We start from the raw sequence: 42,729 nt of genomic DNA on the forward strand, positions 1-42,729 counted from the left end.
CGGCTGTGGCTGTGCGGCGGTGGTGGTGCGGCTGTGGCTGCGCGGCTGTGGTCGTGCGGCCCGGTCGGGCGGCCCGGTCGGGCGGCCCGGTCGGGCGGCCCGGTGGGGCGGTCGGGCGGTCGTGCGGCAGCGCGGGTGAGTGCTGTGCGGGGCCGTTAGTTCGGCAGGTCGTGGCTAGTCGGGGCGCGCCCAGGAGACGAAACGTTCGTAAAGGTCTGGCGGTGCTGGCTCGCCGCGGGCCTGTATGTCGCCGAGCGCGTCGTACATCTGCGCGGACAAGTAGATGGCCAGCACGGTAGGAAAGGTCCGGAACTCCGCCAGCATGTTGGCCCGTGCGTTGGCGCAGGGCCACGGTCGACCGCAGACGCGGCAGTTCCAGGAGGGTCGATTGCAGAGGTGCTCGGCGCTCTTGACCATGGTTGTCATCGGTTCCCCATTCGCCCGCCGCCTCGGCTGCGCAAAACCTGGCCGCGGTAAGTCGTCAGTTGCAGTTAGCTCACGGCCCGAGTAGTTCAGCCGCATGAACCGCGGCGATCGACGGCCCCGCCAACCTTGCCGTCCGCTCGTGGACGCGGCAGGGCCGCCAGAGTCCAGCCGTCGTTCGGCCCCCCAGCCGTATGCGTTGCCCCGCCACGTGCTTGGCCGTCCTCGCCCCGTCGCATACTCCGCTGCGGTGTGGACCGGGCCCCGATCGAAGGCGGCTATCGCCCTCCGGCCCGAGGAGGATCTCTGCCATCGGCCCGAGCTCTACCCCTCCTCCGGCCAGAGGTGGAGCGTCGCCTCGGTCGGCTTCACCGACGTAGGCAGTTCACCGCGCCGAGGCAGTGGACGGCTGGTCTCACCTCGCCTGAGATCGCCTCCAGTCCCCTGCGAGTTGAGTGGTTCGTCCATGGCTCGGCGTATCGAGAAGCGGTTGGCCGCAGTGAGCCTCGTCAAAGCGGGCTGTGCTTGCCGAGGCAGGTGGTTCGTCTCAGTTCGTCGTGCCGGGGAGTGGCTGGCCTCGAAAAGCCGATTTGCCGGCACGGCGCTCGCGAGCCGGGTGCTCGCCCAGGGTGGCCTTCGTTTGTGGTGATCCTGCTCGCCTCGGGTGGCCTTCGCTCGAAGTCAGTCCGCTGCTCCGGCTCGCTTCCGAGCTCGAAGTGGCGCCTCTTCCCGGTTCGCCGTGCCGAGGTGAGCGGCCTGCTCGAGCTTTGTGCGCGGGACGGTTGGCCTCGCCGAGGTGAGTTGGCTTGCGGGGCATGGTGATCGCCTCGGTTCGTCCTCGCTCGGGCGCCTGTGGAGCTGAGCGGTTCGTCATGCGCCGGGGCGACTGCGCTCAGTCTGCCTCGTCGGAATGGGCCTGGGAGTCGTACTGAGGTGAGCTGTGCGCCGTGTCGGCGTGGGCTTGCCCGGGCTAGGGCGACCGGTGGACTGCCTCGGCTCGCTGAGTTGCCACGGGCTTGCGATGCCTTTTGTGGGTCAGCGGTGTGGCTGTGGGTGGCGCGCTTCGAGAGTAGGCAGCGGCTCCTTTCAGTGAACTCACTTGCTCGGCCGAGCGGTCGAGTCCGGCCGGCTCCTGAGCAATATGCGAGGGGGTCGGCGGGCCGGGGCTGCGTCCTGGCCCGGCTAGGGGCCAGGACGCAGTTGTACCCCCCAGTGCCGGGCCGTGGCGGCTGACCCGGTGGCTGTGTCCGCGAGGGGTGGTCGGTGGGGGCGCGATGCATGGGCTTATCGGCGGGTCAGATTTATGTGGTGGTAGGCGATCGGTGGACGTGCGGGACGATCGCGCCGGGCCCCGTCCGCGTCGGCTCGCGAGCTTTGCGGGCCGAGTTGGCCGACGCGTTCGCCTGCCTCTTTGGAACTGGGGGTGGTCGGGCCTGTGTGGTCGGGGGCGGCCCCGAGCCCTGTGCCGGGGCAGGGAATGGGGCCGGGGCCGCCCTTCGCGCCATGCCGGCCGGCAGGGACGGCGTTGGCGCTGGGAATTGGTGACCGGGGGAGGGGTGACGGGGGAACTGGTGACGGGGGGAGGGGCGGGAGGGGGAAGGCTCGGAAGACGGCGAAGCCGCAATAGGTGGGGAACGGGACCGTCGCCAGATATTGGGCGTATGTCGGGAGGGCGCGCCGCACGCTTGTCGGCTGCGGGGGTGGCGGCGGGAACGGGCGGGGCTTCGTGGGCAGGGCCCGATCAACGCAAGGCGAGGTCAGGCCGCAACTGCATCGGCGCCACAGGGTGCGCCAGTCGCGTCTGTGCGCTGGTGTCTGGGGGACCGGACGAGCGGTCTGACGACGCCTAGTCATGGGACCAGTATAGGTGACATGCGACTAGCTGTCTCCTATCAACTTGATGATTGACTAATAGTCTCACGCCTACGGTCGATCATGTGGCAGTGAAACCGATCCGGCTCATGGGCGCGCACGAGATCCGCATCCGCTTGGGTGGGGTCAGCCGGCAGCGTGCGTACCAGATCACCAGCCGAGCCGACTTCCCCAAACCGCTTGCCGATTTGGCGCAGGGCAAGGTGTGGTTGACCGACGACGTCGAGGCGTGGATGAAGGTCCACCGCCGCGACCTGGACGATTCCGAGGACTGATCCGCCGAGCGCCGGCGGGTGGCGCCCGGGAGTCCCGGAGGCTCACGGTGCTGTCTCCCGGCCCACCGAGCCCACGGGCGAAGCAGCGGCTGTCGAGTCGGGCCCGGGCGAGTCGGGCCCGGGCGAGTCGGGTCGGGGCGAGACGGGTTCGGGAGCGTCAGGGGTGGGCGGGTCAGGGGCGGGCCTCGGGTCAGCGGGCGGCCGGGGCAGGGCGAAACCGTCCTCGCGGCGTTCCACCAGGCCGGACAGCTCCAGCAACGACAGGCGGCGTAACACCGTGCGCAGGGCCAGGCCGGCGCGGGCCGACAGCTCCTCGGGTGTGGCCGTTCGCCGGGACGGCACGGCCTCGAGCACGAGAGCCGATTCCTCGTCGAGGCTGTCGCGGCGGCGTTCGGGGCCGCGGGGCGTCTCGGCGTAGTACTCGCCGATCGGGCCGACCGTCTCCAGCACGTGGGACAGGCCGGTCACCAAGGTCGCTTCGGGGTGGGCGCGCGCCAACTCGTGGCAGCCGACCGACATGGCCGACGTCACCGGACCCGGCACGATCATCGCGGGCCGCTGGAGTGCGAACACCCGGTTCATCGTCTGAATGGCGCCGCTGCGGGCGGCCGCCTCGACCAGGACCGTTCCGGCGGTGGCGGCCGCGATCACCCGGTTGCGGATGAGGAATCGGTGTTTGAGTGGCTCGGCCGACGGCGGCCACTCGCTGATGAGCAGCCCGGTCTCGGCGATCTGCTCGAACATCGCGGCGTTGCCGGCCGGATAGGGCCGGTCGACCCCGCACGCGAGCACCGCCACGGTGGGCCCACCGGCGGCGAGGGCGCCTCGGTGGGCGGCGGCGTCGATACCGAACGCGCCGCCGGACACCACCGTCCAGTTGTGCTCGGCCAGGCCGTACGCGATATCGCCGGTCACCTGTTTGCCGTAGCCGGTGGCCGCTCGTGCGCCGACGATCGAGACCGAGCGGTCGAGTGTCGGGCCCAGCGGCAGTGCCCCGCGGATCCAGATGCAGAGCGGCGGCCGGACGTCCTGGTTCACCTTCCCGGGTGTATCGAGCTCGAGGATCGACAGCGAATCGACCCGGCTCGGCCATTCGTCGTCGGCGGGCACCACGATGCGAGCGCCGAGTCGCGCGGCCCGTTCCAGGGTCGCCTCGGCCATCCGGTGCGGGTCGAAGTCCCCCATGCGGGACAACACCGACGCCTGCACGGCTCCGTCCGGGAAGTAGCCCTTCATCAACCGGTCGACGGTTTCCGGCGCCCCGTAGGACTGCACCATCGACCAGACCATCCGGTTGCCGGGCTCGGCGAGCCAGGTGAGCGCCACCCGAGCGGCCCGGTCGGCTTCACTGCCCGGTGCGCTATTCGGCGTACTCATGGGACTCTCCCATCCGTAGTTGGATCGCCTCGGTGACCTCGGCCCGGCCCGGCCGGTCGAGGCCGTCGAGGTCGGCGATGGTCCACGCCAGGCGCATGACGCGGTCGAAGCCGCGGGCTGACAGCAGGCCGCGGTCGAGCGCCGCGCGCAGGTCGGCGGTGTCGGCCGGGGGCAGGCTCCAGGGCGGGCGGCGCAGCACCGAGCCGGGCACCTCGGCGTTTACCAGCCAGCCGCTGCTCCGCCAGCGGGCGGCGGCGGCGGCCCGGGCTCGAGCGACACGCGAGGCCACCTCGGCCGACGGGGTGACCGGTGTGCCGGTGGCCACCAGTTGTGCGGCTCGTACGGGATGCAGCGAGATGCGGATGTCGATCCGGTCGAGCAGCGGGCCGGACAGCTTGGCCCGGTAGCGACGCCGAACCAGGGGTGGGCAGGTGCACGCGTGGTCCCCGGCCGGGGAAGCGCACGGGCAGGGGTTGGCCGCGGCCACGAGTTGGACCCGAGCCGGGAACTCGGTGGTGCCGCGTACCCGGCTGAGCACGATCCGCCCGGTCTCGAGCGGCTGCCGCAGAGCCTGCAGGGTGGCCGGGGCGATCTCGGCGACCTCGTCGAGGAAGAGAACGCCGCGGTGGGCGAGCGAGAGCGCGCCGGGCCGGGCCAGCCCGCTACCACCGCCGATCAGTGCGGCCGTGGACGCGGAGTGATGCGGTGCCTGGAACGGCGGCCGGCGGATCAGCCGCCCGCTCGGGGGTAGCACGCCGGCGATCGACTGGAGGGCGGTGACCTCCAGCGAAGCGGCGTCGTCGAGCTCGGGGAGGATCGACGGCAGGCGCTCGGCGAGCATCGTCTTGCCCGCGCCCGGCGGCCCGAACAGGGCCAGGTGGTGACCACCGGCCGCAGCCACCTCGAGGCCGTATCGGCCGAGTTCCTGACCGGCCACGTCGGCGAGGTCGAGGGTGGGGGTGGGGGCGAACGGTTCCGGCGGCGGCGGATCGAGCAGTACGGCGTCGCCGCGGGCGAAACGGGCGAGGCGGCGCAGTGAGTCGACCGCGAGCACGGACACCCCGGGCACCACACCGGCCTCGCACGCGTTGGCCAGCGGGACGATGACCTCGGTGATCCCGGCCCGGACCGCGGCCGCGACCATCGGCAGGACGCCCCGGACGGGCCGGACCGCGCCGTCCAGGCCCAACTCGCCGAGCACGACCACGCCCTCCAGCTGCTTGGCCGGCAGTGAACCCGCACTCGCGAGCAATGCCGCGGCCATCGCCAGGTCGAAGCCGCTGCCCTGTTTGGGCAGCGCGGCGGGAAGCAGGTTGATCGTCATCCGGCGGTTGGGCCACGTCTCGCCGGAGTTGACCACGGCGGCTCGCACCCGGTCGCGGGCCTCGTTGAGCGCGGCGTCGGGCAGGCCGGTGAGTGTGACGGCGGGCAGGCCCTGCGCGAGGTCGGCCTCCACCTCCACGAGATGGCCGGTCACCCCGACCAGGCCGACGCAGAGGACTCGTGCGTAGCTCATCAGAACGCCGCGCGGATGTGCGCGACCCGGGTGGCGCCGCGCGGCTGGGGGAACACCTCGACGACGTCGAAGCGGATGTCTCGGGGGTGCAGGCCGGTCTCGAGGAGCCAGTGCCCGGCCAGCTCGCGCAGTTTGCGCACCTTGCGATGGCCGACCGCCTCGGCGGGAGTGCCGAACGCGGTGCCGCGCCTCGTCTTCACCTCGCAGAAGACGATGTCGTCGCCGTCGCGCAGGACGAGGTCGACCTCGCCCGCGGAGCACCGCCAGTTGCGGTGGAGGATCACTAGTCCCTGCTCTTGCAGGTGTTGCGCGGCGACCCGTTCGCCGTACGCACCGACCGCCTGTCGTTCCGTCGTCATGGCAGTGAACCGTGGCCCGTTCGGGGCGGCCGCGCTACGGCGATTGTGGACAGTGCGTAACTGTGGAAAACCTCTGCGTAGCTGCGCTGATCTGTTATGTCTTCCCGGTGGCGTACGTGACGGCGGTCACCTAGCGTTCGAGATCGTGGAGGGACACCGCTACGCCGACGACGAGCCCAGCTGGTATCCGGGCCAAGGCCAGTACGCCCGATCGACCGACCCGGGGACGACGGGCTCGCATGCCCGGCCGTCCGGCGCGTTCCGGCTGCCCGAGCAGCGCCCGGCCGTGGCCCCGCCGGCCAATCCGTACGCCTTGGCCGACCCGCTCACGACCACGGGAAGTCATGCGAGGTCGCCACGCGGACCGGAATATCCGACGATCCGCCCCGTCGACGAGCCGGTGCAGCCGGAGCCGAGGGCCAAGGAGGTGGTCTACCGATCCCGCCGCCCGATATCGGTATTCGTGCTGGGTTTCGTCACGATAGTCCTTGCCGTCCCGGTAATCCGCCTGCTGATCGACGAAGGCTTCCGAGGCAACCCCGCTCCCGCCGGCATCGTCCCGGCGGTCCTGCTGACGCTCGGCTTCACGCTCACCGCCGTCGGCCTGTTCGGCCTTGCGAAGGGCGGCACGATCGAACGCGAGGCCTGGTGGCGCCCGCCGACGGCGTACCTGCCAATGGGTTTGATCTTGCTGGTGGCCGCCGGCCTGGCGGTTGCCTGAGGCACTCGGAGTAACAAAACGGCTTGGCGTATGCTTGTCCCCGGCGACCGCCCTGCGCGGTCGACCTCGCGTGCCCTCTGTCAGGTCTCTTAACGGACCGACAGCGACGGCCCTCCCTGGTCCCGATCTTCTCGGGTCCGACTGTGGCCGGCGACCGGGCGCCAGGACGCCCACCGCCGGTGGGCGTGCCAACCAGGGAAAACAAGGAGCAATCAACCATGGCCGTCGTGACCATGCGTCAGCTGCTGGAAAGCGGTGTCCACTTCGGGCACCAGACCCGGCGCTGGAACCCGAAGATGAAGCGCTTCATCTTCACTGAGCGTAACGGCATCTACATCATCGACCTGCGCCAGACGCTCGACTACATCGAGAAGGCCTACGCCTACGTCCGGGACACCGTCGCCGAGGGTGGTCACATCCTCTTCGTCGGCACCAAGAAGCAGGCGCAGGAGGCCATCGCCGAGCAGGCGACCCGGGTCGGCCAGCCGTTCGTGAACCACCGTTGGCTGGGCGGCATGCTCACCAACTTCCAGACGGTTTACAAGCGTCTGCAGCGCATGAAGGAGCTCGAGGCTCTGGGTGACCTGAGCGGCACCGCCGCCGGTTACACCAAGAAGGAGACCCTCCAGCTCTTCCGCGAGAAGACCAAGCTCACCAAGACCCTCGGTGGTCTGCGGGACATGACCAAGACGCCGTCGGCGATCTGGGTCGTGGACACCAAGAAGGAGCACATCGCCGTCGACGAGGCCCGCAAGCTGGGCATCCCGGTCATCGCGGTGCTCGACACCAACTGCGACCCGGACGAGGTCGACTTCCCGATCCCGGGCAACGACGACGCGATCCGCTCGGCCGAGCTGCTGACCAGGGTCATCGCCGCCGCCGTCGCGGACGGTCTGATCAAGCGCTCCGGCCGTAACCGCAACGACGCCGACGCCAAGCCCGAGGCGGGCACCGTCGCCGCCGGCGAGCCGCTGCCCGAGTGGGAGCGCGACCTCTACGAGGGCGCCGAGAAGAAGGCCGCCGACGCCGAGCCGGTCGCCGTCGCTGCCGAGGCCGCCCCGGTCACGGTCGAGACCGCCGAGGCCACCCCGGTCGCCGACGAGGTCGTGGCGGGCGCTGCCGAGCTTCCCGCGCCGGTCGCTGCCGAGTAAGAACCTCGCCAGACACGACATCGAGAGAGAGTCATGGCTAACTACACCGCTGCGGACGTCAAGAAGCTCCGCGACCTGACCGGTGCCGGCATGATGGACTGCAAGAAGGCGCTCGAGGAGTCCGAGGGCGACTTCGACAAGGCCGTCGAGTTCCTTCGCATCAAGGGTGCGAAGGACGTCGGCAAGCGCGCCGGCCGCACCGCCGCCAACGGCATCGTGAGCCACTTCGAGAAGGCGCTGCTCGAGCTCAACTGCGAGACCGACTTCGTCGCCAAGACCCCCGACTTCGTGGCCCTCGGCCAGCAGCTGGTGGAACTCGGCGCGAAGAACAACCTCGCCGACGCCGCGGCCCTGTCGGCCGCGACGCTGGCGGACGGCAAGTCCGTCGCCGACACCATCCAGGAATACAGCGCCAAGATCGGCGAGAAGATCGTGCTGAGCCGTTTCGTCGTCCTCGACGACAGCGGCAACGTCGCGGTCTACCTGCACCGCAAGGCGCAGGACCTGCCGCCGCAGGTCGGCGTCCTGGTGCAGTACGAGGGCAAGGACGACGAGGCGGCCGACGCCGACGCCCGTGGCGTCGGGATGCAGATCGCCGCCATGCGCCCGCGCTTCCTCAAGCGTGACGAGGTGCCGGCCGAGGTCGTCGAGTCCGAGCGCCGCATCGCCGAGGAGACCGCCAAGGAGGAGGGTAAGCCGGAGAAGGCTCTGCCCAAGATCGTCGAGGGCCGGGTGAACTCCTTCTTCAAGGACTTCGTCCTGCTCGAGCAGTCCTCCGTGGTCGACAACAAGAAGACCGTGAAGCAGATCGCCGACGAGGCCGGTCTGACCATCACCCGGTTCGTCCGGTTCGAGGTCGGCCAGGAGTAAGTCGGAACACAGATGCTGAGGGAGGTCGGGCACGCGATTCTGCGCCCGGCCTCCCCGTCACATAAGGTCTCTGCTGGGCTATGAAGGGAAGGCGGGCCGCATGACGATGGTGACCGAGCAGGCAGTTCCGGTTGACGACCCGAATCCGCCGTCGCTGCGACCCCGTCGGGTCGTGTTGAAGCTCTCCGGCGAGGTGTTCGGGGGCGGGGCGGTCGGTGTCGACCCGGACGTCGTGCAGGGCGTCGCCCGGCAGATCGCCACCGTGATCCGCCGTGGCATCCAGGTCGCCATCGTGGTGGGTGGCGGCAACTTCTTCCGCGGCGCCGAGCTGCAGAAGCGCGGCATGGACCGCAACCGTGCCGACTACATGGGCATGCTCGGCACCGTGATGAACGGCCTCGCCCTCCAGGACTTCCTGGAGAAGGAGGGCATCGAGACGCGCGTGCAGACCGCGATCACGATGGCCCAGGTCGCCGAGCCGTACATCCCGCTGCGCGCCATCCGGCACCTCGAGAAGGGCCGCGCCGTGATCTTCGGCGCCGGCGCCGGCATGCCGTACTTCTCGACCGACACCGTCACCGCGCAGCGCGCGCTGGAGATCCACGCCGACATCGTGCTGATGAGCAAGAACGGGGTCGACGGCGTCTACACCGCCGACCCGCGCATCGACCCCCAGGCGCAGAAGCTCGACACCGCCACCTACCAGGAGATTCTCCAGCGTGGGCTGCGCGTCGCCGACCAGGCCGCGTTCAGCCTCTGCGAGGAGAACAAGCTCCCGATGCTCGTTTTCGGAGCCGAGGGTGACGACACGATCGTCCGCGCCGTCAGCGGCGACAAGATCGGCACGCTGATCACCGCCTGAGCCCCTTAACCCACACCACCGAAACAGCAAGGAGGCGAGAAGAGCCGGTGATCGACGAAACCCTCTTCGAGGCCGAAGAGAAGATGGAGAGCGCGGTCGAGCACGCCAAGGAGGAGTTCGCCGCGATCCGTACGGGTCGGGCCACTCCGGCGATGTTCTCCAAGATCTTGGTGGACTACTACGGCGCGCCCACGCCGGTGACGCAGATGGCCTCGGTCGGCGTCCCCGAGCCGCGCATGGTCATCGTCAAGCCGTACGACGCGACCCAGCTCGGCCCGATCGAACGCGCGATCCGCGACTCCGACCTCGGTGTCAACCCCAACAACGAGGGCACCCAGCTGCGGATCCACCTGCCGCAGATGACCGAGGAACGGCGCCGCGACATGATCAAGGTCGCGCGCGGCAAGGCGGAGGAGGGCCGGGTGGCCATCCGTAACATCCGCCGCAAGGCCAAGGAGCAGCTGGACAAGCTGGTCAAGGACGGCGAGACCGGCGAGGACGACGGCCGTCGCGCCGAGAAGGAGCTCGACGACACGACGCACAAGTACGTGTCCGTCGTCGACGAGCTCGTCAAACACAAGGAAGCCGAGCTACTCGAGGTCTGATGTCCTACCTCGATCCGCGTGCCGGGCAGACCTCCGGCGACACGACAAGCGCGCCGGAAGCCTGGCACGCGGACGACCCGGCACGCCCGGAGCACCTGGGAGACGTGACGGAACCCGACAAGAAGAGCCGCGGCAGGCGCCGGGCCGGCAAACCGGCGAAGGGCCGGGCCGGCCGCAACCTGCCCGCGGCCATCGCGGTCGGCGTCAGCCTCATCCTGCTGGTCCTCGCCTCGCTGCTGGTGTGGTGGCCGGCGTTCATCGGTGTGATCGTGGTCGCCGCCTGCGCCGGCGCCTGGGAGATGGGCAACGCGCTGCGCAAGACCGGCGCCAAGGCCCCGCTCATCCCGCTGATGGCCGGTTCCGCGGTGATGACCGCGCTGGCCTACTACGACGGCGCCGACTCCCTGGTGATCGGCCTCGCCGTGACGATCCTCGCGGCACTGGTCTGGCGGCTCGCCGACGGCTTCGCCGCGGTCCGCCGCGACTTCACCGCGATCCTGATGGTCGCGGTCTACGTGCCGTTCCTCCTCAGCTTCGCGATCCTGCTGCAGCAGCCCGATCCGACCGAGGACGGCAAGTGGCGGGTGCTCTGCACGCTGCTCGCGGTGGTGCTCTCGGACACCGGTGGCTACGCGTCCGGTGTCTTCCTGGGCCGGCACAAGATGGCCCCGTCGATCAGCCCCGGTAAGACCTGGGAGGGTTTCGCCGGCTCGATCTGCGCGGCCGCGCTCGGCAGTGCCCTGCTGCTCTACTTCCTGCTCGACATCCCGGTCTACTGGGGTCTGCTCTTCGGCGCGGTCCTCTCGGTGGTGGCGGTGGTCGGCGACCTGGCCGAGTCGATGCTCAAGCGCGACCTCGGGGTCAAGGACATGAGTAACCTTCTGCCCGGCCACGGCGGCGTGATGGACCGGCTCGACTCGATCTTGTTCGCGGTACCGACCGCGTACCTGCTCTTCGCTCTGATCTCCGCGAACCTGTCATGACGGAGCTACTTTCGCGGCGTGGGAGACTGGACAACGCCATGACGATTCTTCCGGTCATCCCGATCAGCCCTGACCAGCCCGATGCCGTCCAGACGCGGCGGCGCCCGTCGATGCCCCCACGCCACCTGGCCGACCTCGACCTCGCCGCCCGCCGGGCCGCGGTGACCGAGCTCGGTGAGCCCGCGTTCCGCGCCAAGCAGCTCTCCACGCACTACTTCGGCCGGCTGGTGCGCGACATCGACGAGATGACCGACCTGCCCGCCGCGTCGCGGGCCCGGTTGACCGACGACCTGCTGCCCACGCTGCTCACCCCGATGCGTGAGCTGGCTTGCGACGACGGGGCCACCCGCAAGACGCTGTGGCGGCTGCACGACGGCGCGCTCGTCGAGAGCGTGCTGATGGGCTACCCGGACCGGGTCACGGCCTGCGTCTCCAGCCAGGCCGGCTGCGGCATGGCGTGTCCGTTCTGCGCCACCGGCCAGCAGGGCCTGACCCGCAACCTGTCGATCGCCGAGATCGTCGACCAGGTGGTCTACCTGGCCGGCGTCGCCGCGAGCGGGGCGGTCACCGGCTCGCCGCCGCGGTTGTCCCGCGTCGTGTTCATGGGCATGGGCGAGCCGCTGGCCAACTATCCCCGGGTGCTCGCGGCGGTCCGCCGGCTGACCGCGCCGGCTCCCGAGGGGCTGGGGCTGTCGCAACGGCACATTACCGTCTCAACCGTGGGTCTCGTCCCGGCAATGCGCCGGTTGATCGCGGAACAGCTCAACGTGACCCTTGCGCTGTCCCTGCATGCCCCCGATGATGATCTGCGCGATGAGCTAGTGCCCGTCAACCAGCGTTGGAAGGTGGCCGAGGTTCTCGACGCCGCGTTCGACTACGCGGCGCAGAGCGGCCGCCGGATCTCAATCGAATATGCCCTGATCAGGGACGTGAACGACCAGCCCTGGCGCGCTGACCTCCTGGGGAAGCTCCTGCGCGGCAAGCTGGCCCATGTGAATCTCATCCCGCTGAACCCGACTCCGGGCAGCAAGTGGGATGCGAGTCCGAAACCGGTCGAGCGCGAGTTCGTCCACCGGCTGCGTGCGGCCGGAGTGGCAACCACGGTCCGCGACACCCGGGGCCGGGAGATCGATGGCGCGTGCGGCCAGCTGGCTGCGGGTGAGCTCTCGGAGGCGAGCGCAGGGGGCGCGGCCGACGCGGAGGTGGCACAGTGACTGGGCACAGATCCCAGCGAGCGGAAGTGGAGACGTTGTGACGAGTCAGGGGCAGCGTTTCCGCCGGCGTGCGCTGCGGCGCGGCTACAAGGTCGACGAGGTCGACGGCTTCCTGGACCGCGTCGAGGCGACGCTGGCCGGGGAATCGACAGGTGCGCCGGTCGGGGCCCAGGAAGTGCACGACGTCGTTTTCCGGGTCCGTTTCGGCGGCTACGACGAGTGGCAGGTCGACCTGCACCTTGACCGGGTGGAGCGGCAGCTCGCCGAGCTCGAGGACCGGGGTGGTCGCCCCGGTGCGCCCGACCCGATGCGTGACTCGCTCCGCGGTGGTCTGACCACCGGCAGCATCAATGCGGGCGGCATGAACACCGGCGGGGGCGGCATGGCCGGCCGCGGCGCGGGTGCCATGGGTGGCGCCGGGGCGATGGGCGGAGCGGCCGCGGCCGGCATGGCGGGCCGGATGGCTCCCCCGACCGAGCGCCTGCCCGCCCCGCCGATCCGCGAGGACCGGATGCAGCCCCAGCAGATGCCGCCTCGGGCGCAGCCCCAGATGCCGACCGGTGACCCCTACGGTGGCCGCTACCAGGACGACCCGTACGGTCAGCCGCCTCAGCAGCAGCAGCAACTCCCGCAGCGTCAGGGCCCGCCGCCGGGCTACGACCCGGGCTATGACAACACCGGCGGCTTCGACGGCTTCGAGGCCGGCCGGCACGGCAAGACGGACATGACCGCGGAGATCCGCATGCCCCAGCGGGAGGACCCGCGGGGATACGGTGATCAGGGCGGTTACGGCGCCCCCCCGATGTCCGGTCCGCCGATGGGTGGCGGTTACGGCCAGCAGCCGCAGCTCCCGCCGCCGATGGGCGAGCCGGGTGGCGAGCTCTACCGGGTCGACCAGCTGCGCCGCACGTTCCAGGTGCGCCGCTTCGGCAGCGGTTACGACCCGATGCAGGTCGACCGCCTGTTCGAGGGCATCCTGCAGGCGATGACCGGCCGTGGCCCGATGCCGGTGCCGGAGAACGAGCTCGACATGCTGCAGTTCGGCCTGGTGCCGGGCGGTTACTTCGAGGCCGAGGTCGACGCCGCGCTGCGCGAGGTCAAGGACATCCTGCTGCGGCATCGCTGAGACGACGACATGGAAAAGGCCCGCGCGAGCGGGCCTTTTTCGGTGCGGTTCTTCGCGGGAAAACCTACTGGTCGTTCGGCCGGAGGCCGTTGCGCCGCAGCACGGTGTCGGCGATCAGGACGGCGACCAGGCCGACCGCGAACACGACGAGGTAGATGTTTTCCGTGTTGCCCTCGTGGTTGCCCCAGAAGAACATCAGCATCACGACGGCGGAGCCGAGGGCGCCGCGCCGGGCCCATTTCCGGTTGCCCGGCTTGAGCTGGTCGGGAGCGTAGACCGGGTCTTGTTCCGCAGACACGCCGAATGTCCCTTCCTCAAAGCGATCTCACTGGGACAAGTCTCGCACGGCGCCTCCGCACGCAACCCACCAACCCGGACCGAGTACCTTCGAGGTCGTCGTCACGGCGGAGGAGGAAGACAAAGTGCGGATTACGGGCACGGGACACGCAAGCATGCGGATCGACACGTCCGCCGGCAGCATTCTGTGCGACCCGTGGGTCAACCCCGCCTATTTCGCGTCCTGGTTCCCATTCCCCGACAACTCCCTGCTGGACTGGGAAACCCTCGGTGACTGCGACTACCTCTACGTGTCCCACCTGCACCGGGACCACTTCGACGCGGCCCACCTCAAGCGCTTCGTCAGCAAGAAGGCCACGGTCCTGCTGCCGGAATACCCGACCAGCCAGCTCGAGGACGAGCTGCGCGACCTCGGCTTCACCAAGTTCTTCAAGACCAGGTCGAACGAGGTGCACGAGCTCGACGGCGGCCTCAAGGTGATGATCCAGGCGCTGATCAGCCCCACCGACGGCCCGATCGGCGACTCCTCGCTGTGGGTCGAGCACGACGGCATCCGGGTGCTCAACCAGAACGACGCCCGGCCCACCGACCTGCAGATCTTCAACGACCTGGGTCACGTGCACGCGCACATGCTGCAGTTCTCCGGCGCGATCTGGTACCCGATGGTCTACGAGCTGCCGGAGAACGCCAAGACCGCGTTCGGTAAGCAGAAACGCGACCGCCAGTTCGACCGCACCTGGCGTTACATCGACGACCTGAAGGCTGACCACGTCTTCCCGATCGCCGGCCCGCCGTGCTTCCTCGACGACGAACTGTGGCAGTTCAACGACATCTTCGGCGACGAGGGCAACATCTTCCCCGACCAGTCGGTCTTCCTCGAGGAATACGCGAAGGTCGGCGGTGACAACGCCATCGTGCTGCTGCCGGGCTCGGTGACCGAGCTGTCCGGCGCCGAGGCGACGACGAGCCACCCCACGCCGGTCGACGAGTTCTTCAAGAACAAGAAGCAGCACCTCGAGGAGATGCGGGAGCGCAAGGCCCCGGTCATCGCCGCCGAGAAGGCTTCCTGGCGCCACCCCGAGATCGACGTCCTGGGCGAGCTGAAGAAGCGCATCGAACCGCTGCTCGAGGAAAGCATCTACATGGCGCAGGGCGTCGGCGGCCCGGTCCGCTTCGACCTGACCGACACCGACGGCCCCACCGGCAACATCATCGAGTCGATCGTCGTCGACTTCCCCGGCAAGCAGGTGCGCCCCTACGTCGACGAGAAGGTCCGCTACCGCTTCAAGACCGGTCGCGCCCTGATCGAGCACCTGATCTACATCGACGAGGGCGACTGGGTCAACTCGCTGTTCCTGAGCTGCCGCTTCTCCGCGGCCCGGATCGGCCAGTACAACGAGTTCGTCTACGCCTTCTTCAAGTGCCTCTCCGAGGAGCGCCTGCAATACGCCGAGGGCTGGTACGACGAGCACGAGAAGGCGGTCGAGGCGGAGGACACCCAGCTGGGCGATTGGACCGTCCAGCGTCGCTGCCCCCACCTCAAAGCCGACCTGAGCCGTTTCGGCATCGTCGACGGCAACACCCTCACCTGCCAACTGCACGGCTGGAAGTTCGACCTACCCAGCGGTCGCTGCCTGACGAGCGTCGGCCACAAGATCCGTGCCGAGAAGACCGAAGCCTGAGTCGAACTCGACCGCGCCCGGCAGCGCGACGACCGGACAACGGTGGCGCTGATCACGCTGCCCGGCCGGGCTGAACGGGGGCGTCAGCGGCCCAGGTCGGTCAGGATGCGGTTGGCTACGTTGTGGCCGGCGGCGCCGATCACGCTGCCGGCGGGGTGGGTGCCGGCGGAGCCTGCGTAGAGGCCGTCGACACCGGTGAAGTAGGGCATGCGCTCGTTGAAGGCGACCGTGTTGTCGACGTGGTGGATGTGGCCGCCGGTGATGCCGAAGTGCTCTTCGATGCCGGGCGGGGTGAGCGGCATCATGTCGGCGACCAGGTCGGAGGTGCCGGGTGCGTAGCGGTCGCAGATCGAGAGCAGGTGCCGCACGTAGTCGGGCAGTGCTTCGGACCACGTGGTGCCGTCGAGGGAGTAGGGCACCGACTGCACGAACAGGGCGGACGAGTGGTGTCCGGCGGGGTCCTGGAGCGACGGGTCGACCGTGGTGTGCACGTACCACTCGATGGTGGGCTCCGCAGGCAGGCGGCCGGCCTGCACGTCGGCCCACATGGCGCGCAGGGCCGCCATCGGGGATTCCCGGTCGTCGGCACCGGCCAGGCCCGCGGAACCGGGCAGCAGGTGGATCGTCGAGCCGAACGGGGACGGTGCGCCGGCCGGCAGACAGGCGAAGTCGGGCAGGTCGCGCAGGGCCAGGTTGACCTTCAGGGTGGTGCCGGGGCGGCGTACCGACTCCATGTGCGCGGTCAGGGCGGTCGGCAGGACGCCGGCCGGCACGAGGCTCATCAGCTGGTAGGGGTCGCAGGAGCCGAGCACGACCCGGGCCGAGATGGATCGGCCGTCGGCCAGGACGACTCCGCCGGCCGCGCCGCCGTCGATGGTCACGCCGGTGACCCGGGCGTCGGTGAACAGTTTGGCGCCGGCCGCGCGGGCCGCGTCGGCGAAGGTGCGGGACACCGTGCCCATGCCGCCCTGGGCGATCATCCAGGTGCCGTCGGCTCCGGGGAGGCGGCACATGTTGTGTACGAGGAAGTTGTGTCCCGTGCCCGGGTCGTCGGGGCCGGCGTTGAGTCCGGAGAGGCCGTCGGTCACCGCGTACATGCTCATCAGCAGTTCGCTCTTGAAGCCGAACCGGGCGAGGTAGTCCGCCACGGAGCCGCGCACCAGGTCGATGAAGGTGCTTTGGAGCTGGGGGCGGATGTGCCGGTCGGCGATCTCTTCGACGGTGCCGGGCTCGTCGAGCCAGGCCGGTGCCAGGTCGGCGCGCAGGGCCGCGATCTCGACCGCCATCTGCTCGTCGGCGGCGATGTCGCGGGGCGAGAAGAAGCGTTCCATCTGCGCCCGGGTGGCGTCGCGGTCGCTGCCGAACAGGAGGTACGGCGAGCCGGCCGGGCCCGGGGTCGGCAGGAAGTAGTGCGGGTCGCGGCGCAGCACCGGGATGTCGACGTCGAGCGTGCGCAGGAGCTCGGGCGGCATCAGGCCGAGGAGGTAGGACCCGGTGGACTGGCCGAGTCCGGGCACCTTGGCGAAGGGCCGTTCGGTGCGGGTGGCCCCACCCAGCACACCGGCCGACTCCAGCACGACGACATCGAGGCCGGCTCGGGCCAGCAGAATCGCGGAGACGAGGCCGTTGTGGCCGGCGCCGATGATCACGACGTCGGCGTGTGCGGGGTAGGGGGTCATGACGAGCGAGCGTAGCGCGCCGGCATGTATTGGCGCTTCAGCGTTTCGTATGCGAAAAGTAGCGCAGAGTCGCTCAAGCGTGGCGTGCGGCCGACACGGTGCGGGTGGCGACGTAACCGGTGAGCAGGATGACGTGGAAGAGGTAGAGCCAGAGCCCGATGGCGACCATGCCACCGATCTGGTCGTAACCGCCGAACGGCAGGCCCAGGTCGAGCGGCAGTGAGCAGAACAGCACGAAGCCGTGCAGGAAACCGGCCAGGTTGGCGGCCGTGAACGAGCCGATGAGCACCGTGACGAGCCAATCGGGGCGGCCCGGTGCGATGTAGCGGTAGACCCAGATCACGACCGGGGTCAGCACCAGCCACGACGCGAGGAAGGACAGGATCACGCCGAGTACGGCGTACCACCCACCCCGTACCCAGAGGGAACTGGTCGTCGGAAGCGCGAGGAAAATCGCCAGCAGCAAGGCCGGCGCTGCCGCGAGAAGCGGCAGCCAGAGCACTCGGCCCTTCCAGCCGACCGCGGTGTCCTTCTCCGGCTCGCGCAGCGAGACGAAGGCGCGTCGCAGGCCTTCGCCGTAGAGCGTGGCCGGCAGCAGCCCGGCGAGCGCCATCGACGGGCTGAGGTGAAGCCCGGCCTCGATCAGCGCGGACAGCGCCCGGGGTGCGCCGATGGCATCGGGAAGCGCCGCGATGGTCTGCCCGGTGAGCCGGCGGACCCGCTCCGCCCCGGTCACGTGGCCGGTGATCCAGATGGCCAGCAGCGAGACCGGGACCACCGCGATTCCGGCATAGAACGTCACCGCGGCCGCCCGGAGCGCGAGATCCCGCCCACGGAGCGGGCGGAACACTTTCTCCAGGGTTCGCCACACGCTTTTGCTCTTACCCCGATCCGCACCGGATCTGCACATAGCCCAGCGGTCGACCGGTGGCGGGCGTCCGGGAAGATGACGGCATGCGCGACCTCGTACTGCTCGGCTCCACCGGGTCCATCGGCACTCAGGCCATCGACATCGTGCGGCGTAACCCCGATCGGTTCCGGGTCGTCGCGCTCGGGGCCGGCGGTGGCAACGTGGAACTGCTCGCGGCGCAGGCACTCGAACTGCGGGTGGACGTGGTGGGTGTGGCACGGTCGAGTGTCGTGCAGGATCTGCAACTGGCCTTCTACGCCGAGGCGCAGAAGCGGGGCTGGGCGACCGGCGACTTCAAGATCCCGCGGATCGTGGCCGGGCCGGAGGCGATGACCCAGCTGGCGAGGGAGCCCTGCGACGTCGTGCTCAACGGCGTGGTCGGCAGCCTCGGGCTCGGGCCCACGCTGGCCGCCCTCGAGTCGGGCCGCATCCTCGCCCTGGCCAACAAGGAGTCCCTGGTCGCCGGTGGGCCGCTGGTGCGCCGCATCGCCAAGCCGGGGCAGATCGTGCCGGTCGACTCCGAGCATTCGGCGCTCGCCCAGTGCCTGCGGGGCGGGGCGGCGGCCGAGGTGGCCAAGCTCATCCTGACCGCGAGCGGCGGCGCGTTCCGCGGCCGGCGGCGGGAGGAACTGACCGACGTCACGCCCGAGGACGCGCTCAAGCACCCCACCTGGGACATGGGGCCAGTGGTCACGATCAACACGGCCACCCTGGTCAACAAGGGCCTCGAGGTGATCGAGGCGCACGAGTTGTTCGGCGTGGCCTACGACGACATCGAGGTGATGGTGCACCCGCAGTCGGTGATCCACTCGATGGTCGAGTTCACCGACGGCTCGACGCTGGCGCAGGCCAGTCCACCCGACATGCGGCTGCCGATCGCGCTGGCCCTCGCCTGGCCGGAGCGGGTGCCGATGGCGGCGAAACCGGTCGACTGGCGCGAGGCGCACAACTGGGAGCTGCGACCGCTCGACGACGAGGCGTTCCCGGCGGTGCGGCTGGCCAAGGACGCGGGCCGGGCCGGGCACTGCCGCCCGGCGATCTTCAACGCCGCCAACGAGGAGTGTGTGGCCGCCTTCGTCGCCGGTCGGCTACCTTTTCTGGGCATCGTCGACACACTGGAACGCGTCCTCGAGGCGGCCCCCGACTTTGCCGAGCCGGGTACCGTCGAGGAGGTGCTTGCCGCCGAGGCATGGGCCCGTGCCCAGGCACAGCGGATGATCTCTACTTCGGCCGAAGGAGCCTGATGCTGTACTGGCTGGGAGTGGCGGCCTTCGCCCTGACCATCCTGATCTCGGTGAGCCTGCACGAATTCGGCCACCTGCTGACCGCCAAGTATTTCGGCATGAAGGTGACGAAATACTTCGTCGGCTTCGGCCCGACCATCTTCTCGTTCCAGCGCGGCGAGACGGAGTACGGCCTCAAGGCCATCCCGCTCGGCGGCTTCTGCAAGATCGTCGGCATGACGCCGCAGGACGACGACGTCGAGCCGGCGGACCAGCCGCGCGCGATGTGGCGCTTCCCGGTCTGGAAGCGGACGATCGTGATGGCCGCCGGCTCGATCACCCACTTCATGCTGGCGGTTGCCGCGGCCTGGGTGGTCGCGTTCACCCTCGGCCTGCCCAACACGTCGTACCCGCAGACCAGCGACGCCCAGTTGCAGCAGAAGCCGTACGTCACGGTGGCCGAATGCACCTGGGCCAGCATCCCGACCGACGTCAACGCGACCTGCACCCCCGGCGCCGACACCGCGTTCGCGGGCCCGGCCTACGCCGCCGGTCTGCGTAACGGTGACCTGGTGACCAAGGTCGGCGGCGTCGCGGTCGCCAACTACGGCCAGCTGACCGACGCGATCCGCAGCCGCCAGGCCGGCCAGGTCGAGTTCGAGTACCAGCACGAGGGCGTGACCAAGACCGCCTCGGTCGACCTCCGGATGGGCAACCGCAAACCGATCACCGAGGACGACGGGGCGCTCGCCAGCGTGGCCGTCGCGGGCATCGCCTGGGACACGTCGAGCGTCCCGAGCATGATCAAATACAACGCGGCCGATGCTGTCCCGGCGACCGCCGATTACAGCTGGTTCCTCGTCGAGAACACGTTCAAGGCGCTCGGCCGCATCCCGGAGAAGGTGCCCGCCCTGTGGCACTCGCTCACCGGCAACGAGCGTGACCCGGACACCCCGATCAGCGTGGTCGGTGCCAGCCGGCTCGGCGGCGAGGCCATCGAGCACGGCGTACCGGAGCTGTTCTTCAACATCTTCATCTCGCTGAACATCTTCATCGGCATCTTCAACCTGTTGCCGCTGCTCCCGGTCGACGGCGGGCACATCGCGGTCGCCTGGTTCGAGAGAGCCCGGTCGTGGCTCTACGCCCGGCTGCGCCGGCCCGACCCGGGACGTGTCGATTACTACAAGCTGATGCCGGTCACATACGCGGTCATTCTCATCGGCGGAGCGTTTACCTTATTGACGATCACCGCCGACATCGTCAACCCGATCCAGATCTTCAATAGGTGATGCAAAAGTGACCGCAATCAGTCTCGGTATGCCCGCTGTCCCCCCGCCGCCGCTGGCACCCCGGCGCAAGAGCCGGCAGATCATGGTCGGCAATGTTCCGGTGGGCGGTGGCGCCCCGGTCAGTGTGCAGTCGATGACGACCACGCTGACCTCCGACATCAACAAGACCCTGCAACAGATCGCCGAGCTCACCGCCTCGGGCTGCCAGATCGTCCGGGTGGCCGTGCCGTCGCAGGACGACGTCGAGGCGCTGCCCGCGATCGCCCGGAAGTCGCAGATCCCGGTGATCGCCGACATCCACTTCCAGCCCAAATACGTGTTCGCCGCGATCGACGCGGGCTGCGCGGCGGTCCGGGTCAACCCGGGCAACATCCGCCAGTTCGACGACAAGGTCAAGGAGATCGCGAAGGCGGCGGGCGACGCCGGCATCCCGATCCGGATCGGCGTCAATGCCGGCAGCCTCGACAAGCGGCTGCTGGAGAAATACGGCAAGGCCACCGCCGAGGCGCTTGTCGAGTCGGCGCTGTGGGAGTGCTCGCTGTTCGAGGAGCACGGCTTCCGCGACATCAAGATCTCGGTCAAGCACAACGACCCGGTCGTGATGATCCGCGCCTACCGCCAACTGGCCGAGCAGTGCGACTACCCGCTGCACCTGGGTGTCACCGAGGCCGGCCCGACGTTCCAGGGCACGATCAAGAGTTCGGTCGCGTTCGGCGCCCTGCTCGCCGAGGGCATCGGCGACACCATCCGGGTTTCGCTGTCCGCCCCGCCGGTCGAGGAGATCAAGGTCGGCAACGCCATCCTCGAGTCGCTGGGCCTTCGCGAGCGCGGTCTTGAGATCGTCTCCTGCCCCTCCTGCGGTCGCGCCCAGGTGGACGTCTACACGCTCGCCGAGCGCGTCACCGCGGCCCTGGCGGACCTGCCGGTCCCGCTGCGGGTCGCGGTCATGGGCTGCGTCGTGAACGGTCCGGGCGAGGCGCGTGAGGCCGACCTGGGTGTCGCCTCCGGCAACGGCAAGGGTCAGATCTTCGTCAAGGGTCAGGTCATCAAGACCGTGCCCGAGTCGATCATCGTGGAGACGCTTGTCGAGGAAGCCCTGCGGCTGGCCGAGGAGATGGGTGCCGAGCTACCCGAGGAGCTGCTCTCCGGTCCTCAGGTCACGGTGCACTGAAGCACACCTAGAACAGCACGGTCGCGAACGAACCTGCCGAGACGAAGCCGCACTTCGCATAGACGTGACGTGCGGCCACGTTGTAGTCGTTGACATAGAGGCTGACCGAGGGGGACACGCGCCGGAGGGCGTCGTGCACCACGGTGGCCATCGCGGGTGCGGCCAGGCCCCGCCCGCGGAACTCCGGGTCGACCCACACACCCTGCACCTGGGTCGTGCGGTTGGTGACGATGGCGAGTTCCGCCTTGAAGATCACCCGATCGCCGACGAAGCGCGCGTATGCCCGCTTGCCCTTGACCAGCTCGGTGATGCGCCGGCGGTAGCCGCGCCCGCCGTCGTCGAGCAGCGGCGAGACCCCGACCTCCTCGGTGTACATCGCCACCGCCGCGGGGAACAGCGCGTCGACCTCGCTCGGCCGCACCAGCCGCACCTCCGGGTCGGGCGCGATGAGCGGTTCCCGGTCGGCGACCATCAGTGGCTGGTTGGGCCGCACGTCGCGAGCCCGCCCCCAGTAGCCGCCGAGGCGGTCCCAGAGATCGAGCACGGCTTCCGACCGTCCGATGATCGACGAGCAGATGCGGGCCTCGGAGCCGAGCATGTCGGCGAAGGCCGCGGTGGCCGCCGGCGTCGTGCCGACCGGCACCAGATGGGCGCCGGACCAGATGATCGACTCGACCCGCCGGCCCGGCCCGTAGCCGAAGACGCGGCCGTCGGAACGCCACCAGTTCAGGCCGTGGGCGGCGACCCGCTCGGCGATCTGCGCGCCCGCGTAGGGGTCGCGGTCGAGGATTCGATCGACCGCCGCACGCTCGGACTCCCCGAGCTGGCGAATGGGCACCGTCAGCACAGGTATCACATTGCCAGATGTGGGCCGCCTGACACGTGCCGCAACCCGCTCCGCGGAAGAATCCCTTGCAGCCGATGCGTTGCCGATATATCGTCAAGCTATCGACAACAGAACGGAGATAGTCATGAGGTTCCACGGAGAAGAGCAGCACGGTCACGGTCGTCGCATGCGCGGCGGCTTCGGTTTCCCCGGCGGTTTCCCGTTCGGCCCGGGCGGTCCGGATTTCGGTCCAGGCGGACCGTTCGGCGGCCCCGGGCAACGCGGCCCTCGACGGGGCGGGCGGGGCCGAGGCTTCAATGTCCGACCGGCAGTGCTCGCACTGTTGCTCGAGCGGCCGATGCACGGCTACGAGATGATCCAGGAGCTCGATTCACGCACCAACGGCATCTGGCGTCCCAGCCCCGGCTCGGTCTACCCGACCCTCCAGCTCCTCGAGGACGAGGGCCTGATCGAGCCCGAGGCGGCCGGCGGTCGCAAGAGCTACCACCTGACCGACGCGGGCCGTCCGGAAGCCGAGACGGCCGCGCAGAACCCGCCCTGGGCGAGCATCGGTGACGACACGATGTCGCAGGTCCAGGACTTTCGCGACGCGGCGGTGGGGATCATGAGCGCCCTGCGCCAGGTCGGTTTCAGCGGCACCCCGGAGCAGCGCCAGAAAGCGCTCGAGGTGCTCAACGAGACCAAGCGCAAGCTCTACGCGATCCTCGCCGACGCCGAGTGACGACGACACGACCCGCGAAGGCGCACTCTCCGGAGTGCGCCTTCGCTTTTTGTTGAGTACGCGGTCGCACCGCACCCGACCGCACCATGGCCGAACCGGGCCTACCGGCCGGCTTCGTGCCGCACCGGGCCGTCGCGCGCTTCCGGCCGAGGCGAACCCGAGGCGAACCCGAGGCTCAGTTCAGGGTCGGCGAGCCGAGCTCGGTCAGGGTCTTGATCAAGGTGGGGGCGCCGCCCGACTCCAGGGCCGGGGTGGGCAGCAGGGCCATCACCGGAACGGTGATCCCGGCGGCGGCGTACGACCGGACCTTGGCGCGGCACTCGGCCGGGGAGCCGTGCACGATCAAGTCGTCGACCAGGCTGTCCGGGATGGCGGCCAGGGCGCCCTTGCGATCGCCGGTGGACCAGGCCTGCCACATCGGGGTCAGCATCTCGGTGCGGCCCAGCCAGCGATGGAACGCGGCGTAGGCGGGCACAGTCAGGTAGGCGGCGATCAGCCGGCGGCCCACGTTCCGGGCGTAGCCGGCGTCCTCGGTCGGGCACACGAAGATCCGGGCGGCCACCTCGAACTCGGGACCCGCCGACTTGGTCTCGGCCAGCGCTGTCGGCACGTCACCGGCGGCGAGCCAGTTCAGGATCACCCCGTCGGCCTCGGCCGCGGCCAGGCGCAGCATCCGGGGGCGCAAGGCGGCCAGCAGAACCGGCGGCGGCGTCGCGGGCGGGCGCTCCAGCCTGAAGCGGCGCAGGGTGAACGTGTCGTATTCGTGGTCGACCACTTCGCCGGCCAGGGCCGCTTTGAGGAAGCGCAGGACGTCACGGCTGCGGGCGTACGGCTCGGTGAAGTCGACCGCGTTCCAGTCGCCCACCACCACGGGGGAGGACGCGCCGATGCCGAGCTGGAACCGGCCGGGGGCGGCGTCGGCCATCGCCGCGGCGGTCATCGCCAGCAGGCCGGGGCCTCGGGTGTAGACGGGTGCGATGGCGGTGCCCAGGCGCATCCCCGGGGTCCAGGCCGCGGCCAGGGCCAGGGGGGTGAACGCGTCCGCCCCGTTCACCTCGGACGACCACAGGTCGGTGAAGCCCGCTTCGGTGAGGGCCTGGAAGACGGCCTGGTGCTCGGCCAGCGCAACGCCGCTGAGCGGCACGGTCATGCCCCATCGCATCGACATGCGCCTGATCCTGCCTGGCGGGCCGTGAGGTCCACCACCGGAGGGTGGAATACATCTCTCCCACGAGTATGTTTTTGAACTGACTGGTCAGTCTAAAAAGGGAGACATGATGCCGGTGCTCGAAGCGAGCCGCGCTGGCGTCCGCCAACACCGCCGCTGGCTGTTTCGCGATCTCGACGTCTCGGTCGAGCCGGGGGAACTGGTCGCGGTGGTCGGCCCACCCGGCAGCGGACGGACGACGTTGCTGCTCAGCCTGGCCAAGCGCTTCCGCTTGACGTCAGGCCGAGTGACTGTGGACGGGCGCGCGGCGCTGGGCTATGTGCCGACGGTGACCGAGCCGGAAGCGGTCTTCACGGTCCTGGAACACGTCCACGAGCAGCTGGCTCTCTTCGGTCGCCGGCACCGGGAGGCGGCCGGGGTCGACCTGCGGGGGCTTGATCCGCAGGCCAAGGGCCGCGACCTGACGCCGTACGAGAAGCAGGTTCTCGGCCTTGTGCTGGCCCGGCTGGAGCAGCCGGCCGTGATCGCGCTCGACGGCCTGGACGAGAGCCTCGACGACAGCGAGCAGGCGGCGCTGCTGGCCCAGCTGACCGAGATCGCCGCCGGCGGCACGACCGTGCTGTTCACGGCCCGTCGAGCCGACCCGGCCACGGTGTCGACGGTGATCGACCTGGCGACCGGTGTGGCTCAGGAAGACCTTGTGGAAGAGGGGTTGCGGTGAAGTTCTCGACCGTGTCGCTGGCCTGGATGGAGCTGCGGCGGTTTCTCCGTGGCCGGCTCACGGCGGCGGCTCTCGCGGTGCTCGCGGTGGTTCCGTTGCTCTACGGCGCGCTCTACCTCTACGCGTTCTGGGACCCGTACGGCCGGTTGAACCACATCCCGGCTGCCCTGGTGATCGAGGATCGGCCGGCCACCGCGTCGGACGGCACGAAGGTGCACGCCGGGCAGGACCTGGCCGACGAGCTGATCGACAGGCAGATCTTCGACTGGCATGTGGTCAGCGAGGACGCCGCCGGCAGGGGTCTCGAGAGCGGCAGATATCAGATCCTGCTGCGGGTTCCCGCCGACTTCTCGGCCGACCTGGTGACCGGCCCCGACGACCGGGTGAAGGCCAGGACCGCGCAGCTCACGGCGGTCAGCGACGACTCGACGAACTATCTCTCCGGGGTATTCGCCCGGACCGCCTTCGACGAGGTCCGGGCGGCCGCGGCGACGAGCGCGTCGGCCGGCTACTACGACAGGATGCTCATCGGGTTCACCGATCTCAAGACGCAGACCCAGCAGGCCGCGGACGGTGCGGCCAAGCTGTCGGACGGCACCGACGACGCGGCCGAGGGATCGGACCAGCTCGCCGGCGGCATCGACAGCGCGCACGCCGGGGCGGGGCGGCTGGCCGGCGGGCTCGGCACGGCCGGCGCCGGCCTGGACACCCTCACGAACGGGCTCGCCCAGCTCGACACCGGGGCGAAACAGCTGGCGAACGGCACCGCCGAGGCGGCCGGCGGGGGCCGGCAGCTGGCCACGGCGGTGGACGGCGCGGCCGACCGGATCGGGCCGGTGCTGCGCGACAACGCCGGCGCGATCCAGCAGGCCGCCAACCAGGTGGCGGCGGGCGCGGACACCCTGGCCGCCAACATCGGCGCCCTCGACACCGCCGCCGACCAGGCGGTCAAGGACGCGAAGCAGCTGCGCGACTACCTGGCCGGGCTGCCGGCCGACACACCCGGGGTGGCCGCCGCGAAGACCCTCGCCGGACAGCTGGTGACCGCGGCCGAGCGGGTTCGATCGGCTGTCGACCAGGCCGACCTGGTCGCGTTGCGGGCCGATCTGCGGGAGGTGGCGGCGACCGCCCGGTCGGTCGCCGCGGCCGCCCCGCACCTGGCCGACGACGTGCGGGCGGCGCGTGGCCAGGTCGATCAGCTCGCCGCGGGGCTCGACCAACTCGCGGCCGGTGCGAAGCGGCTGCAGACCGGCACGTCGCGGCTGCAGGACGGCGCGGCCCGCGTCCGCAACGGGGTCTACCAGCTCAAGACCGGTGCCGAGCAGCTCGACGGGGGCCTCGGCGAGTTGTCCGGCGGCGGTCACCGGCTCGCCGCCGGGCTCGGGCAGTTGCAGGGCGGGGCCTCGCGGCTGGCCGGCGGCCTCGCCGACGGGGCCGGCCAGATCCCGAGCTACGGCGACGACCCGTCGGACCGGGCGAACGTTCTCGCCGACCCGGTCGGCCTGGACCGCGGCGTGCGCAACCCGGCCGGGACCTACGGCGTCGGATTCGCGCCCTACTTCCTGGCGCTGGCGCTCTGGGTCGGCGCGATGATCACGTACATGGTGATGCGTCCGCTGAACCGGCGGCATCTGATGTCCGGCGCGCCGCCGCTGCGGGTGGCCTTCGCCGGGCTGCTGCCCGCGGTCGCGGTCGGTCTCGCCCAGGCCGGTCTGCTGTTCGCGGTGGTCCGCTTCGGCCTCGGGCTCCACCCGGTGCACGGCTGGCTGACCTACGGTCTGTTGCTGCTGACCGCCGCCGTGTTCGCGACGATCATGCAGATGATCGGGGCGGCCTTCGGTGCGCCCGGCCGGATCTTGGCACTGGCCCTGCTGATGCTCCAGCTCACCTCCTCCGGCGGCACCTATCCGGTGCAGACCACGCCGGGGTTCTTCCAGGCGATCCACCCGCTGCTGCCGATGACGTACGTGGTTCAGGCCGTGCGCCACGCGATCGACGGCGGCACCGAGTGGCCCGTTCAGGCCGGCATAGTGGCGCTCCTCGCGTACGGGCTGGGATCGTTGCTGCTGACCGTGCTCACGGCGTACCGGTCGCGGCGCTTGACGCCGTCGGCCCTGCACCCGGAGCTGGTCATCTAGGCTCTCGCCAAGGACGGAGTGCGTGATGACGGTGGACGGCAGGAGCCGGCGGCGGGAGGACACCCGGCAGCGGCTGTACGAGGCCGCCGTCGAACTGATCGCCGAGCAGGGTTTCTCGGCCACCACGGTGGACGACATCGCGTTGCGGGCCAAGGTTGCCAAGGGCACCGTCTACTACAACTTCAAGTCGAAGAACGACCTGTTCGAGGAGCTTCTGCGGCACGGCATCGGCCTGCTCACCGAGGGCTTCCGGGAGGCGGTCGCGGGCCTGCCGCCGCGCGAGGCGGTGGGCGCGCTGATCCGCACCCAGCTGGAGTACATCCGCCGCTATCAGGCGTTCGCCCAGCTTCTGCTCTCGGAGATGTGGCGGACCAACCGGGAGTGGCACCAGACCCTGATCCTGCTGCGGGAGCAGGCGATCGGGGTGATCGCCGAGACGGTGCAGGCCGGTGTCGACTCCGGCGACCTGCCGGGCGACCTCGACGTGCGGGTCGCCTCGGCGGCGCTGTTCGGGGTGGGCCTGGTGGTGGCGGTGGACTGGCTGGTGTTCCAGCCGGAGCGGCCGATCGAGGACGTCGAGGAGTCGTTGCGGGCGATCGTCCGCCGGGTCGGTTAGGCGGCTGGTTGGGTCTTCGTGGGGAGGTTGGCGTCGTCGCCCTCGGTGATGGTGCCGCCGAGTTCGAGAATGTGCCGGTGGGCCGCGGCGAGCCGGTCCTCGAGCAGGACGATGCGGCAGGCGGCGGTGAGTGGAAGGCCCTCGTCAAGCATCTGCCGGACGCGGACGGCGAGTTGAAGCTGGTGGCGGGAGTAGCGGCGGTGGCCGCCGAGGGAGCGCTCGGGCTCGATCAAGCCCGCGACGCCCAGACTGCGCAGGAAGGCCGGGGTGACGCCGATCATGTCGGCAGCGCGGCCCATCGTGTACGCCGGGTAGTCGGCGTCATCGAACGACGTGCTCATTGCTCTTTCCGGGGGTGGGGGTGGCGGATTGCTCTTTCCAGGGGTGGCGGGGGCGGAGACAGTCCAGGGCCCCGGCGGGTAACCGGGGCCCTGGCTTTTCAATTCTGATGCCGACCGTCGTCGGCGCATGCGGTCGTCCGTCTGCGTGCCGCTAACGGACTTCCTGAGTGATGGGCATCGGCTGCGATCACCTCTTGTCGGGTCGGGGACGTGGCGATTACGCGTTTCTGCGGTATCTCGTCCTCCTTAGCCAACTCAGCGTCTGTGCCGGCAACTGCATCGGTTGCCAGTTGCCGGTCACTTCAGATGCATGCCGGCTGTGCGTTGCCGACTTGAGAAATGCTATGCCTGCGGCGGCTTGATTTCTAGTACCACCACTACAGATTTTTCCGACAAATCATCTGACGTTCGACTCTGACCTGCGGAGATGATCGGTGCTGGGGGCGGTGGTGCGGGGCGGGCGCCGGGCGCGGCGGAGCCGCGCTTGAGAGAGGTGACCGCGCCCCGCACCACCGCGGGGCGGGAGCGACTGGACAGCTCCCGCTCTTCGCGATGCCTGCCGAGGGCTCGCGTAGCTGTGACTCAGTGTGCGGACCGCCGACCACATGAGCAACGTAATTAACGTTGATCATTGACTCGCGTAACAACTGAGGGAGATCATCACGGAGCGGTGGCCCAGGTCACAGTTACCCCTCGGTCAAGGGAGTCGCAGATGAGCGTCAACCCCACACCCAGCACCGACGAAGAACGCCTCGCCCAACTCGGCTACGAACAGGAACTACATCGCCGACTGTCCGGCTTCTCGAACTTCGCGGTCTCCTTCTCGATCATTTCCATCCTCGCCGGCGCGATCACGTCGTACGGCATCGCCATGACCGCCGGCGGCCCCATCGCCATCACGCTGGGCTGGCTCTTCGTCGGCATCATGGTCACCTTCGTGGCCCTGGCCATGGCCGAGGTCTGCTCGGCCTACCCGACCGCCGGCGCCCTCTACTGGTGGGCGGCGGCGCTGGCCAAACGCAACAAAGCAGCGTGGGCGTGGTTCGTCGGGTGGTTCAACTTCCTCGGTGAGGTCGCGGTGACCGCGGCCATCGACTTCGGCGCGGCGATCACCACCGCGGCGTTCCTCAGCCTGACCTTCGACATGGAGGTCACCCCCGGGCGTACGTTCCTGATCTTCCTGGTGATCATCGTGGCGCACGGCCTGCTGAACACGTTCGGCGTCAGCCTCGTCCGGTTGCTCTCCGACGTCAGCGCGTGGTGGCACCTGGTCGGCGTGGCGGTCATCGTGGTGCTGCTCACGGTCATCCCCGACCAGCACAAACCGATCTCCGAGGTGTTCACCGAAGTGCACAACGCCACCGGCTTCACATTCGCCGGGGCGGGTGTCTACGCGGTGCTGATCGGCCTGCTGATGGCGCAGTACACGTACACCGGTTATGACGCCTCGGCGCACGTGGCCGAGGAGACTCACGACGCGTCCCGGGCCGCCCCGCGCGGCATCGTGATGTCGGTGGTGGTGTCGGTGATCGCCGGCTTCGTGCTGCTGTTCGCGATCACCTGGTCCATCCAGGACTACGAGGCCGAGCGGACCACCTCCCTCGGCCTGCCCCCGGCGCAGATCTTCATCGACGCCGTCGGCCACAACACCGGCACGTTCCTGCTGTTCATCTGCATGGTGGCGCAGTGGTTCTGCGGCATGGCGTCGGTGACCGCGAACTCGCGGATGTCGTACGCCTTCGCCCGGGACGGGGCGCTGCCCGGCTCGCGGATCTGGAAGCAGGTCAACCCGCGCACCGGCACGCCGACCAACTCGATCTGGCTGTGCGTCACGCTGTCCACGATCCTGGTGCTGCCCTCGCTGTGGAACACCACGGCCTATCTGGCGGCCACCTCCGTCGCGGTGATCGGTCTCTACATCGCGTACGTCGGTCCGGTCTTCCTCCGCCGGATGAACAAGGACTTCGAGCCCGGTCCGTGGAACCTCGGTAAGTGGAGCGCCCCGATCGGCTGGATCGCGATCGTCTGGGTACTGATCATCTGCGTGCTGTTCGTCCTGCCGACGGCCAGCCCGATCACCGCGACCACGTTCAACTACACGATCGTGGCCGTCGTGGTGGTGGTCGGGGCCGCGTCGATCTGGTGGTTCGTCAGCGCCCGCAAGTGGTTCACCGGCCCCCGGCAGAACCTTCTCGACAAAGCGGCGCACGGGGAACAGACGATGCCGAGCGAGTGATCCGCTCGTGGAGTAGAACCGGGGGACGGGCGGCCGCTCGTCCCCCGCACCTCAGATCGGACGGATGCCATGAACCTCGAGGACCTCGACGTCGCTGTCGACAACGGCAGCATCGACACCGTTCTGCTCGCGCTGACCGACATGCAGGGCCGGCTGCAGGGCAAACGCCTGCACGGGCGGTACTTCCTCGACGAGGTGGTCGGCGGCGGCAGTGAGGGATGCAACTACCTCCTCGCCGTCGACGTCGACATGAACACCGTCGACGGCTACGCGATGTCCTCGTGGAACAGCGGCTACGGCGACTTCGTGATGCGGCCCGACTTCGGCACCCTGCGCCGGGTGCCGTGGCAGCCGGGCACCGCGATGGTGCTGGCCGACCTGTTCACCACCGAGGGCGACCCGGTCTACGCCTCGCCGCGGCAGATCCTGGCCCGGCAGCTGGAGCGGCTCGCCGAGCACGGCCTCACCGCGTTCGCCGGTACCGAGCTGGAGTTCGTGCTCTACAAGGACAGCTACGAGCAGGCCTTCGACAAGAACTATCGCGACCTGGTCCCGGCCAACCAGTACAACGTCGACTACTCGATGCTCGGCACCGCCCGGGTGGAGCCGCTGCTGCGCCGCATCCGCAACGAGATGTACGGTGCCGGGCTCCAGCCGGAGAGCGCCAAGGGCGAGTGCAACCTCGGCCAGCACGAGATCGCGTTCCGCTATGCCGACGCCTTGACCGCCGCCGACAACCACGTGATCTACAAGAACGGGGCCAAGGAGATCGCCGCCCAGGAGGGCATGGCGCTCACCTTCATGGCCAAGCCGAACGCGCGCGAGGGCAATTCGTGTCACATCCACTTCTCGCTGCGCGGGCGGGACGGCAAGTCGGCCCTGCTCGGTGACGGGCCGGCCCAGCTGAGCGCCATCGGTCAGCAGGTGACCGCCGGGCTGCTCGCCACCCTGCGCGAGTTCAGCCTGCTGTTCGCTCCCAACATCAACTCGTACAAGCGCTACCAGCCGGGCTCGTTCGCGCCGACCGCGCTGCGGTGGGGCGTCGACAACCGCACGTGCGCGCTCCGGATGGCCGGCCACGGCCAGGGCATGCGGGTGGAGAACCGGGTGCCGGGCGGCGACGTCAACCCCTACCTCGCGATCGCCGCGCTGGTGGCGGGGGCGTTGCACGGCATCGAGAACGAGCTGGAGCTGGAGCCGGAGTGCACCGGCAACGCCTACGACGACGCCGATGCCGGCCGGGTGCCCGGCACGCTGCGGGAGGCCGGGGCGTTGTGGGCGGACAGCGAGGTCGCCCGGGCGGCCTTCGGCGCCGACGTGGTCGGCCATTACGCGAACATGGCCCGGATCGAGCTGGCCGCGTTCGACGCCGCTGTGACGGATTGGGAACTGCGTCGGGGCTTCGAGCGCCTCTGAACGTGTAAGGATCGCGCCAGGAGGTACACGTGACGACTGACGTGCTCAACCCGTCCACCGGGACGGTATTGACCAGCGTCCCTTCGCTTGACGAGGGGGAGACGGACGCCGCCATCGAGCGGGCCCGGCGGGCGTTCCCGGCATGGCGGTCGATGGCGCCCGGCGACCGGGCGCGCCTGCTGCGCCGCTTCGCGGCGGTGGTGGACGAACATCTCGAGGAGCTTGCCGATCTTGAGGTACGCAACGCGGGCCACACGATCGGCAATGCGCGCTGGGAGGCGGGCAACGTCCGGGACGTTCTCAACTACTACGCCGGCGCCCCTGAGCGGCTGATCGGCAAGCAGATCCCGGTGGCGGGCGGGCTCGACGTCACGTTCCACGAGCCGCTGGGCGTGGTCGGCATCATCGTGCCGTGGAACTTCCCGATGCCGATCGCCGGTTGGGGGTTCGCCCCGGCGCTGGCGGCCGGCAACACGGTCGTGCTGAAGCCGGCCGAGCTGACCCCGCTGACCGCGATCCGGCTCGGTGAGCTGGCCCTGGAAGCCGCGATCCCGGCCGACGTCTTCCAGATCGTCCCCGGCAAGGGCTCGGTCGTCGGCCGGCGGTTCGTCACCCACCCGGCGGTTCGCAAGGTCTGCTTCACCGGCTCCACCGACGTCGGCAAGTCGATCATGGCGGGCTGCGCCGACCAGGTGAAGCGGGTGACGCTCGAACTGGGCGGCAAGAGTGCCAACATCGTCTTCGCCGACGCCGACCTGGCGAAGGCCGCCGCCTCGGCACCGTCGGCCGTCTTCGACAACGCCGGTCAGGACTGCTGCGCCCGGTCCCGGCTGCTGGTGCAGGAGTCGGTCTACGACAAGTTCCTGAGCCTGCTCGAACCGGCGGTCCGGGCATTTCGCGTACAGGATCCGGCGGACCCGGCCGCGGAGATGGGCCCGCTGATCTCCGCCGCACACCGGCAGACCGTCGCGTCCTACGTGGATGGCGCCGATGTCGGTTTCGTCGGAAACGCACCGGAGGGTGCCGGTTGGTGGTTCCCGCCGACCGTGCTCCTGGCCCACGGCCCCGACGACCGGCACTGGCGCGAGGAGGTCTTCGGCCCGGTGCTGAGCGTGTTGCCGTTCAAGGATGAGGAAGACGCGGTCCGGCTCGCCAACGACACCGAGTACGGCCTGTCCGGCTCGCTCTGGACCCGCGACCTCGGCCGGGCCCTGCGGGTCTCCCGGGCCGTGGAGACCGGCGCGCTCAGCGTCAACAGTCACTCGTCGGTGCGGTACTGGACGCCGTTCGGCGGCATGAAGCAATCGGGCCTCGGCCGCGAGCTCGGCCCCGACGCGTTGCTCGGCTTCACCGACGTGAAGAACGTGTTCCTTGCGATGGGAGATTAAGTGGAGCGTTTGCAGGACCGGGTCGCCGTGATCACCGGCGCCGGCAGTGGGATCGGGCTGGCCACCGCCCGGCGGTTCGCCGCCGAGGGGGCCCGGGTCATCGCGGTCGACATCTCGGCAGAAGCCGGCAAGGCGGTCGCCGACGAGGTCGGCGGCGAGTTCGTGCGGGCCGACGTGTCCGACGAGGATCAGGTCAAGGCGCTCTTCGACGGTGTCGCCGAGCGGTACGGCCGGGTCGACATCGCGTTCAACAACGCCGGCATCTCGCCGCCCGACGACGACTCGATCCTGGTCACCGGCCTCGACGCCTGGGAGCGGGTGCTCAAGGTCAACACCACGAGTGTCTTCTTCTGCTGCAAATATGCGATTCCGCACATGCAGCGACAGGGTAAGGGTTCGATCATCAACACCGCGTCGTTCGTGGCTCTGCTCGGCGCGGCGACCTCACAGATCGCGTACACGGCCAGCAAGGGCGGGGTGCTCGCGATGACTCGCGAGCTCGGCGTGCAGTTCGCCCGCGAGGGCATCCGGATCAACGCGCTCTGTCCCGGGCCGGTAGCGACGCCCCTGCTCATGGAGCTGTTCGCGAAAGACCCGGAGCGCGCCGCCCGCCGGCTCGTGCACGTGCCGATGGGCCGGTTCGCCGAGCCGGCCGAGATCGCGGCGGCGGTCGCGTTCCTCGCCAGCGACGACGCCTCGTTCATGACCGCGTCGCAATTCGTCGTCGACGGCGGGATCACCGGTGCGTATGTGACACCGCTGTGATGTTTGGGCCGCCAGTGACCAGGGGAACGACTCTGTACACGCCCGTTGACCGAGGTTTCGGGCGCAGGGGTCGAATCCCCGCCGGTGCTGGCTCGGATCCCGGTATCGGTGGGACAGAGGGGCCCGGGCGCGGCGTCGCCACTTGCGAGTCGGTGACGCCGCGCACCCCTTCACCGCAGACCTGGGAACGGTCTTGAAACGAAACCTGATCTGACTACGGTGGAGCGATGCGTCCGATCATCGGCATCACCTCGTACGTGGTGCCCGCCACGTGGGGCGTCTGGCACGACCTGCCGACGGCGCTGATCCCGAACGACTACGTGGCCGCCGTCGAGCAGGCCGGCGGACGCGCGGTGATCATCCCGCCCGACGGTCGTGACCCCGACGTGCTGCGCGTGCTGGACGGCCTGCTGCTGGCCGGAGGCCCCGACGTCGAGCCGGTCCGCTACGGCGCCGAGCCGGAGCCGCTCACCGAGACCCGGGCCGACCGGGACGCCGGCGAGTTCCCGCTGGTGCGCCGCGCGCTGGAGCTGGACCTGCCGATCCTCGGTGTGTGCCGGGGCATGCAGGTGCTGGCCGTCGCCGCCGGCGGCACCCTGCACCAGCACCTGCCCGACGTGCTCGGCCACGAGCGGCACCGCCCGGCGCCGGGCATCTACGGCGAGCACGAGGCCCGCTTCGAGGGCGGCTCGATGATCGCCAAGTTGATGGGCGACGACGTCGGCGTGCACTGCTATCACCACCAAGGGGTCGCCGATCCGGGCACGCTCACCGTGACCGGACGGGCCGAGGACGGGTTGGCCGAAGCGGTGGAGGACCCGGACCGGCGGTTTGTCCTCGGTGTTCAGTGGCACCCGGAAGTGGTACGCGACCGACGACTGTTCGGAGCGCTGGTGGAGGCCGCGAGCTAGAACCGAAGTCGAGCACGCCGAAGCGATGAATCGAGGAGGCAGTCACCAGATGCGCAGGCCCTTGATCGGCATGACCGCTTATGCCCAGCAGGTGCATTACGGCAACAACGACGTCATGGCCGGGATGCTCCCGATGACGTACGTGCGGGCCGTGCACGCCACCGGCGGCCGAGCCGTGCTGATCACCCCGGACGACCCGGACATCGACGTGCTGGAGTCCCTCGACGGGATCGTCTTCTCCGGCGGCGGCGACATCGACCCGGCGAACTGGGGGGCCGAGCGGCATCCGGAGACCGACATCGACGCCGCTCGCGACGCGTCCGAGCTGATGCTCATGCGCGCCGTGCTCGACCTCGACCTGCCCGTGCTCGGCGTGTGCCGGGGCATGCAGCTGATGGCGGTGGCCGACGGTGGCAGCCTGCACCAGCACCTGCCCGACCTGATCGGCCACGAACGGCACCAGGCCGCCGCCGGCACCGATCCGCTCGCCGCCGACGCGTCCGCCTACGGCCGGCACGACGTGGTGATCGAGCCCGGTTCGCGGGCCGGTGACCTGCTCGGCGGCCACCTCGTGGTCAACTCGTTCCACCACCAGGCGGTCGACGACCCGGGCAAGTTCACCGCTGTCGGATGGTGTCCCGACGACCGGGTCGTCGAGGTCATCGAAGGCCCCAACCACACGTTCGCGATGGGCGTCCAGTGGCACCCGGAGCGCACCGCCGACCTACGTGTCTTCGCCGCCCTCGTCGAGGCGGCCGCGATTCGATCCGGCCTGGCCGAGGCCAAGGTCGAGACCGGGGCCGAGAGCGCCGCCTGAGCGGCCGCGTCGTCCGGTCAGTCGCTGAGCCAGGGCTGGCCGGCCAGCCCGGAGATCTCCAACACCCGCCGCACCTGCGCGGACGGCAGCACGGTCAGCTTGGGGCCGTGAAAATCGGCGAGCTGGAGCACGGCATGGATGGCGGCCGAGTCGAAAAAGGTGACCCGCCGCAGATCGAGCGTGGTCGCCGCGACGTCGTCGGTCATCGCGGCGCGGAGCATGTCGTCGGCGGTCGACATGTCGACCTCGCCGGTCACGGTCACCGTGGCCCGGCCGTCGGCCACCGCGGCGATGGCCGAGAAGTTGGGGTCCGGCCCCTCTTGATCCACGAACATACGATTTCACAGGCGCTCGGGGGCAGCAAGAACGGGTTGTGGGCCGGCCGCCTCCGGTGTCGCCGGCGATAGTCTGGGCCCATGACCGTGCGCGCCCCCTTGGTGCCGGGAAAACAGTCGCCCTGGCGGGCGGTCCCGGCACAGATCGTCCGTCCTGAGTACGTCGGCAAGAAGCGCCCGAAAGAGTGGCGCGGCTCGCACGTGCAGACTCCCGAGACCATCGAGAAGATGCGGATCGCCGGGCGGATCGCGGCGCAGGCCACCCAGCTCGCCGGCGAGCACTGCAAGCCCGGCGTCACCACCGACGAGATCGACCGGGTGGTGCACGAGTTCATCCTCGATCACGGTGCCTATCCGTCGACGCTCGGCTACAAGGGCTTCCCGAAATCGTGCTGCACCTCCCTCAACGAGGTGATCTGCCACGGCATCCCCGACTCGACCGTGCTCGAGGACGGCGACATCATCAACGTCGACGTCACCGCCTTCATCAACGGCGTGCACGGCGACACCGACGCCACCTTCTGCGTCGGCGAGCCCAGCGAGGAAGCGAGCCTGCTGGTCGAGCGCACCCACGAGGCGATGATGCGGGGCATCCGGGCGGTCGCTCCGGGCCGCCCGATCAACGCGATCGGCCGGGTCATCGAGGCGTACGCCCGCCGCTTCGGCTATGGCGTGGTGCGGGACTTCACCGGCCACGGCATCGCCGAGACGTTCCACTCCGGCCTCTACATCCCGCACTACGACAACCCCCGCCTCGACGCGGTTATGGAAACGGGCATGACTTTCACCATCGAGCCGATGATCACCCTCGGCACCCACGAGTACGACCTGTGGCCGGACGGCTGGACCGTGGTCACCAAGGACCGCCGGTGGACCGCCCAGTTCGAGCACACCCTGGTGGTGACCGAGGACGGCGCCGAGATCCTGACCCTCCCGTGAGCGGCGTCCCGGTCGTCGAGCACCACCACGCCGACGTCTCCGGCGGCTGGCTGCGGGCGGCCACCTTCGGTGCCATGGACGGCCTCGTCACCAACATCGCGCTGATCGCCGGCGTCGGCGGAGGTGGCGTCGGGCACCGCACGCTGGTGCTCACCGGCGTCGCGGGCCTGGTGGCCGGGGCCATCTCGATGGGTCTCGGCGAATACACGAGTGTCCGCACCCAGAACGACCAGATCAGCGCCGAGCTGGCCAAGGAGCGCCACGAGCTGGAGGTCAACCCCGACGGCGAGGCGGCCGAGCTGGCCGCCGCGTGGACCGCCCGGGGCCTGCCGACCCATCTGGCCGAGGAGATCGCGGCAGTCCTGCGCGACCACCCGGAGCAGGCGTTGCGCATCCACGCCCAGGAGGAGCTGGGCGTCGTCCCCGACGAGTTGCCGAGCCCGTGGGTCGCGGCGGCGTCGTCGTTCGTCTGCTTCTCGATCGGCGCCCTGATCCCGTTGCTCCCCTACCTCCTCGGCAGCGACAGCCTGTGGCTCGCGCTGGCCGTGGGTGGTCTCGGCCTGTTCACCGCCGGCGCCGTCGTGGCCACCTTCACGGCCAACCCGTGGTGGTCGAGCGGCCTGCGTCAACTCGCTCTCGGCGGCCTCGCGGCCGCGATCACCTATGGCATCGGCACGTTGATAGGCGTCGGCGTCTCTTGAGTACGCGACCGGGACGGGCTCCCGGTCAGTCGAAGAGGGCGGTCAGGTCGCCGTCGACCGGGCGGCCGCGGGCGGCCAGTTCCTCGGCGTGCTCCTTGAGGACCCCGGTCAGCTCCTGCATGTCGACCCCGGCCACGCCGGCGCGCTTCACCGCGTCGGCGGCGTTCCGGAAGTAGGTCCGGGTCAGCAGGCCGGTCACCAGTGCCGTGTGGAGGCGGGCCTCGGCGAGCAGCACCAGGGCGGCGTCGGTCTCGTACCACTCGGCCAGCCGGACCGCGCGGGCGTGGGCGGCGGAGGCCAGCGCCCAGTTGTGCCGGGCCAGGGTGGTGAACTCGGGCGGCCGGGCCGCGGCCAGCCGGGTCAGGTGGGTGTCGCGGAGTTCGGCGAACCAGCCACGCGGGTCGTGCAGGGCGCGCGTGGTGAGGTGCCGGTCGGCTTCCAGGGGCCAGCGCGACGTCAGCTCGCGGGCCCGGCGCAGTCCTTCGTCGCCGGCCACCACCTCGAGGTCGACGAGCACCCCGTCGACCCGGCGCAGGGCTGGTCGGGGGCCGGCGCCCGGCCGGTAGGTCACCACGAGCACGTTGACGTCGCTGCTGTCGTGGTCGTCGCCGTGTGCGAGCGAGCCGTGCACCCCGATCGCCTGGACCTCGGCCGACCAGCGTCGCTCGATGACGTCGCGCAGGCGGGCGGCCAGCTTTCCGCGGGGGGAGTGGAGATCGATCTCGTCTTGCACCCCGTCATTCTCAGCGATCCCGGTTTCCCCGGAAGGTGACCGGCGCCGAGCACGAAAACGGACTATTCACTCGGCCTTTCCGGGGAACGGCATCGTCAGCGGGGTGATCGAGGCGAGTCGTCGCCAGCGACAGGCGCGGACGGCGGCGTCGGTCATCGCGGCCAGTGCCGTGGTGCGGTCGGCGTCCCGGGTGACGCCGAGGACCGGGCGCCACGCCTGGGCCACGCCGTCCTCGACCTTGACCGCGAGTTGAACGGCCGTGGCCCGGTCGACCACCGGGAACGGCAACCGGTAGCCGGCCGGCGCGGCGGGGGGAGCGGCGCTGCTCTCGGCGATCTTGGTGACCAGCCAGTCCCGGCGCTCCCGATGTTCCAGCTGGGCCGCTCGAGCCGCGTCCACCTCGGCTTTGCCGGCCAGTTTCACCCCGAGCACCCCGTACGCGTAGATGGCCGCCTCCTCGGCCGCCAACGCCGCCGCGATCTGGTCGTTCATCGCAGTGCCTCGACGTGCGTGGCCCGGCAGGCCGCGATCGAACCGACCAGGCCGGCCCGCTCGGCGGTGGTCGTCGCGCAGGCGGTCACCGCGTTCTTCGCCGCCGTCTGCTCGGCGGCCCGCAGCGCCGCGACCGCCGTGGCCGGATCGGTCGCCGATCCCCCGGCCGCCGCAGCCGAGGCTGGCGCCGAGATCGAGGCCGCCGGCGTGCGCCCGGTGACCTGGGCCAGCTCGGCGGCGTGCGCCCGGTGATCCTGGGCCAGCGGGGTGAGCCGGGTGGCCAGGGCCGGCAGGCTCGCCGCGGTCCGGTCGTAGGCGGCGGCCAGCGCCAGCGCCTCGTCGGCCAGTGGTTGCAGCGGATCGGGGGTGGACGGGGGTTGCGGATCGTCGTCGAGGACGCCGCACCCGCCCAGGGTCAGCGCGGCCAGGCCGGCTCCCAGCATTCGCCGGCGGGTGTGCCCCGTGTCGCTGTTCAGCACCGCGCCAGTCAACACCATGGCGTCGGCCGGAGCCGGGCGGCGGCCGAGCGTGGCGCGTCGGGTGGGGAAGGCAACTCCGGCGGACGCCTCAGTTGCCCCGCGCGTTACGCTCTGCACAGCTGCGGGGCTTTTCGCCCGGCGGCATATAGTGCTTGTCTCCGACAACTAGCGAAAGGTCGAGCCCGATGACGCAGCGTGGTCGCGCCGGCGCCCGGCCTGGCAGTCGCCCCGGCCCGCGCCGGTCCCGTGACGAGGGCGAGGAGCGGAGCCCCGCGGCTCCGCGCATCGATCTCGTCGCCGCCAAGGCGCGGGTGCTCGCGGTGATCGAGCCCGTGGTCCAGAAGGCCGGCTACGACCTGGAGGACGTCAGCGTGTCCCGGGCCGGCCGGCGGCACGTGGTGCGGGTCCTGGTGGACACCGACGGGGGCGTCAATCTCGACGGCGTGGCCGTCGTCTCCCGGGAGATCTCGACGGCGCTCGACGCGGCCGAGGAGAACGGCGAGGTGGTCGCCGGCGAATACCAGTTGGAGGTCGGTTCCCCGGGGGTGGACCGGCCGCTGACCCTCCCGCGGCACTGGCGGCGCAACCGTGGCCGGCTGGTCGCGGTCAACGGACTCACCGGCCGGATCGTCGAGGTGGACGACACCGGCGTCGTCCTGGACATCGACGGCACGGCCAGATCGCTCACCTTCGCCGAGCTCGGGTCCGGGCGGGTTCAGATCGAGTTCAAACGACTCGACGAGGCCGATTTCGGCGACGAAGACGTTGCCGACGAAGAAGACGATGGGGAGGGCGAGGAGTGAACATCGACCTCGCGGCGCTACGCGCACTGGAGCGCGAGCGGGAGATCCCGTTCGACACGATTGTCGCGGCCATCGAGACCGCGCTGCTCACCGCTTACCGGCACACCGAAGGCTCGGAGAGCCACGCGCGGGTGGAGATCGACCGCAAGTCCGGGGTGGCCTCGGTGCTCGCCCAGGAGACCGACGCGGACGGCACAGTGGTGCGGGAGTGGGACGACACGCCGCACGACTTCGGGCGGATCGCGGCCATGACGGCCAAGCAGGTGATCCTCCAGCGGCTGCGGGAGGCCACCGACGAACAGCATTTCGGGGAGTACGCCGGGCGCGACGGTGATCTGATCACCGGCATCGTGCAGGCCGACGCCGGGCGGGCCGAGAAGGGCATGGTGATCGTCGACCTCGGCAAGATCGAGGCGATTCTCCCGCAGTCCGAGCAGGTCCCCGGCGAGACGTACGAGCACGGGATGCGCGTCCGGGCCATCGTCGTGCACGTGGCCAAGGGCTTCCGCGGACCGCAGGTGACCCTGTCCCGTTCGCACCCGGCCCTGGTCAAGAAGCTGTTCGCGCTCGAGGTGCCGGAGATCGCCGACGGCACCGTGGAGATCGCCGCGATCGCACGTGAGGCAGGTCACCGCACCAAGATCGCCGTGCACTCGAGGGTGCCCGGGGTCAACGCCAAGGGTGCCTGCATCGGTCCGATGGGCCAGCGGGTGCGCGCCGTGATGAGCGAGTTGCACGGCGAGAAGATCGACATCATCGACTGGTCGGACGACCCGGCCCAGTTCGTCGGTAACGCGCTCTCGCCGGCAAAAGCCCTGCGTGTCGAGGTGGTGGACCTGGCCACCCGGACGGCCCGGGTCACCGTGCCCGACTTCCAGCTTTCGCTGGCGATCGGCCGTGAGGGGCAGAACGCCAGACTGGCCGCGCGACTGACGGGCTGGCGGATCGACATCCGCCCGGACAACGAACCGGCCGACCGGTCGACTGGTGCGGATCGTGATGCCGCCGAGGCCGGAAGCTGACCGGATACGCGGGCAGCATCCGCGAGGGGTAGACTTTTCCATGGTCGGTCCGACGCGCACCTGTGTCGGTTGTCGCGAACGCGCGCCGGCTTCTGTGTTACTCCGGTTCGTTCTGGCTGGTGACGGGGACTTTTCCCGCCTTCAGCCCGATCCGAATCGGCGACTGCCGGGTCGGGGAGCGCATCTGCATCCTGATCCGGCCTGCTTCGCGCTGGCGGAGCGGCGCCGAGCCTTCGGGCGGGCGTTGCGATTCACCGGTGTTGCTGACACCGGTCCGCTGGCCGAGCACATCCGTTCGGTCTCCATGCCGCTCGGAACAACCGATGATCCGGCCCCAACGCCGGATCACGACCCAGCAAGGTAGGACGACCCAGATGAGCACACGATGAAGTCCCTGAAATGAACAGGCTTCTAGTGCACGAGTGAGGTCGTTGCGGGTGCGCTCGCACGACCTCGAAGTGAGGAGTGCAGTGCCAGGCAAGGCCCGCGTACACGAGCTCGCAAAGGAGCTCGGGGTCGACAGCAAGACCGTTCTCGCCAAGCTCAAAGAGATGGGCGAGTTCGTCAAATCCGCTTCCAGCACGGTCGAGGCCCCGGTGGCCCGGCGACTGCGTGGTGCTCTCGAGGCCGGCGGCTCCGCCCCGGCATCGGCGCCCGCGGCCGCTTCGAGCGCAGACGCGCCCGCCGCCCGCCCCGGTCCGTCCACCAACGCGCGGCCGCAACCGCCGCGCCGCCCCACCGCTCCGGCGGCGGGTGCCCCCAGCGCGCCCAGCGCTCCCATCGCACCGACCTCCCCCGCTCCGGCGCCGGGTCCGTTCGTGCGTCCGAAGCCGCCGGCCGGCCGGCCGGGCCCGATGCCCGGTCCGGTCGCCAAGCCGGCGAGCGCTCACGACATCGAGGTGGCGGCCGCCGAGGCGCGCGCCTCGGCCCTCAAGGCCGAGCAGGAGGCCGCGGTCAAGGCCGCGCAGGCCGCCCGCACGCGGGATGCCGAGCGTCGTGCTCAGCAGCCGCCGGCCGAGAGCCGTCCGACAGGTGCGGGTCCGCGTCCCGGCCCCGGTTCGGTCCCGCCGCGTCCCGGTTCGCCGGCCGCCGGCAGTGGCCGTCCGGCCGCTCCGGGTGCGCCCGGTGGTCCGCGTCCCGGCCCCGCCGGTGGCGCTCCGCGTCCGCCGGCCCGTGGTCCCGGTAACAACCCGTTCGGTGTCACCGGCGGCACGGCCGCCCGGCCCTCGCCGGCCGGGATGCCCCGTCCCAACCAGCCCGGCATGCCGCCGCGGCCGAGCCCGGCGTCGATGCCGCCGCGGCCCAGCCCCGCGTCCATGCCCTCGCAGCGTCCGGGTCGTCCCGGCGGCGGTCCCGGTGCCGGCGGCGCCGGTCGTCCCGGTGGTCCCGGTGCGGGTCGTGGCGGTCCCGGTGGTGGCGGCGGCGGTGGCTACCGCGGCGGCCCCGGTGGCGGCGGCGGTGCCGGTGGCGGTTTCCGTCCCGGTGGCGGCGGCGGTGCCGGTGGCGGTTTCCGTCCCGGTGGCGGCGGCGGTGCC

The 42,729-nt window shown here is 70.2% G+C and carries 43 protein-coding genes; 29 read left to right on the forward strand and 14 right to left on the reverse strand.

Translation table 11 applies throughout. The features are described 5' to 3' along the window. Positions 1-174: 174 nt before the first annotated feature. Positions 175-426: a hypothetical protein gene (locus Afe05nite_RS04940; RefSeq protein WP_203815764.1), complete on the reverse strand. Its 252-nt coding sequence runs from the start codon at positions 424-426 to the stop codon at positions 175-177. A 1,958-nt stretch (positions 427-2,384) separates the two neighbouring features. On the opposite strand from Afe05nite_RS04940, the gene Afe05nite_RS04945 reads away from it, so the two are divergent. After that, the gene (locus tag Afe05nite_RS04945) at positions 2,385-2,570 is read left to right on the forward strand and encodes a hypothetical protein (protein WP_051115563.1); all 186 of its coding nucleotides are present in this window, start codon (positions 2,385-2,387) and stop codon (positions 2,568-2,570) included. Between the two features lie 42 nt (positions 2,571-2,612). Here Afe05nite_RS04945 and Afe05nite_RS04950 read toward each other — a convergent pair whose 3' ends face one another. The 3 genes from Afe05nite_RS04950 to Afe05nite_RS04960 are packed head-to-tail and all read right to left on the reverse strand — an operon-like array spanning position 2,613 to position 5,822. Next, entirely contained in the window at positions 2,613-3,947 is a 1,335-nt protein-coding gene (locus tag Afe05nite_RS04950; RefSeq protein WP_239117562.1) for a DNA-processing protein DprA, read from the reverse strand. Continuing rightward, positions 3,931-5,463, reverse strand: coding sequence for a YifB family Mg chelatase-like AAA ATPase (locus tag Afe05nite_RS04955; protein WP_203815765.1), 1,533 nt, complete (start codon positions 5,461-5,463; stop codon positions 3,931-3,933). Before Afe05nite_RS04955 ends, Afe05nite_RS04950 begins: the two co-directional genes overlap by 17 nt. Beyond that, on the reverse strand, positions 5,463-5,822 hold the full coding sequence (locus tag Afe05nite_RS04960) for a YraN family protein (RefSeq protein WP_203815766.1): 360 nt from the start codon (positions 5,820-5,822) through the stop codon (positions 5,463-5,465). Before Afe05nite_RS04960 ends, Afe05nite_RS04955 begins: the two co-directional genes overlap by 1 nt. A gap of 145 nt (positions 5,823-5,967) precedes the next feature. On the opposite strand from Afe05nite_RS04960, the gene Afe05nite_RS04965 reads away from it, so the two are divergent. The 8 genes from Afe05nite_RS04965 to Afe05nite_RS05000 all read left to right on the forward strand — a co-directional run bounded on the left by Afe05nite_RS04965 (position 5,968) and on the right by Afe05nite_RS05000 (position 13,354). Then, positions 5,968-6,543 (forward strand): hypothetical protein, encoded by a 576-nt coding sequence (locus Afe05nite_RS04965; RefSeq protein ID WP_203815767.1) that lies wholly within the window; start codon positions 5,968-5,970, stop codon positions 6,541-6,543. A gap of 218 nt (positions 6,544-6,761) precedes the next feature. Next, on the forward strand, positions 6,762-7,694 hold the full coding sequence (rpsB, locus tag Afe05nite_RS04970) for a 30S ribosomal protein S2 (RefSeq protein WP_203815768.1): 933 nt from the start codon (positions 6,762-6,764) through the stop codon (positions 7,692-7,694). 33 nt (positions 7,695-7,727) lie between these two features. Beyond that, positions 7,728-8,564 carry a translation elongation factor Ts gene (tsf, locus tag Afe05nite_RS04975; protein WP_203815769.1) on the forward strand — a complete coding sequence of 279 codons (837 nt, stop codon included), beginning with the start codon at positions 7,728-7,730 and terminating at the stop codon, positions 8,562-8,564. A 100-nt stretch (positions 8,565-8,664) separates the two neighbouring features. Beyond that, a complete protein-coding gene (gene pyrH / locus Afe05nite_RS04980; protein WP_203815770.1) occupies positions 8,665-9,426 on the forward strand; it encodes a UMP kinase in 762 nt (253 codons plus the stop codon). Positions 9,427-9,473: 47 nt separating this feature from the next. Next, on the forward strand, positions 9,474-10,031 hold the full coding sequence (gene frr, locus Afe05nite_RS04985) for a ribosome recycling factor (protein ID WP_203815771.1): 558 nt from the start codon (positions 9,474-9,476) through the stop codon (positions 10,029-10,031). Then, positions 10,031-11,014, forward strand: coding sequence for a phosphatidate cytidylyltransferase (locus Afe05nite_RS04990; RefSeq protein ID WP_203815772.1), 984 nt, complete (start codon positions 10,031-10,033; stop codon positions 11,012-11,014). Before frr ends, Afe05nite_RS04990 begins: the two co-directional genes overlap by 1 nt. Positions 11,015-11,052: 38 nt before the next feature. Further along, entirely contained in the window at positions 11,053-12,228 is a 1,176-nt protein-coding gene (rlmN, locus tag Afe05nite_RS04995; RefSeq protein ID WP_203815773.1) for a dual-specificity RNA methyltransferase RlmN, read from the forward strand. Positions 12,229-12,265: 37 nt separating this feature from the next. Continuing rightward, a complete protein-coding gene (locus tag Afe05nite_RS05000) occupies positions 12,266-13,354 on the forward strand; it encodes a DivIVA domain-containing protein (protein ID WP_203815774.1) in 1,089 nt (362 codons plus the stop codon). Between the two features lie 64 nt (positions 13,355-13,418). Here Afe05nite_RS05000 and Afe05nite_RS05005 read toward each other — a convergent pair whose 3' ends face one another. Next, positions 13,419-13,652, reverse strand: a complete 234-nt coding sequence (locus Afe05nite_RS05005) for a DUF2631 domain-containing protein (protein ID WP_203815775.1) — start codon at positions 13,650-13,652, stop codon at positions 13,419-13,421. A gap of 124 nt (positions 13,653-13,776) precedes the next feature. On the opposite strand from Afe05nite_RS05005, the gene Afe05nite_RS05010 reads away from it, so the two are divergent. Next, positions 13,777-15,333: a Rieske 2Fe-2S domain-containing protein gene (locus Afe05nite_RS05010; RefSeq protein WP_203815776.1), complete on the forward strand. Its 1,557-nt coding sequence runs from the start codon at positions 13,777-13,779 to the stop codon at positions 15,331-15,333. 83 nt (positions 15,334-15,416) lie between these two features. Here the strand turns inward: Afe05nite_RS05010 and Afe05nite_RS05015 are convergent, their stop codons facing one another. After that, positions 15,417-17,012 carry a phytoene desaturase family protein gene (locus Afe05nite_RS05015; protein ID WP_203815777.1) on the reverse strand — a complete coding sequence of 532 codons (1,596 nt, stop codon included), beginning with the start codon at positions 17,010-17,012 and terminating at the stop codon, positions 15,417-15,419. A gap of 73 nt (positions 17,013-17,085) precedes the next feature. Beyond that, entirely contained in the window at positions 17,086-17,922 is an 837-nt protein-coding gene (locus Afe05nite_RS05020; RefSeq protein ID WP_203815778.1) for a YhjD/YihY/BrkB family envelope integrity protein, read from the reverse strand. Between the two features lie 44 nt (positions 17,923-17,966). Here Afe05nite_RS05020 and dxr point away from each other — a divergent pair, with 44 nt between their 5' ends. Genes dxr through ispG form a run of 3 tightly spaced genes read left to right on the forward strand, consistent with a single transcriptional unit; the run spans position 17,967 to position 21,605 of the window. Beyond that, positions 17,967-19,166 (forward strand): 1-deoxy-D-xylulose-5-phosphate reductoisomerase, encoded by a 1,200-nt coding sequence (dxr, locus tag Afe05nite_RS05025; protein WP_203815779.1) that lies wholly within the window; start codon positions 17,967-17,969, stop codon positions 19,164-19,166. Then, positions 19,166-20,434, forward strand: coding sequence for a M50 family metallopeptidase (locus Afe05nite_RS05030; protein ID WP_203815780.1), 1,269 nt, complete (start codon positions 19,166-19,168; stop codon positions 20,432-20,434). Before dxr ends, Afe05nite_RS05030 begins: the two co-directional genes overlap by 1 nt. Positions 20,435-20,441: 7 nt before the next feature. Further along, a complete protein-coding gene (gene ispG / locus Afe05nite_RS05035; RefSeq protein ID WP_203815781.1) occupies positions 20,442-21,605 on the forward strand; it encodes a flavodoxin-dependent (E)-4-hydroxy-3-methylbut-2-enyl-diphosphate synthase in 1,164 nt (387 codons plus the stop codon). A gap of 7 nt (positions 21,606-21,612) precedes the next feature. Here ispG and Afe05nite_RS05040 read toward each other — a convergent pair whose 3' ends face one another. After that, positions 21,613-22,452: a GNAT family N-acetyltransferase gene (locus Afe05nite_RS05040; protein ID WP_203815782.1), complete on the reverse strand. Its 840-nt coding sequence runs from the start codon at positions 22,450-22,452 to the stop codon at positions 21,613-21,615. Between the two features lie 124 nt (positions 22,453-22,576). On the opposite strand from Afe05nite_RS05040, the gene Afe05nite_RS05045 reads away from it, so the two are divergent. Beyond that, on the forward strand, positions 22,577-23,173 hold the full coding sequence (locus Afe05nite_RS05045) for a PadR family transcriptional regulator (protein ID WP_203815783.1): 597 nt from the start codon (positions 22,577-22,579) through the stop codon (positions 23,171-23,173). Positions 23,174-23,348: 175 nt separating this feature from the next. On the opposite strand, the gene Afe05nite_RS05050 is transcribed toward Afe05nite_RS05045, so the two are convergent. Beyond that, positions 23,349-24,323, reverse strand: coding sequence for an LLM class F420-dependent oxidoreductase (locus tag Afe05nite_RS05050; RefSeq protein ID WP_203815802.1), 975 nt, complete (start codon positions 24,321-24,323; stop codon positions 23,349-23,351). Positions 24,324-24,450: 127 nt separating this feature from the next. On the opposite strand from Afe05nite_RS05050, the gene Afe05nite_RS05055 reads away from it, so the two are divergent. Genes Afe05nite_RS05055 through Afe05nite_RS05065 form a run of 3 tightly spaced genes read left to right on the forward strand, consistent with a single transcriptional unit; the run spans position 24,451 to position 27,816 of the window. Next, the gene (locus tag Afe05nite_RS05055; protein WP_239117563.1) at positions 24,451-25,062 is read left to right on the forward strand and encodes an ABC transporter ATP-binding protein; all 612 of its coding nucleotides are present in this window, start codon (positions 24,451-24,453) and stop codon (positions 25,060-25,062) included. After that, positions 25,059-27,200, forward strand: coding sequence for a YhgE/Pip domain-containing protein (locus tag Afe05nite_RS05060; RefSeq protein ID WP_239117564.1), 2,142 nt, complete (start codon positions 25,059-25,061; stop codon positions 27,198-27,200). The genes Afe05nite_RS05055 and Afe05nite_RS05060 overlap by 4 nt, the downstream gene beginning before the upstream one ends. Before the next feature lie 25 nt (positions 27,201-27,225). Then, a complete protein-coding gene (locus Afe05nite_RS05065; RefSeq protein ID WP_203815804.1) occupies positions 27,226-27,816 on the forward strand; it encodes a TetR/AcrR family transcriptional regulator in 591 nt (196 codons plus the stop codon). Here Afe05nite_RS05065 and Afe05nite_RS05070 read toward each other — a convergent pair. After that, positions 27,813-28,157 carry a helix-turn-helix domain-containing protein gene (locus tag Afe05nite_RS05070; RefSeq protein WP_203815785.1) on the reverse strand — a complete coding sequence of 115 codons (345 nt, stop codon included), beginning with the start codon at positions 28,155-28,157 and terminating at the stop codon, positions 27,813-27,815. The two genes, Afe05nite_RS05065 and Afe05nite_RS05070, sit on opposite strands and share 4 nt — an antisense overlap. Before the next feature lie 712 nt (positions 28,158-28,869). Here Afe05nite_RS05070 and Afe05nite_RS05075 point away from each other — a divergent pair. The 6 genes from Afe05nite_RS05075 (at position 28,870) to Afe05nite_RS05100 (ending at position 35,690) form a co-directional block, all read left to right on the forward strand. Continuing rightward, positions 28,870-30,393: an amino acid permease gene (locus Afe05nite_RS05075; protein WP_203815786.1), complete on the forward strand. Its 1,524-nt coding sequence runs from the start codon at positions 28,870-28,872 to the stop codon at positions 30,391-30,393. Between the two features lie 69 nt (positions 30,394-30,462). Further along, positions 30,463-31,809 (forward strand): glutamine synthetase family protein, encoded by a 1,347-nt coding sequence (locus tag Afe05nite_RS05080; protein WP_203815787.1) that lies wholly within the window; start codon positions 30,463-30,465, stop codon positions 31,807-31,809. Between the two features lie 29 nt (positions 31,810-31,838). Next, complete coding sequence (locus Afe05nite_RS05085) at positions 31,839-33,197, forward strand: aldehyde dehydrogenase family protein (RefSeq protein ID WP_203815788.1); 1,359 nt, start codon at positions 31,839-31,841, stop codon at positions 33,195-33,197. After that, positions 33,198-33,962: a 3-oxoacyl-ACP reductase gene (locus Afe05nite_RS05090; protein WP_203815789.1), complete on the forward strand. Its 765-nt coding sequence runs from the start codon at positions 33,198-33,200 to the stop codon at positions 33,960-33,962. Positions 33,963-34,189: 227 nt separating this feature from the next. Further along, positions 34,190-34,873 carry a gamma-glutamyl-gamma-aminobutyrate hydrolase family protein gene (locus Afe05nite_RS05095; RefSeq protein ID WP_203815790.1) on the forward strand — a complete coding sequence of 228 codons (684 nt, stop codon included), beginning with the start codon at positions 34,190-34,192 and terminating at the stop codon, positions 34,871-34,873. A 49-nt stretch (positions 34,874-34,922) separates the two neighbouring features. Then, the gene (locus tag Afe05nite_RS05100; protein ID WP_203815791.1) at positions 34,923-35,690 is read left to right on the forward strand and encodes a gamma-glutamyl-gamma-aminobutyrate hydrolase family protein; all 768 of its coding nucleotides are present in this window, start codon (positions 34,923-34,925) and stop codon (positions 35,688-35,690) included. Between the two features lie 17 nt (positions 35,691-35,707). Here Afe05nite_RS05100 and Afe05nite_RS05105 read toward each other — a convergent pair whose 3' ends face one another. Further along, positions 35,708-36,025, reverse strand: a complete 318-nt coding sequence (locus Afe05nite_RS05105; protein WP_203815792.1) for an STAS domain-containing protein — start codon at positions 36,023-36,025, stop codon at positions 35,708-35,710. Positions 36,026-36,106: 81 nt separating this feature from the next. On the opposite strand from Afe05nite_RS05105, the gene map reads away from it, so the two are divergent. After that, the gene (map, locus tag Afe05nite_RS05110; RefSeq protein ID WP_203815793.1) at positions 36,107-36,964 is read left to right on the forward strand and encodes a type I methionyl aminopeptidase; all 858 of its coding nucleotides are present in this window, start codon (positions 36,107-36,109) and stop codon (positions 36,962-36,964) included. Beyond that, a complete protein-coding gene (locus tag Afe05nite_RS05115; RefSeq protein WP_203815794.1) occupies positions 36,961-37,665 on the forward strand; it encodes a VIT1/CCC1 transporter family protein in 705 nt (234 codons plus the stop codon). Before map ends, Afe05nite_RS05115 begins: the two co-directional genes overlap by 4 nt. Positions 37,666-37,690: 25 nt before the next feature. On the opposite strand, the gene Afe05nite_RS05120 is transcribed toward Afe05nite_RS05115, so the two are convergent. The 3 genes from Afe05nite_RS05120 to Afe05nite_RS05130 form a co-directional block, all read right to left on the reverse strand. Beyond that, positions 37,691-38,398 (reverse strand): nucleotidyltransferase domain-containing protein, encoded by a 708-nt coding sequence (locus Afe05nite_RS05120; protein WP_203815795.1) that lies wholly within the window; start codon positions 38,396-38,398, stop codon positions 37,691-37,693. A gap of 66 nt (positions 38,399-38,464) precedes the next feature. After that, positions 38,465-38,890 (reverse strand): ferritin-like domain-containing protein, encoded by a 426-nt coding sequence (locus tag Afe05nite_RS05125; RefSeq protein ID WP_203815796.1) that lies wholly within the window; start codon positions 38,888-38,890, stop codon positions 38,465-38,467. Then, complete coding sequence (locus Afe05nite_RS05130; protein WP_203815797.1) at positions 38,887-39,387, reverse strand: hypothetical protein; 501 nt, start codon at positions 39,385-39,387, stop codon at positions 38,887-38,889. The genes Afe05nite_RS05125 and Afe05nite_RS05130 overlap by 4 nt, the downstream gene beginning before the upstream one ends. Positions 39,388-39,554: 167 nt before the next feature. Here Afe05nite_RS05130 and rimP point away from each other — a divergent pair, with 167 nt between their 5' ends. From rimP to Afe05nite_RS05150, 4 genes are all read left to right on the forward strand, one after another. Next, on the forward strand, positions 39,555-40,172 hold the full coding sequence (gene rimP, locus Afe05nite_RS05135; RefSeq protein WP_203815798.1) for a ribosome maturation factor RimP: 618 nt from the start codon (positions 39,555-39,557) through the stop codon (positions 40,170-40,172). Continuing rightward, on the forward strand, positions 40,169-41,194 hold the full coding sequence (gene nusA, locus Afe05nite_RS05140) for a transcription termination factor NusA (protein ID WP_203815799.1): 1,026 nt from the start codon (positions 40,169-40,171) through the stop codon (positions 41,192-41,194). Before rimP ends, nusA begins: the two co-directional genes overlap by 4 nt. Before the next feature lie 40 nt (positions 41,195-41,234). Then, positions 41,235-41,558: a YlxR family protein gene (locus Afe05nite_RS05145; protein WP_203815800.1), complete on the forward strand. Its 324-nt coding sequence runs from the start codon at positions 41,235-41,237 to the stop codon at positions 41,556-41,558. A 106-nt stretch (positions 41,559-41,664) separates the two neighbouring features. Continuing rightward, a partial coding sequence (locus Afe05nite_RS05150; protein ID WP_203815801.1) for a translation initiation factor IF-2 N-terminal domain-containing protein occupies positions 41,665-42,729 on the forward strand: 1,065 nt, incomplete at its 3' end.

Origin of the sequence: Paractinoplanes ferrugineus (genome assembly GCF_016862195.1) — a bacterium.
GTDB lineage: Bacteria > Actinomycetota > Actinomycetes > Mycobacteriales > Micromonosporaceae > Actinoplanes > Actinoplanes ferrugineus.

Coding starts and splice junctions, on each gene's coding strand:
- Afe05nite_RS05050 (WP_203815802.1), bottom strand. CDS start 24,323: ATGACCGTGCCGCTCAGCGGCGTTGCGCTGGCCGAGCACCAGGCCGTC.
- Afe05nite_RS05075 (WP_203815786.1), top strand. CDS start 28,870: ATGAGCGTCAACCCCACACCCAGCACCGACGAAGAACGCCTCGCCCAA.
- Afe05nite_RS05030 (WP_203815780.1), top strand. CDS start 19,166: ATGCTGTACTGGCTGGGAGTGGCGGCCTTCGCCCTGACCATCCTGATC.
- Afe05nite_RS04950 (WP_239117562.1), bottom strand. CDS start 3,947: ATGAGTACGCCGAATAGCGCACCGGGCAGTGAAGCCGACCGGGCCGCT.
- Afe05nite_RS05100 (WP_203815791.1), top strand. CDS start 34,923: ATGCGCAGGCCCTTGATCGGCATGACCGCTTATGCCCAGCAGGTGCAT.
- Afe05nite_RS04945 (WP_051115563.1), top strand. CDS start 2,385: ATGGGCGCGCACGAGATCCGCATCCGCTTGGGTGGGGTCAGCCGGCAG.
- Afe05nite_RS05015 (WP_203815777.1), bottom strand. CDS start 17,012: ATGACCCCCTACCCCGCACACGCCGACGTCGTGATCATCGGCGCCGGC.
- Afe05nite_RS04990 (WP_203815772.1), top strand. CDS start 10,031: ATGTCCTACCTCGATCCGCGTGCCGGGCAGACCTCCGGCGACACGACA.
- Afe05nite_RS05145 (WP_203815800.1), top strand. CDS start 41,235: ATGGTCGGTCCGACGCGCACCTGTGTCGGTTGTCGCGAACGCGCGCCG.
- Afe05nite_RS04955 (WP_203815765.1), bottom strand. CDS start 5,463: ATGAGCTACGCACGAGTCCTCTGCGTCGGCCTGGTCGGGGTGACCGGC.
- Afe05nite_RS05055 (WP_239117563.1), top strand. CDS start 24,451: ATGCCGGTGCTCGAAGCGAGCCGCGCTGGCGTCCGCCAACACCGCCGC.
- Afe05nite_RS05020 (WP_203815778.1), bottom strand. CDS start 17,922: ATGTGCAGATCCGGTGCGGATCGGGGTAAGAGCAAAAGCGTGTGGCGA.
- Afe05nite_RS05125 (WP_203815796.1), bottom strand. CDS start 38,890: ATGAACGACCAGATCGCGGCGGCGTTGGCGGCCGAGGAGGCGGCCATC.
- dxr (WP_203815779.1), top strand. CDS start 17,967: ATGCGCGACCTCGTACTGCTCGGCTCCACCGGGTCCATCGGCACTCAG.
- Afe05nite_RS05065 (WP_203815804.1), top strand. CDS start 27,226: ATGACGGTGGACGGCAGGAGCCGGCGGCGGGAGGACACCCGGCAGCGG.
- rimP (WP_203815798.1), top strand. CDS start 39,555: ATGACGCAGCGTGGTCGCGCCGGCGCCCGGCCTGGCAGTCGCCCCGGC.
- Afe05nite_RS04960 (WP_203815766.1), bottom strand. CDS start 5,822: ATGACGACGGAACGACAGGCGGTCGGTGCGTACGGCGAACGGGTCGCC.
- Afe05nite_RS05080 (WP_203815787.1), top strand. CDS start 30,463: ATGAACCTCGAGGACCTCGACGTCGCTGTCGACAACGGCAGCATCGAC.
- map (WP_203815793.1), top strand. CDS start 36,107: ATGACCGTGCGCGCCCCCTTGGTGCCGGGAAAACAGTCGCCCTGGCGG.
- Afe05nite_RS04940 (WP_203815764.1), bottom strand. CDS start 426: ATGACAACCATGGTCAAGAGCGCCGAGCACCTCTGCAATCGACCCTCC.
- tsf (WP_203815769.1), top strand. CDS start 7,728: ATGGCTAACTACACCGCTGCGGACGTCAAGAAGCTCCGCGACCTGACC.
- Afe05nite_RS05095 (WP_203815790.1), top strand. CDS start 34,190: ATGCGTCCGATCATCGGCATCACCTCGTACGTGGTGCCCGCCACGTGG.
- rpsB (WP_203815768.1), top strand. CDS start 6,762: ATGGCCGTCGTGACCATGCGTCAGCTGCTGGAAAGCGGTGTCCACTTC.
- rlmN (WP_203815773.1), top strand. CDS start 11,053: ATGACGATTCTTCCGGTCATCCCGATCAGCCCTGACCAGCCCGATGCC.
- pyrH (WP_203815770.1), top strand. CDS start 8,665: ATGACGATGGTGACCGAGCAGGCAGTTCCGGTTGACGACCCGAATCCG.
- Afe05nite_RS05130 (WP_203815797.1), bottom strand. CDS start 39,387: ATGGTGTTGACTGGCGCGGTGCTGAACAGCGACACGGGGCACACCCGC.
- Afe05nite_RS05070 (WP_203815785.1), bottom strand. CDS start 28,157: ATGAGCACGTCGTTCGATGACGCCGACTACCCGGCGTACACGATGGGC.
- Afe05nite_RS05045 (WP_203815783.1), top strand. CDS start 22,577: ATGAGGTTCCACGGAGAAGAGCAGCACGGTCACGGTCGTCGCATGCGC.
- Afe05nite_RS05105 (WP_203815792.1), bottom strand. CDS start 36,025: ATGTTCGTGGATCAAGAGGGGCCGGACCCCAACTTCTCGGCCATCGCC.